The organism is Paenibacillus sp. SEL3 (genome assembly GCF_054602585.1).
Window position 1 is genome coordinate 5,152,403 of sequence record NZ_CM137725.1, and the last position, 57,671, is coordinate 5,210,073.

At 45.2% G+C, this 57,671-nt stretch carries 56 protein-coding genes, 1 tRNA gene, 1 pseudogene and 1 other annotated feature (2 of these 59 running past the window's edge); of the genes and pseudogenes, 41 read left to right on the plus strand and 17 right to left on the minus strand.

The window, feature by feature from the left end; genetic code table 11:
* On the minus strand, positions 1-404 hold the beginning of the coding sequence (locus ACYCS5_RS23815; protein ID WP_459761337.1) for a GGDEF domain-containing protein. The gene continues 778 nt to the left of window position 1, outside the view; 404 of the gene's 1,182 nt are visible here — the first part of the coding sequence; its start codon is at positions 402-404; the stop codon falls past the left edge of the window.
* A 205-nt stretch (positions 405-609) separates the two neighbouring features.
* Here ACYCS5_RS23815 and ACYCS5_RS23820 point away from each other — a divergent pair, with 205 nt between their 5' ends.
* Positions 610-1,734, plus strand: coding sequence for a glycosyltransferase family 4 protein (locus ACYCS5_RS23820; protein WP_029516727.1), 1,125 nt, complete (start codon positions 610-612; stop codon positions 1,732-1,734).
* On the opposite strand, the gene ACYCS5_RS23825 is transcribed toward ACYCS5_RS23820, so the two are convergent.
* Positions 1,731-2,837, minus strand: coding sequence for a YkvI family membrane protein (locus ACYCS5_RS23825; RefSeq protein WP_459760215.1), 1,107 nt, complete (start codon positions 2,835-2,837; stop codon positions 1,731-1,733). The two genes, ACYCS5_RS23820 and ACYCS5_RS23825, sit on opposite strands and share 4 nt — an antisense overlap.
* A gap of 141 nt (positions 2,838-2,978) precedes the next feature.
* Between ACYCS5_RS23825 and ACYCS5_RS23830 the strand changes: the two genes are divergently transcribed.
* The 5 genes from ACYCS5_RS23830 to ACYCS5_RS23850 all read left to right on the plus strand — a co-directional run bounded on the left by ACYCS5_RS23830 (position 2,979) and on the right by ACYCS5_RS23850 (position 5,497).
* A complete protein-coding gene (locus tag ACYCS5_RS23830) occupies positions 2,979-3,584 on the plus strand; it encodes a DedA family protein (RefSeq protein ID WP_039270030.1) in 606 nt (201 codons plus the stop codon).
* An 84-nt stretch (positions 3,585-3,668) separates the two neighbouring features.
* The gene (locus ACYCS5_RS23835) at positions 3,669-4,241 is read left to right on the plus strand and encodes a xanthine phosphoribosyltransferase (RefSeq protein WP_039270032.1); all 573 of its coding nucleotides are present in this window, start codon (positions 3,669-3,671) and stop codon (positions 4,239-4,241) included.
* A 101-nt stretch (positions 4,242-4,342) separates the two neighbouring features.
* Positions 4,343-4,687, plus strand: coding sequence for a hypothetical protein (locus tag ACYCS5_RS23840; RefSeq protein WP_007429850.1), 345 nt, complete (start codon positions 4,343-4,345; stop codon positions 4,685-4,687).
* 141 nt (positions 4,688-4,828) lie between these two features.
* The gene (locus ACYCS5_RS23845; RefSeq protein ID WP_029516731.1) at positions 4,829-5,050 is read left to right on the plus strand and encodes a hypothetical protein; all 222 of its coding nucleotides are present in this window, start codon (positions 4,829-4,831) and stop codon (positions 5,048-5,050) included.
* Between the two features lie 117 nt (positions 5,051-5,167).
* Positions 5,168-5,497, plus strand: a complete 330-nt coding sequence (locus ACYCS5_RS23850; RefSeq protein WP_013309744.1) for a carboxymuconolactone decarboxylase family protein — start codon at positions 5,168-5,170, stop codon at positions 5,495-5,497.
* A 139-nt stretch (positions 5,498-5,636) separates the two neighbouring features.
* Here the strand turns inward: ACYCS5_RS23850 and ACYCS5_RS23855 are convergent, their stop codons facing one another.
* Complete coding sequence (locus tag ACYCS5_RS23855) at positions 5,637-6,173, minus strand: hypothetical protein (protein WP_459760216.1); 537 nt, start codon at positions 6,171-6,173, stop codon at positions 5,637-5,639.
* Between the two features lie 210 nt (positions 6,174-6,383).
* Between ACYCS5_RS23855 and ACYCS5_RS23860 the strand changes: the two genes are divergently transcribed.
* From ACYCS5_RS23860 to ACYCS5_RS23870, 3 genes are all read left to right on the plus strand, one after another.
* Positions 6,384-6,468, plus strand: a tRNA-Leu gene (locus ACYCS5_RS23860).
* A gap of 177 nt (positions 6,469-6,645) precedes the next feature.
* A complete protein-coding gene (gene msrA / locus ACYCS5_RS23865; RefSeq protein WP_341071945.1) occupies positions 6,646-7,158 on the plus strand; it encodes a peptide-methionine (S)-S-oxide reductase MsrA in 513 nt (170 codons plus the stop codon).
* A 124-nt stretch (positions 7,159-7,282) separates the two neighbouring features.
* Complete coding sequence (locus ACYCS5_RS23870) at positions 7,283-8,218, plus strand: divergent polysaccharide deacetylase family protein (RefSeq protein ID WP_459760217.1); 936 nt, start codon at positions 7,283-7,285, stop codon at positions 8,216-8,218.
* Here ACYCS5_RS23870 and ACYCS5_RS23875 read toward each other — a convergent pair.
* Positions 8,193-8,954 (minus strand): N-acetylmuramoyl-L-alanine amidase, encoded by a 762-nt coding sequence (locus tag ACYCS5_RS23875; RefSeq protein WP_459760218.1) that lies wholly within the window; start codon positions 8,952-8,954, stop codon positions 8,193-8,195. The two genes, ACYCS5_RS23870 and ACYCS5_RS23875, sit on opposite strands and share 26 nt — an antisense overlap.
* A gap of 208 nt (positions 8,955-9,162) precedes the next feature.
* On the opposite strand from ACYCS5_RS23875, the gene ACYCS5_RS23880 reads away from it, so the two are divergent.
* Entirely contained in the window at positions 9,163-9,354 is a 192-nt protein-coding gene (locus tag ACYCS5_RS23880; RefSeq protein ID WP_029516735.1) for a YqzE family protein, read from the plus strand.
* Between the two features lie 96 nt (positions 9,355-9,450).
* On the opposite strand, the gene ACYCS5_RS23885 is transcribed toward ACYCS5_RS23880, so the two are convergent.
* The 4 genes from ACYCS5_RS23885 to ACYCS5_RS23900 form a co-directional block, all read right to left on the minus strand.
* Positions 9,451-10,713 carry a hypothetical protein gene (locus tag ACYCS5_RS23885; RefSeq protein WP_459760219.1) on the minus strand — a complete coding sequence of 421 codons (1,263 nt, stop codon included), beginning with the start codon at positions 10,711-10,713 and terminating at the stop codon, positions 9,451-9,453.
* 58 nt (positions 10,714-10,771) lie between these two features.
* Positions 10,772-11,722: a YqhG family protein gene (locus ACYCS5_RS23890; RefSeq protein ID WP_341039206.1), complete on the minus strand. Its 951-nt coding sequence runs from the start codon at positions 11,720-11,722 to the stop codon at positions 10,772-10,774.
* Position 11,723: 1 nt separating this feature from the next.
* Positions 11,724-13,538 (minus strand): DEAD/DEAH box helicase, encoded by a 1,815-nt coding sequence (locus ACYCS5_RS23895; protein WP_459760220.1) that lies wholly within the window; start codon positions 13,536-13,538, stop codon positions 11,724-11,726.
* 136 nt (positions 13,539-13,674) lie between these two features.
* Entirely contained in the window at positions 13,675-14,514 is an 840-nt protein-coding gene (locus ACYCS5_RS23900) for a helix-turn-helix transcriptional regulator (protein ID WP_459760221.1), read from the minus strand.
* 163 nt (positions 14,515-14,677) lie between these two features.
* Between ACYCS5_RS23900 and fabF the strand changes: the two genes are divergently transcribed.
* From fabF to ACYCS5_RS23915, 3 genes are all read left to right on the plus strand, one after another.
* Positions 14,678-15,916, plus strand: coding sequence for a beta-ketoacyl-ACP synthase II (fabF, locus tag ACYCS5_RS23905; RefSeq protein WP_029516739.1), 1,239 nt, complete (start codon positions 14,678-14,680; stop codon positions 15,914-15,916).
* Between the two features lie 293 nt (positions 15,917-16,209).
* Positions 16,210-17,163: a helix-turn-helix transcriptional regulator gene (locus ACYCS5_RS23910; RefSeq protein ID WP_029516740.1), complete on the plus strand. Its 954-nt coding sequence runs from the start codon at positions 16,210-16,212 to the stop codon at positions 17,161-17,163.
* Between the two features lie 107 nt (positions 17,164-17,270).
* Positions 17,271-18,011, plus strand: a complete 741-nt coding sequence (locus ACYCS5_RS23915) for a zinc ribbon domain-containing protein (protein ID WP_029516741.1) — start codon at positions 17,271-17,273, stop codon at positions 18,009-18,011.
* 86 nt (positions 18,012-18,097) lie between these two features.
* Here the strand turns inward: ACYCS5_RS23915 and ACYCS5_RS23920 are convergent, their stop codons facing one another.
* The gene (locus ACYCS5_RS23920) at positions 18,098-19,333 is read right to left on the minus strand and encodes an MFS transporter (protein ID WP_340955108.1); all 1,236 of its coding nucleotides are present in this window, start codon (positions 19,331-19,333) and stop codon (positions 18,098-18,100) included.
* 195 nt (positions 19,334-19,528) lie between these two features.
* Here ACYCS5_RS23920 and ACYCS5_RS23925 point away from each other — a divergent pair, with 195 nt between their 5' ends.
* From ACYCS5_RS23925 to ACYCS5_RS23940, 4 genes are read left to right on the plus strand one after another with little or no spacing between them, the layout of a single operon-like run.
* Positions 19,529-20,116, plus strand: coding sequence for a TetR/AcrR family transcriptional regulator (locus tag ACYCS5_RS23925; protein ID WP_459760222.1), 588 nt, complete (start codon positions 19,529-19,531; stop codon positions 20,114-20,116).
* Positions 20,117-20,138: 22 nt separating this feature from the next.
* Positions 20,139-20,531 carry a hypothetical protein gene (locus ACYCS5_RS23930; protein ID WP_029516744.1) on the plus strand — a complete coding sequence of 131 codons (393 nt, stop codon included), beginning with the start codon at positions 20,139-20,141 and terminating at the stop codon, positions 20,529-20,531.
* A 32-nt stretch (positions 20,532-20,563) separates the two neighbouring features.
* Positions 20,564-21,154 (plus strand): O-acetyl-ADP-ribose deacetylase, encoded by a 591-nt coding sequence (locus tag ACYCS5_RS23935; RefSeq protein ID WP_049816950.1) that lies wholly within the window; start codon positions 20,564-20,566, stop codon positions 21,152-21,154.
* A 20-nt stretch (positions 21,155-21,174) separates the two neighbouring features.
* Positions 21,175-21,735, plus strand: coding sequence for a GrpB family protein (locus ACYCS5_RS23940; protein WP_029516746.1), 561 nt, complete (start codon positions 21,175-21,177; stop codon positions 21,733-21,735).
* Between the two features lie 177 nt (positions 21,736-21,912).
* Here ACYCS5_RS23940 and ACYCS5_RS23945 read toward each other — a convergent pair whose 3' ends face one another.
* Positions 21,913-23,097 carry an aminotransferase class I/II-fold pyridoxal phosphate-dependent enzyme gene (locus tag ACYCS5_RS23945; RefSeq protein WP_029516747.1) on the minus strand — a complete coding sequence of 395 codons (1,185 nt, stop codon included), beginning with the start codon at positions 23,095-23,097 and terminating at the stop codon, positions 21,913-21,915.
* 43 nt (positions 23,098-23,140) lie between these two features.
* Positions 23,141-23,379, minus strand: a binding site (T-box leader).
* 189 nt (positions 23,380-23,568) lie between these two features.
* Between ACYCS5_RS23945 and ACYCS5_RS23950 the strand changes: the two genes are divergently transcribed.
* Both ACYCS5_RS23950 and ACYCS5_RS23955 read left to right on the plus strand, forming a co-directional pair.
* Complete coding sequence (locus tag ACYCS5_RS23950) at positions 23,569-24,177, plus strand: DUF1349 domain-containing protein (RefSeq protein WP_029516748.1); 609 nt, start codon at positions 23,569-23,571, stop codon at positions 24,175-24,177.
* A 95-nt stretch (positions 24,178-24,272) separates the two neighbouring features.
* Positions 24,273-24,983 (plus strand): DUF1361 domain-containing protein, encoded by a 711-nt coding sequence (locus ACYCS5_RS23955; RefSeq protein ID WP_069011353.1) that lies wholly within the window; start codon positions 24,273-24,275, stop codon positions 24,981-24,983.
* Between the two features lie 56 nt (positions 24,984-25,039).
* Here the strand turns inward: ACYCS5_RS23955 and ACYCS5_RS23960 are convergent, their stop codons facing one another.
* Entirely contained in the window at positions 25,040-25,969 is a 930-nt protein-coding gene (locus tag ACYCS5_RS23960; protein ID WP_029516749.1) for an ArsR/SmtB family transcription factor, read from the minus strand.
* 508 nt (positions 25,970-26,477) lie between these two features.
* Here ACYCS5_RS23960 and ACYCS5_RS23965 point away from each other — a divergent pair.
* From ACYCS5_RS23965 to ACYCS5_RS24015, 11 genes are all read left to right on the plus strand, one after another.
* Positions 26,478-27,821, plus strand: a complete 1,344-nt coding sequence (locus ACYCS5_RS23965; protein ID WP_250244585.1) for an ABC transporter substrate-binding protein — start codon at positions 26,478-26,480, stop codon at positions 27,819-27,821.
* A gap of 93 nt (positions 27,822-27,914) precedes the next feature.
* Complete coding sequence (locus tag ACYCS5_RS23970; protein ID WP_013309768.1) at positions 27,915-28,805, plus strand: carbohydrate ABC transporter permease; 891 nt, start codon at positions 27,915-27,917, stop codon at positions 28,803-28,805.
* Between the two features lie 27 nt (positions 28,806-28,832).
* Positions 28,833-29,675, plus strand: a complete 843-nt coding sequence (locus ACYCS5_RS23975) for a carbohydrate ABC transporter permease (protein ID WP_029516751.1) — start codon at positions 28,833-28,835, stop codon at positions 29,673-29,675.
* An 80-nt stretch (positions 29,676-29,755) separates the two neighbouring features.
* Complete coding sequence (locus tag ACYCS5_RS23980; protein WP_459761338.1) at positions 29,756-31,141, plus strand: family 43 glycosylhydrolase; 1,386 nt, start codon at positions 29,756-29,758, stop codon at positions 31,139-31,141.
* Positions 31,142-31,181: 40 nt separating this feature from the next.
* Complete coding sequence (locus tag ACYCS5_RS23985; RefSeq protein ID WP_459760223.1) at positions 31,182-32,153, plus strand: glycoside hydrolase family 43 protein; 972 nt, start codon at positions 31,182-31,184, stop codon at positions 32,151-32,153.
* A gap of 235 nt (positions 32,154-32,388) precedes the next feature.
* Positions 32,389-32,733, plus strand: a complete 345-nt coding sequence (locus ACYCS5_RS23990; RefSeq protein WP_238794840.1) for a DUF3024 domain-containing protein — start codon at positions 32,389-32,391, stop codon at positions 32,731-32,733.
* A 328-nt stretch (positions 32,734-33,061) separates the two neighbouring features.
* A complete protein-coding gene (locus ACYCS5_RS23995) occupies positions 33,062-35,170 on the plus strand; it encodes a class I SAM-dependent methyltransferase (RefSeq protein ID WP_340885033.1) in 2,109 nt (702 codons plus the stop codon).
* 208 nt (positions 35,171-35,378) lie between these two features.
* Positions 35,379-36,029 (plus strand): hypothetical protein, encoded by a 651-nt coding sequence (locus ACYCS5_RS24000; protein ID WP_341071952.1) that lies wholly within the window; start codon positions 35,379-35,381, stop codon positions 36,027-36,029.
* Between the two features lie 91 nt (positions 36,030-36,120).
* Complete coding sequence (locus ACYCS5_RS24005) at positions 36,121-36,546, plus strand: VOC family protein (protein ID WP_039270073.1); 426 nt, start codon at positions 36,121-36,123, stop codon at positions 36,544-36,546.
* Positions 36,547-36,707: 161 nt separating this feature from the next.
* Complete coding sequence (locus tag ACYCS5_RS24010; protein WP_341071953.1) at positions 36,708-37,181, plus strand: MarR family transcriptional regulator; 474 nt, start codon at positions 36,708-36,710, stop codon at positions 37,179-37,181.
* A gap of 155 nt (positions 37,182-37,336) precedes the next feature.
* Positions 37,337-38,587 carry an MFS transporter gene (locus tag ACYCS5_RS24015; RefSeq protein WP_340957561.1) on the plus strand — a complete coding sequence of 417 codons (1,251 nt, stop codon included), beginning with the start codon at positions 37,337-37,339 and terminating at the stop codon, positions 38,585-38,587.
* A gap of 96 nt (positions 38,588-38,683) precedes the next feature.
* Here ACYCS5_RS24015 and nrdF read toward each other — a convergent pair whose 3' ends face one another.
* The 3 genes from nrdF to nrdI form a co-directional block, all read right to left on the minus strand.
* A complete protein-coding gene (gene nrdF / locus ACYCS5_RS24020) occupies positions 38,684-39,649 on the minus strand; it encodes a class 1b ribonucleoside-diphosphate reductase subunit beta (protein ID WP_029516760.1) in 966 nt (321 codons plus the stop codon).
* Between the two features lie 219 nt (positions 39,650-39,868).
* A complete protein-coding gene (nrdE, locus tag ACYCS5_RS24025) occupies positions 39,869-41,953 on the minus strand; it encodes a class 1b ribonucleoside-diphosphate reductase subunit alpha (RefSeq protein WP_459760224.1) in 2,085 nt (694 codons plus the stop codon).
* A complete protein-coding gene (gene nrdI, locus ACYCS5_RS24030; protein ID WP_016819181.1) occupies positions 41,940-42,299 on the minus strand; it encodes a class Ib ribonucleoside-diphosphate reductase assembly flavoprotein NrdI in 360 nt (119 codons plus the stop codon). The genes nrdE and nrdI overlap by 14 nt, the downstream gene beginning before the upstream one ends.
* Positions 42,300-42,721: 422 nt before the next feature.
* Between nrdI and ACYCS5_RS24035 the strand changes: the two genes are divergently transcribed.
* Genes ACYCS5_RS24035 through ACYCS5_RS24045 form a run of 3 tightly spaced genes read left to right on the plus strand, consistent with a single transcriptional unit; the run spans position 42,722 to position 44,895 of the window.
* The gene (locus ACYCS5_RS24035) at positions 42,722-43,069 is read left to right on the plus strand and encodes a DUF2500 domain-containing protein (RefSeq protein ID WP_412178735.1); all 348 of its coding nucleotides are present in this window, start codon (positions 42,722-42,724) and stop codon (positions 43,067-43,069) included.
* 39 nt (positions 43,070-43,108) lie between these two features.
* Positions 43,109-43,669 carry a GNAT family N-acetyltransferase gene (locus ACYCS5_RS24040; protein ID WP_459760225.1) on the plus strand — a complete coding sequence of 187 codons (561 nt, stop codon included), beginning with the start codon at positions 43,109-43,111 and terminating at the stop codon, positions 43,667-43,669.
* A 50-nt stretch (positions 43,670-43,719) separates the two neighbouring features.
* Positions 43,720-44,895, plus strand: coding sequence for an MFS transporter (locus ACYCS5_RS24045; RefSeq protein WP_459760226.1), 1,176 nt, complete (start codon positions 43,720-43,722; stop codon positions 44,893-44,895).
* 73 nt (positions 44,896-44,968) lie between these two features.
* Here ACYCS5_RS24045 and ACYCS5_RS24050 read toward each other — a convergent pair whose 3' ends face one another.
* Positions 44,969-46,660 (minus strand): ABC transporter substrate-binding protein, encoded by a 1,692-nt coding sequence (locus ACYCS5_RS24050; protein ID WP_029516765.1) that lies wholly within the window; start codon positions 46,658-46,660, stop codon positions 44,969-44,971.
* A gap of 280 nt (positions 46,661-46,940) precedes the next feature.
* On the opposite strand from ACYCS5_RS24050, the gene ACYCS5_RS24055 reads away from it, so the two are divergent.
* From ACYCS5_RS24055 to ACYCS5_RS24080, 6 genes and pseudogenes are all read left to right on the plus strand, one after another.
* A complete protein-coding gene (locus ACYCS5_RS24055) occupies positions 46,941-48,008 on the plus strand; it encodes a LacI family DNA-binding transcriptional regulator (RefSeq protein WP_459760227.1) in 1,068 nt (355 codons plus the stop codon).
* Between the two features lie 205 nt (positions 48,009-48,213).
* Positions 48,214-50,766 carry a beta-mannosidase gene (locus ACYCS5_RS24060; RefSeq protein ID WP_459760228.1) on the plus strand — a complete coding sequence of 851 codons (2,553 nt, stop codon included), beginning with the start codon at positions 48,214-48,216 and terminating at the stop codon, positions 50,764-50,766.
* A 142-nt stretch (positions 50,767-50,908) separates the two neighbouring features.
* Positions 50,909-51,264, plus strand: a pseudogene (locus tag ACYCS5_RS24065) (sugar phosphate isomerase/epimerase); the annotation flags it as partial.
* Positions 51,265-51,578: 314 nt separating this feature from the next.
* Positions 51,579-52,319, plus strand: coding sequence for a DUF1361 domain-containing protein (locus ACYCS5_RS24070; protein WP_318626700.1), 741 nt, complete (start codon positions 51,579-51,581; stop codon positions 52,317-52,319).
* A 63-nt stretch (positions 52,320-52,382) separates the two neighbouring features.
* Complete coding sequence (locus tag ACYCS5_RS24075; protein WP_025721733.1) at positions 52,383-52,586, plus strand: YwbE family protein; 204 nt, start codon at positions 52,383-52,385, stop codon at positions 52,584-52,586.
* A gap of 25 nt (positions 52,587-52,611) precedes the next feature.
* On the plus strand, positions 52,612-53,244 hold the full coding sequence (locus ACYCS5_RS24080) for a DUF2238 domain-containing protein (protein ID WP_025721732.1): 633 nt from the start codon (positions 52,612-52,614) through the stop codon (positions 53,242-53,244).
* A 135-nt stretch (positions 53,245-53,379) separates the two neighbouring features.
* On the opposite strand, the gene ACYCS5_RS24085 is transcribed toward ACYCS5_RS24080, so the two are convergent.
* Together ACYCS5_RS24085 and ACYCS5_RS24090 are read right to left on the minus strand one after the other, a co-directional pair.
* Positions 53,380-54,549 carry a glycosyltransferase family 4 protein gene (locus ACYCS5_RS24085; protein WP_459760229.1) on the minus strand — a complete coding sequence of 390 codons (1,170 nt, stop codon included), beginning with the start codon at positions 54,547-54,549 and terminating at the stop codon, positions 53,380-53,382.
* Between the two features lie 93 nt (positions 54,550-54,642).
* Positions 54,643-55,965, minus strand: coding sequence for an MFS transporter (locus ACYCS5_RS24090; protein ID WP_459760230.1), 1,323 nt, complete (start codon positions 55,963-55,965; stop codon positions 54,643-54,645).
* Between the two features lie 186 nt (positions 55,966-56,151).
* On the opposite strand from ACYCS5_RS24090, the gene ACYCS5_RS24095 reads away from it, so the two are divergent.
* Positions 56,152-57,183 carry an FUSC family protein gene (locus ACYCS5_RS24095; protein ID WP_175405266.1) on the plus strand — a complete coding sequence of 344 codons (1,032 nt, stop codon included), beginning with the start codon at positions 56,152-56,154 and terminating at the stop codon, positions 57,181-57,183.
* A 357-nt stretch (positions 57,184-57,540) separates the two neighbouring features.
* Positions 57,541-57,671, plus strand: the 5' end (the start) of a protein-coding gene (gene helD / locus ACYCS5_RS24100) for an RNA polymerase recycling motor HelD (protein ID WP_459760231.1). It continues 2,248 nt past the right edge of the window; the window shows 131 of its 2,379 coding nt (coding positions 1-131); the start codon lies at positions 57,541-57,543; its stop codon lies beyond the right edge, outside the window.

Here is a 57,671-nt window from a genome sequence, read left to right on the forward strand (position 1 = left end):
ATCCAAGCGGGCAACAAACCTGCTGTCCAGGCAGTAACCGGCAATATCAATAACGCACCCAGCAGTAGCAAGGTCCATGTCTGCACACGTTTCAGCTTCCGGTATAGTTGAAATACGGCGGCATTGATGAGTACGAAGGCAGACGCCTCCAGTACATTTTTCCACACGATTCCTTGGAGTTGCATCTTGCCTCCGCCTGCTGAATAGAGATTCATGGCTTCATATGTCATAATAATAATAGCGGCAACTGAAAAAAGGATATAGGCTTTTTTTCGTTGTCTGCTATATATGATCACGCACATCAGTGCCATCATGAGTATAATATACAAACCGCAGGCTGCACTTACGGCCTCGGCCAGAGATGGGAAACCCAAGGTTCCCGATAAGGACAACAACGTCAACATCACCGACTCCATTTGCAAAAATAGTCAATCTATTGAACGGATGATATCGTTCCGATACAATAGACAGGATGTATCCCATTTAAAATGTTATAATTTTCTTTTGTGACTAACATTTATTCTCAATATATCATCTTTCAGAAAATCCGGAAACCTATACATACATCTGTGATCCGGGCAGTTTAATGCTTGAAAGGGGAAGCACGTCATGAAATTGCTACAGGCTCTCTTTTTCCCACCCGAGCAACCGGGAGGTGTTTCATCCATGATTCCATATCTGCAAGAGCGATTTACATCCCCCCGTTGGGAAATGGAGCTATTTTCAATCCCTAAACGGATTCGTAACAAGGGTAGGGACGAAGTAATTTTTGATACCTTTGACTGGACGAGATATGAACAATATCCAATCGTTCAAAAATATATTCAGACGTACCGTGACTATTTGTGGTGGACCCGGCTTCGTATTCAGAAGCCCTATGACCTCATTCATGCTCATCACCCCATTGCCGGGATTGCTATGAAAACTGTTTTTCCTGACATCCCGCTTGTACAGACGATTCACTCTTCCTATGAGAAGGAGTTAATCCTAAACGGGAAAATAGAGGAGAACGGGCCTGAACACCAATTCTTGGTATCACTGTACGGGGAAATGGAGCAGAAGGCGGATCGCCTGATAGCGGTATCTCATTCTTTTCAGCATTATTTAACTCCTTACGTTCAGAATCCGCAAGACATTGCAGTCATTCCGAATGGATATGATGAGAAGCGCTTCAAGCCCATTCCACACGAAAATGAAGTGACACAGCTCATAACCGTTTGCCGCCTTGTTCCGGCGAAAGGATTGGATATTTTATTGCGGGCCTGTGCTGAACTTAAAAAAAGAAATATGGAATTTGTGCTTCATATTATTGGAGATGGCCCGGTTCGCCCTGAGCTGGAAGAGATGGCGCGAGAGCTCGATATATACCATGAGACGATTTTTTATGGATATACCCTTCATCCAGAAGAGTTTATGCCTTTCTTTGATGTATTTGTTTTGCCTTCTCGAGCGGAGGCCTTTGGTTCGGTATTTGCGGAAGCAGCGTTGAGTTGTCTGGCATTGGTAGGCACAGAAGTGGGAGGAATACCGGAGCAGATTGAGGATGGGGTCAATGGTCTGCTCGTGCCACCCGACCATCCGAAGGCACTGGCAGACGCATTAGAAAAGGTCATCGCTGATCCTGCCTATCGTTATGAGTTGGCTAGATCTGCCTGCGATAAGGCTAAATCAAGCTATTCTTTGAGTCGAGCGGTTAACGAGTTGAAGAAAATGTATTTGAAATTTCCACACTAACCATGACGAGTACCACCTGGTTTGGAATCAGAATGCCGAAAGCTGGAGCGAGGACGTGAGGAACGGAAAGGCCTCCCGCGTCCTGCTATGATTAGTTTACTAACCCACATCAGACTGAGCATCCCGAAAATAGGATAAAGAACAGATAACAGTGAGCTAAAGCCGAACTGACTGATTAAAAAACAGGTGAGCATAATGAATAGTGTGATGAGCTTGGGCGAAATTTGGACATGTTGACGAATTTGCAGACTGACTCCGTAAATGTCGGCCACAAAGGTACTGAAGATTTCCATGAAAATGAGTAGAATGTATATGATTTCGACGAAGGCACCCAGACGATAAGCAATGCTTCCCATAGGGATTTCAAATTGCTGAATACCCGGCATATGTGCTGACATGGCAAAGTGTGCAGCCATCAGCATAAACCCGACACCAACTCCGCCCAAAACTCCGCCCCAGCGGATGGTTCTTCGGGAAAAGGTTTGGCTGCCAAGTGGTACAAGCACGGCTTGGGCCATAGTTAGGTTGAAGGACGTGTACAGCAGTGGAGAGAGCAAGGTTTGAAATGTACTGTGATCTGTCGTATTCGTAATAAAACTCTGCGGATTGGGCATGGAGAGCGTGCTGTGAACGAGCAGAAGAGACATGATGATCATCAGAGGGACAACCACGGTGTTCATGTGTAAGATGGCTTTAATGCCTTTACTTAGCAGCAAATAAGTACCAATCAGTGTAATAAGCAGTCCGGTTTGGTAATGCAGGTGAAGTTGCTCTACAAAAACAGAGCCGGCTCCTGCCAACATGACGCTGTTTACGCCAATCAGCACGATGAGCGTGAACCAGCTAATCCATTTCCCAGCATTGGCGCCAAAAAGATGTTTGTTCAGGTCCTCGTAAGATTTGGCTGAAATATCATGAGCGATCAGCATCATTTTTGTACCCAACCATACAAATATGATTGTGGACAGCATAATAGTGAGAGTAGCCCAACGACCGTACTGCGTAAAAAATTGCAGAATTTCTTGTCCGGTAGCAAATCCGGCACCGACGATTGTACCGATGTATGTAAAAGCAATCTGAAAAACATGAATATTACGTTTCATCCCCAGTCCCTCCTTGCCTGCTTGAATAACGCTGCAGCGAGCATATAATACAAACTATGTTCAACTGAAATAGGACATGACTGGATGAGACTGAAAATAATTAAAGTGAATTTAATGAATAGCTTGACGGGAGCGTAATTTATGGGTCAAATCCTTGCATGGATACTGGAATACGGATATTTGGCAATGTTCGGCTTACTTGCACTTGGAGTAGCGGGTATGCCGATACCCGACGAAGTGCTAATGATCGCCTTCGGCGGGCTCGTGTCTCAAGGGCACTACAACTTCATTGCTGCACTGGCAGTCACATTTTTCGGTAGTATGACGGGTATGATGCTTAGCTACACACTGGGGCGTCTACTGGGCAAACCACTATTGCATCGATACGGAAAATGGGTGAGGCTTACGCCTTCCAGGATTGCCTCTTCTGAAAATTGGTTTGGGCGCTATGGTACCTGGGGAATTCTGTTCGGATATTTTGTCCCCGGCTTGAGACATGTATCCTCATATCTGGCAGGCACAACCCGTCTAGGCGTTTTTCGCTACATCTGTTATGCATCAGCAGGAGCTTTGCTGTGGTGCGGTACATTTTTGGGGATTGGACATGCGGTGGGCATGCATTGGGAGCAGGTGGCGAAGCTAATGGAGAAGGTGACGCATCGGGTAGGGCTGGTCGTTATTCTTTTAATTGTTGTGGGAGGAATCACCGTATGGTTCTGGAATAAGCGTAAAAAAAATGTCACATGACCGCATGGAAAGCAGCTATAGCTTGAAAGCGGCGGGTGAAGTATGGTACTTTTACCGCATAGGAATGCCGTGGGAGGTCATGTAATGGAAGTATTAAAGGAACGAATTATAAATGAAGGCGTGATTGCATCAGATCAGGTACTGAAGCTGGATGGTTTGCTTAATCACCAAGTTGATCCGGAATTGACAATGGCAATGGGACGAGAGTTCGCAGCACGTTTCCGAGAAGAGAAGATTACCAGAGTAGTGACCGTGGAGTCCTCAGGCATTGCCATCGGGTTTGCGACAGCTTTGGAATTGGGTGTCCCGTTGGTATTCGCTCGTCGTAAAAAGACCCTACTAGCTGATCCAGACGCGCTGTGTGAACGCGTACCTTCGTTTACTAAAGGTATTGTTACGGATATTATGCTGTCTCGTCAATTTATTCACGAAGATGATCGTGTTCTTTTCATTGATGATATTATCGCTAATGGTGATGCGGCGCGAGGCATGGTTAAAATCATTCAACGCTCCGGAGCTGAGTTGGTTGGATTCGGTGTCGCGGTGGAAAAAAGCTTTCAGGCCGGAGCGAGAACCATCCGTGAGCAGGGTATTCGTGTAGAGTCATTGGTCAAAATTTCGTCGTTAGCGGACGGTAAGATTGAGTTTGCTGAATAGTAACAATTCAAAACTCCTGTTCCTTATTTCTAATAATAACCTTTGCATGAGCTTCAATTTAGCTTATAATATAGTTAAGGTTTTGGAGAGGAGGCAGCAACATGGGGAAAGAACAATTGACCGAACAGTTTTTTCTGGAAAAACTGGCAGCGGCTAAAGTACACTTTGAGCGTGCCTTGGATTGTAAGCATACGGAATTTGACGATTTGTATCCCTATATGATTGAACATCCTCAGTTTTTTTGGTATAAACGCTATGTGGCCTGGTCTGAGTTGTTGACGTTGGTTAACCTATGCGAAGAATTGTCCTTCTCTTGGAAAGAAGAATTTACTGCTCACCAAGTGGAGTATGTAGATCAGCGAGTGTTGTCTGCACAAGTGCTGGACTTCTGGTACGAGAAGAACGATACAAAAGAACATGATCACAGTGTAAATCAGTCGGGATAATTTGTCGCTCTGTTGGCAATCCATATAAGTAGTAAGTGAGAAGAGACCTAAATGATTCATTTAGGTCTCTTTTTAAACTTTTTCATGCATAGAATCATGGTCGCTGTGTTATTAAAAAAAGTGTATAAGGAGGGGACAAGGATGATTATGGACGAAGAATTGGATGCTTATCGACTCTCCGGTGAAAAGGTGCGTGTCGTACGCGATGGATTGGAGACCAACGATGTTGTTGGCATTGTACTGGCATGGGATGATGAACAGGTGCTTATTCGGCGCCAGAATCGACGTGTGGTTAAATTGGATCGCAGCTATACATATCAGCCGTTCAGCGAGCCACGTCACAATCCGATAGATCTGGATTAGGAATGGGTTCCAAATGGGTGTTGGATAAAAATAACTGGGTGATTCATTAGGCATACAGAAACTCTAAATCGGACACAGTAATGAAGGAAAATCCAACAGAGAGGACGTGCTGTGTCAATGACGGTTATGGACGAAAAAGTACATGCATATAAGGATCAAATCAGCCATTTGGAAGATCAGTTGCCCGAGGTAGTTCATGCATATCATCGCTTTACCGGAGAGTGCTTTCAAGCCGGCAGCTTAGATGAGAAAACCAAGCAACTGATTGCACTAGGCATTGGCTTATTTGCCAACAATGAAGTATGCACGTTTTATCACGTAGACGAGGCGCGGTCCAAAGGAGCTAGTGATCAGGAAATTATGGAGACCATTGCTGTAGCCGCAGCGGTAGGTGGAGGACATGCTCTAAGTCAAGGGGTTACGCGTGTACAGAAGGCGTTGCAATAAAGCGAATCATTAATAGATATGCTTATGCTTCATCTTAGCGGTTATAGATCGATTTGGAGATATGATGGATATGGAAAGGAGCTTCCGAGCACAGTTGGTGTCTGCGGAAGCTTTTTTTTGCGTGTTTATTGTGCGGGGATTATGCTCTTCTGCTTGCGGCAACAGCAGCGGGGCGAGACGTTTTACGCTTATAAGCCAAAGAGGATGTAACCAAACTTCGATCAACGATGCGTAGGGGGTTGGAAGTTGAATTGTTTGGTAATTCGGGGCGATGTTTCTTTAGTAAAGGAAGGGCAGCTGTATGGGGCATAGAGGTTGAGAGCCCCAGATATGCTCGCATCCGCTCATACATTTCTTTGCGGAATGCTGGCATTGCCATACTGAACTGCTCTTTATTGCCTTTACTTATATAGGTGGCGTGAACGCCGGAGTGGTTTTGTTGTATGTCCAGAACATGAATGTGATATTTATTAAATTCATGTTTTACTTCAGACAGTAGGATTCCGGTACGATCTACACCTGCGTTAACCATTTCGACATAAAGATCAGGGGTTTTCAGCATACCGCTTTCTTCAAGAATTAGGCTGTCCCGCTCAAATACTCTTTGAATAAAGGTAAGGAGCAGATAACTTTTAACAAGAGACCATTCATGCTGAGTAGTATCCAAAGAGGTCATTACCATTCACCGCCTTAGGAAAATGTGATGATAATTCATAAACGATTGAAGAAAAGGAACATTCATTCCCTAGAACCTATGTTCTTATTTTAGTTTATTATTCCTTTTTTATCAAGAGGAAATTAACGAACATAAAAGGTTTGACATCTTGATATGTGCATGGTATGATCTATCTTGTCGCTAAGAAAGAGGATAAACGATAATTTATATGCGGTCGTGGCGGAATTGGCAGACGCGCACGGTTCAGGTCCGTGTGGGCTAACCCCCCGTGGAGGTTCGAGTCCTCTCGACCGCATCCATTAGAAAAGGTCTATAGAATTGCTCTCGTAGCAGTTTTAGAGACCTTTTTCTTATATTTCTGGGGATTTGCTCATAGTTTAAGCTGAACACGTTTCTTGTCTTCACGCAAACTATGGATTTCCAGATATGATAGAAAATTTTATGATGAAGTTATTGAAAGGTTGGATGTAAGATGGAGAAAGCAACTTTTGCAGGTGGGTGCTTCTGGTGTATGGTAACTCCGTTTGAAGAGCAGCCGGGCATTCATGGCATTGTGTCAGGATACACTGGAGGAACGATTCCCGATCCGACCTATGAGCAGGTTAAAACAGGAACTACAGGTCACTACGAGGTGGTGCAGATTACGTTTGAGCCTGAGCTGTTTCCTTATGAAAAGCTGCTCGAATTATATTGGCCACAAACAGACCCTACCGACGGGGAAGGTCAATTTCAGGACCGGGGCACACAGTATAAACCCGCAATTTTTTATCATACAGAGCAGCAACGTGAGCTTGCGCAACAGTCCAAGGAGCAGTTGGCACAAAGTGGACGCTTTGATAAGCCAATTGCAACGGAGATCCTTCCGGCTTCGATTTTTTATCCAGCAGAGGATTATCATCAGGATTACCACAAGAAAAACGTGAAGCACTATAAGGAAGATCGGGCTCAATCGGGCCGTGATGAATTTATTGATAAGAACTGGTAAGCGGCTTTAACATACGTTTCTACGCACGATAAGGCAGATTAGGGAGTATTCCATGGTCTGCCTTATACATATTTAGACGAGGTTACTCACACAATGAAGGGACAGAGAAGGAGGCTGACCCGCAATGAGTACACGACGGAAGCTGCACATGAGAAATATAATAAAAAAGGCTTTAAAGGCATCTCGCGGTCGGAAAGAGCCAGCTTATGTACCTGTATTCCATTCAAGCTCCAAAATACGAAGAACCGTAGTTCTCTCTATTTCGGTATGCATGTTATTCATGGTCTGTAGTACTGGTGTTGCAGAAGCAATAGACAAACAGGGCGAGTCGCAAAGGATGGTTGCTGTCATTATTGACGATCTGGGAAACAATATGAAAGGGACTGAGCAAATTTTAAATTTACCCGTTAAGATTACCGTTGCTGTGATGCCTTTCCTGCCTACAACCAAACAGGACGCTATGGAAGCGCACAAGCGTGGTCATGACGTCATTGTTCATCTTCCAATGGAGCCAAAACAGGGAAAGCCCGAATGGCTCGGACCCGGAGCAATTAAGGCTAATATGACGGATGAAGAAGTACACGCTAAGGTGACAGCAGCCATTAAGGATGTTCCTTATGCGATAGGGATGAACAACCACATGGGTTCCAAGGTCACTTCAGATAAGCGCATTATGTCTGTAGTTCTTGATGTTTGTAAGGAGCATGGACTATTTTTTGTCGATAGCCGTACTAATTATTGGTCAGTGGTGCCTGAGCTTGCCGCTAAAAAGGGAATGCCTCCGGTACGCAATAATGTTTTTCTGGATGATGTCCATACCCACGCCCATGTGAATCGGCAACTTACAAAAGTGGTTGAATGGCTGGATGAGCACAACACCTGCGTAACGATTGGGCATGTCGGCGTGTCGGGCATGTACACGTCCTCCGCTCTTCATTCGTCGGTTCCCAAGCTAAAGGAGCAGGCCAAATTTGTGGGTATTAGCGATTTGGTGCGAGCTGTATGGGGATGGACGGGAGACCCAGCCACCAACACTACCAGGCCGTCAGATGCGCAATAATGCCTTCGGCAATAGCTCCTGCAATGCTTTTTTGACCACGATCCTCGGAAAGCATAGCTCTGTCCTGTTCGTTACTTATAAATCCGGTTTCCACAATGACAGCAGGGTGCTGGATTTTATTCAAAAGATAAAAGGGTTTTCCGTACACTGTTTTTCTATTCATGCAAAATAAGCGGTTTAATGAATGCTGAATCCGTTCAGCTAACAGATAGCTGCTGCCTTCATCCTGATACAGCACAATGGGTCCCCGTTTTTCGGCACGTTTGGTCCAATTGACATGCAGGCTTACAACCAAAGCGGTGGGCAGTTGTTCTGTTAGGCTTTTACGTTGGGCGAGGTCTTTAAGATGCCGGGATTTGGACTGTAGCCAACGGTTGTCGTCACTCAGTGCGTAATCCTTGTCCCGATTCAGAACAGCAGGATATCCCTGGGATCGTAAAATCAAGTACAGCTTTTGAGCAATGGCGAGATTGATGTCTTTTTCCAAAATTCCTTTGTGACTTGTTCCACCATCCACACCACCATGGCCTACATCAATCAGGACAACGGGCTTGGCAAAAGCGTGATAGGACGAATGTACGTTGGGCGGAACATCTGTATACTTGTTCAGTTCGTTACTTTTATCGTCGGGCTGAGCAGCTATATAGGTAAATGGGGCAAATACAGCACTGCAAAGGATGCATAGACTCAATCCCAGCCTTGTCAGCCCTATCTTGTTTAACTTTTTATTCCGCACGTTCTATTCCTCCAGTGGACGAATTGATTATTTACTGATTGAAGATAGTATGTTCCATTTAAGGGAAACCATGCATAGTTATTCCCACAAGGGTTAGACCTTTTGGAAAATGAGCAAGCTAGTTGTATCTGCACCTAACGTGTAAATCCGATATTTCCAAGCAACGTAAATGGAAAGGATGGGCGCAGATTGGAGGAGGTCATGTAGGATGGCAAAGAGTGACGAACTGGTGACGTATATTACGCAGCGGATTGTTCGCTATATGGAAACGCCGCGTGATGTTCGGCGCAGTCAAAAACAAGCCAGAGAGCCGTGGGGGAGCAAATGGTTTGGCATGTTGCCTCTCGCTCTGAAAATGTGGATGAAATCCACACGCAGAGGGCGAAGGGAGCGACATTAAACTCGCCAAAGAGACCACAAGAGGCATAGGGTATGCCATTTGAGGTCTCTTTTTATGTTGCAGGGATCATTCCGATATTTTCGTGTTTCTTAATAACTAGGAGTCCAAACGATAAAATTCGCCAGCTGACAATAACTGTTTTAGTGGTACAAATCGGGAAAGTCCATGATGGTAGGTTAACGCATATAAATTGGGTTGGGACGGATGATCTGGGGATATCCAGGACTGATACCCACTAATGGATAAGGGACCTCCAAAGGCAAAATTGATACCTGTGGCAGAAAATATAATACGCGGTGAAATACTCAGTGTATCCATAAATTGGGCTGTGTTACGGACAGAAAGTTTTTGCTTGGGTTGAAGCCAACCCAGATCGTCATAGGGATCGAAAGGAGCAGACGAGACCGTAACCGCTTGCGCCTGTGTTTTCAAAAAGGGTATAGATGAAGAGAATGCGTTGCTTTGGAGCTTATGTTTCCAACTCCCATCTGCCACTTCTACAGGTAACGGATCGCCAGTTACAGCATCAATACATATTTGGCTGCTTGTAGAGGAACGCACCAGCCAGTAGGCTAGTAGCGGTTCCTCATACATAGGTGTGATTTGCAGCTTGTCGATAGATGAAAGATCGGTTTCTGTGAGCGACACCAGAGATTGGCGAAGTACATCCATACTATAAGGTCCACCTGGACCATTCCCATATTCGTTGAGTTGATATGCGCCATTTGAGTCTGATCCGATAATCAGGTAGCCGATGTATTCTCCTGCACGGTTTACTTGAACAAGCCAACTATGGGTTCCAGGTCCGAGCGGATGATAGCTCAGCTCAGCATCTTTCCACAAGGAAAAAGGGGGTTGGGACGATAAGGATTGTACCTTGTTGTCCGCGGCTTGTTTTACGCCCGTAGGTACGCCTTGCTCCTGTGTAGGAAAACTTGCGGAAACGTCATCCTGGGAAGGGGAAGGAGTAGCAGGACTCGCGGATTCCAATGGAGGAACCCGCGAGCTATCGTTGTAAAGAGACTCCGAGTTTAAATTGTTGTCTTGAGCGACTGAGGGAGCCGCATGAATGGAAGTGAACGGACAGACTGCGGACAGGCCGATCAGAACAGCTGCGATCATACCTATGCTATAGTGCCCGGAATGATTCTTCTTCAATGAAATCCACCTTTCTGTCGGCTTGATTGCCCGACGGAGGCATTCTTTTTTATCCAGCATACAGCCTGTCCGATAAAAAGACTGCTGCACCTTGTCGGCGCAAATGTCGTATCCAGGTTCGCTTTTTGCTGTCGATACATAGGAGACATGTTTCACCAAACTCGTGGTTGCAGCAGCGGAAACTGATGTAGGCTGAAGCAAGATGTTACAAGCTGACGATATCTCTGCAATTCTCCTGCGAAGGAGCGAGAGATATCGGTTACCGCAGATGAAATATCCCGCAGTTAATGGCGGATACGAGTACCTTTGGCTCATATTGCCATACCATTTCTTTACGGCGGGCTTGATGCTGCTCGGATATGGCTTCTTTTTTTTCCTCTTCCTCTTTCTGCTCCTTGATTAGATCTTCGTAGTAGTGGTCAATGACCTCCAATTCCTCGCGCAATCGTTCCTTCGCCTGCTCAGCCCAACCATAATCTTGCTGACGGAGTTGTTCAGTGAGGTAGCTTTCAAGCGAGGTGGAAGCTTCCGGGACAGATAGCTTGGCAGGCTGTACATGCATATTGCCCGCCAGCAGCGGGCTGAGCTGCCGGGTTTCGAGCATGGCGCCAAAATCGGTTACAATGGTGCCGCTTTTGAGCGAAATACCTAGCCAATGAAGTTCCTCACGCTTCAAATCGCAAGCGAATTCAATTTTATAGCAGATGCTGAGCCAAGCTTCATAGACTACGGGAGAGCGGGCAGACAACTGACGGGCATCAGGCTGCTCAAACAAATAAACATATTTTCCTCCATCCCGTGCGGCTTCAAAAATTTGGTGCAGCCGACGGCTTCCATATCGAAGCTCCTCCTGCAAAATACGTCCAGGTCCCAATTGTGGTAATGTCGGTACATGACCGAAGAAACGCCCCATGACCTGATCTTGTGCTGCGTTGCCTGATGCTGGAGTTGGGGGTGTATGGTCCGCTAAACGTTCCTGTTCTGTGCGATAGGCTTCCCCATCAAAGATGAAGGTGAAGGACATCGTCTGCGCTGGAACGCCAGTACGCTCCACGTATCCCCAATAGTAGGGCCGGTTTGTTAAGGCTTTATCCGCTTCTGGAGAAAGCTTGACGGTTACATGGTGGGGTGACCTCTCAATGACACTGCATCCGGTAGCTTCCAGATAGGTGTGGACAAAACGCTGGACTTGCTGTGCATCCATGGTCAAACTAGCGACCTCCCTTCACACTGCGTCGAACTTTACCCGGAGGAACCGTATTGCCTGCTAAGCCTAATAAGTTCTCGGTGTTTGGCTGGTCTGTGCGCAGTTGTTCCATTTCCTGTTTGATGGAATCCAGCGAGTGGCCCAGTTTTTGCATTTTTTTGCGAATTTCATCATCGCTACTGGATTCAAGCATGATTTTATACAAACTTTTTTCAATGGATTCTTTCTTCTCAAACTTCTCCAGAATAACGTCCAATCCGCCAATGACCATCTCAAACATATTTATTTTTTCATGCAGCAGATGTAGGATATGCTCCTCAATCGTTCCGGTTGTGGACAAGTTGAAAATATTAACATCATGCGTCTGTCCAAGTCGATGCACCCGTCCGATCCGCTGCTCCACGCGCATGGGGTTCCACGGTAAATCGAAGTTAATCATATGGTGACAAAATTGCAGGTTAATGCCTTCACCACCCGCTTCGGTGGCAATCATGACCTGAATGCGCCCACGGAACAGATCCATCATCCAATCCTTGCGTCCACGGTTCATACCGCCTCGGTAAGGAACAGCAGATAGGCCACGGTCACGGAAATAGTTCAGCAAATACTCCTGTGTGGCTCTGTATTCTGTAAAAATGATCACCTTTTCGTTCATCTGACGGATAAGCTCGAGCGCCTTTTCTGCTTTGGAATTGGCCTTGATTGCTTTAATGTGTGCAACCAAATCCCAGACACGATCGCGTAGGGGAGAGTCTGGAGCCATTTTTTTAGACAAATTGACCAGCGTCACGAACACAGCGTCCCGGCTGCTGCACACTTCCCGTTGAAGGGTAACGAGAGACAGCATGCTACTTAAATTTCCGCCATTCGCCTGGTATTGCTCTTTGACAAAAGAGGTTACCCCATCGTACAGCGCTTGCTCTTCCGGCGAAAGTTCCAAGTGAATGTTGGAAACATTTCGTTTGGTGAATTGAACTGGGCCTTCTCCGCGACGATTGCGGATCATGACTTTAGACAGCTCATCCTTGAGCTGATCTTCATTTTTGGGCAGACGTTTATCTACAACAAAGTTGGCTGAAAAATCGCCATGTCTTCCCAATTGACCGGGCTTGAGCAGTGTAATCAGGTTAAACAGCTCAGACAGATCGTTTTGTACAGGTGTCGCTGTCAGGAGCAAACAATATTTTTTACGCAGCTTCATAATGAACTGGTAGTTGGATGTCTTTTTATTTTTCAGCTTATGGGCCTCGTCTATAATGAGCAAGTCATAATCGGTATCTAGCAGGATGTTACTATGGGGCTCTCGCTTGGCGGTATCCATAGAGGCCACGACAATCTCGGAAGACCAAGAATACGCTTTTTTCTGGGCGACAGCGGGAATACCGAATTTGCTGTTCAGCTCACGCACCCATTGTAGGACCAGGGATGCGGGTACAAGAATAAGCACTTTGGAAGCCAGCCCGCGAACCAGATATTCCTTTAGGATCATTCCAGCTTCGATCGTTTTGCCCAGGCCGACTTCATCGGCAAGAATGGCACGTCCGGACATTTGAAACAGTACCTTCCGAGCGGTATCCAGCTGATGGGGTAGTGGAGTGAGGTCTTGCAAATGCTGTAGACATTGAAGCTCATCGAAGTTCGGCACCAGTTTGACTTTTTCTGCCTCAATGGCCAGCTGATACAGATTCCAATCTCCCCAAGGGCCACCTTTGCGTAGGCGTTGGTCCAGCTCATCCTGCCAGCTTCGATCAAATTGCACCGGAACAGGCAGTGGCGCTTGATTGTGTATGTGCGGGGAACTTGTCGATTTGGCTTTCATGATGATTCCCTCCCTCCTGGTAGTAGCACAGTTGAAGCTCTTGGTTCTGTCACATACGTGGCATCTATTTTTGCACAGATCGTAGATGTAGTATGGACGGAAAATGATATCTTCATAACAGGAGGGATGAAATCCTTTAGCTGCCTTCCATTAACTTTTGGAGTTTGCTTTCCGTTGAGGTTTGCGCATTGGGGGTGTAGATACTGCAACGGAGATCAACACTGCCTTGTACCTGAAGAGAAGTTAGGTCAAATAGCATTTTGCCAGCCTTCGCATGACGAAATTCAATGAGCACCTCCGGTGCAGAGCTTACTTCGCTCTGATTCCAAAGCTCGTTAAACTCCGGGTAGGCCTGGCTCATATTTTGTATAAATTGTGCATACCAGGGATCTGTCACGTATTGCCCGTAATAAGCGCGGAAAATAGCAAGGAACCCCTTTACAAAGTGTTCCCAATTCACAGCTAGACTTTTAAACTCCTTTTTGGTGAATAGCAGTTCAATCATATTGCGTTGCTCATGTGGTAGCTCGGCAAAATCCATAAAAACATGAGCAGCAGCGGCGTTCCAGCCGACAATATGACAGCGCCGATCTGAAATAATAGCAGGGCAGTAGTGTAGCTCTTGTACGATCTTTTGCAGAGAGGGGGAAATGACGGCTTGCTCTGCAGGAGCAGGAAGGCTGTGAGACCCAGCCTCGATCGCCAAATCATACAAATATTTGCGCTCGTCTGTGTTCAACTGCAATGCGACAGCAATAGCATCCAACACAGAGGCGGACACCTTAATATCTCGTCCTTGCTCCAGCCAGGTATACCAGGTCGTACTGACACCAGCCAGCTGAGCGACTTCTTCTCTGCGCAAGCCTGGTGTTCTCCGACGTGATCCTTGGGGAAGACCGACCATATGTGGGTGTAGGCGGGCTCTTTTTGTTTTTAGAAAAACAGATAGTGCTTCCAGACGTGCTTCCGTTTTCATAGGTATTTTCTCTCCATTCAATGGGTATATCCGAAGTGAGCCAATAAGGCGTATACTATAGTAGTGTTCATTATACCAGGATAAACAAACACTTGTAATAGGATAAGACGAGGGTAAAATGAGGATTATAAGTAAGTCACCGAGCAGGAGGAATGAATAGCTTATGCAAAGAGTAGTGATAACAGGTATGGGTGTCGTTTCCCCACTGGGTAATGAAGTGGACACGTTGTGGAAGAATTTGCTGGAAGGCAATTCAGGTATACGTAAAATTGATACATTCGATGTGTCCGATTTGAAAGCACAAATTGCTGGACTGGTACAGGATTTTGATGCAGAAAAGCAATGGGGACGTAAAGATGCTAGACGAATGGATCGGTTTACTCAGTTTGCACTATATGCGGCAGAGCAAGCGCTCAAGGATTCCGGTCTGGAACTGGATCACACCGATTTGGAGCGTGTCGGTGTTTATGTGGGATCGGGAGTCGGCGGTTTGGATACGTTGGTGGACAATGTAGATGTACTGCTACAGCGTGGACCGGGCAGAGTTAGCCCGACGCTGGTACCCATGATGATCTCAAATATGGCTGCTGCTCAAATTAGTATCGCGTTTGGAGCGATGGGACCTACGCTTTCCCCCGTGACGGCTTGCTCTATTGGGAATACAGCAATTGGAGAGGCGTTTCGGACGATTCGTACAGGAGATGCGGATGTCATATTTGCCGGTGGAGCTGAAGCAGCGGTGTCCCGATTGGCCTTGGCAAGTTTCGCTAATGCAACAGCCTTGTCCACACGTAACGAGGAGCCTTCGATAGCAAGCCGGCCGTTTGATCAAGATCGTGACGGTTTTGTCATGAGCGAAGGAGCAGGCATCCTAGTACTGGAGTCGCTGGAGCACGCTACCCGGAGGGGAGCGGAAATCTATGGTGAGGTCATCGGTTATGGAGCGAGTTCGGATGCTTATCACATGGTTGCACCGCATCCCGAAGGAACCGGAGCTTACTTGGCGATGAAAGCGGCCCTTCGTTCGGCTCACATCTCCCCGGAAGAAGTGGACGTGATCAGTGCCCACGCAACGAGTACAGCTGTAGGGGATACCGCTGAAACTTTGGCAATCCACAAACTGTTTGGCGACTATGCCTATCAGATTCCGGTTACTGCGAATAAGTCCATGCTGGGTCATATGCTGGGAGCTGCGGGCGGGGTCGAAGCGATTGCGCTTGTGCAAAGCCTACGGGAGGGCATCATTCCACCAACGATGCACCTGGACAATCCGGACCCGGCTTGCGATCTGGATTATGTGCCTCACGAAGCGCGCAAGGCTCTACTAAATATTGGGCTATCTAATTCTTTCGGCTTCGGTGGTCATAATGCGGTCATTGTGCTGAAGCGCTACGAATCATAATTTGTAAGGAGTTATTGAAACCTCAGGCATTCTATTCGGCTGGATAGAGTACCTGAGGTTATTTTAATTGAAGAATAACAGATTCATTTTAGATCCGGATTTTGCAAAATTCGATACTAGTGGCTCTGAAGTGCAAGATATAGACGAACTAAACCATTTCGATCTATATCTTGTTTATTGAAAGTCGCTCAATGGATTTTTGCTAAATCCCAAGATAAGAGATAGAGTAAGATGAAGGAATACGATGAGGAGTTCATGGCTTATTTTTATTAATGGTGAAAGGTTTTGAAAAAATGAAAATTGACCGATTGCTTTCTATCGTCATTTTGCTACTAAAGAAAAATAGAATACAAGCGAAGGAACTGGCTGATTTATATGAGGTTTCGATCCGGACGATCTATAGAGATATTGAAGCGATTAGTATGGCAGGTATTCCGGTGGTGACTTATCAGGGAGCCAATGGGGGGATCGGCTTGATGGAAGGATACCGCCTGGATCGCAGTATGTTGACGGATCATGATGTCAAGGACATTGTAATGGGGCTGCAGAGTTTGTCCTCGTCGTTGGGCGGCCCGAATGTGTCGCGGTTACTTCATAAATTTGAAAGTATTATACCAGAGTCTGGGAAAGAGCAATTTAGTGTCCATACCACACAGTTTATCGTCGATCATTCGGGATGGGGAAATCGGGCTGCGCAGGAAGGCAAATTGATAAAGGTAAAAGAAGCAATGAGCCAAGCGCGCACTGTCGCCTTTACCTATCGAAATGCGGGGGGAGCCATTACAGAACGGAATGTTGAACCGCATACGCTCGTTCTGAAAGGACAACAATGGTTTGTATATGCATATTGTCCCGATAGGGAGCAGTTTCGTCTATTCAAGCTTTCCCGCATGAGTGACCTTGTGGTTACAGAGACCGTTTTTGCTCGCAGGGATCTTTCTTATGAAGTGTTGCCGTGGAATGAGGGGCGGATGGAGGTATCCAGGGCCGTACAACCATTTACGCTACAATTTAACCGTAACTCAAGGCATCTGGCGGAGGACTGGTTTGGCGTAGAAGCATTGACCGAGCAGGAGGAAGGGATCTATACGGTCTCGGTCCCGTTTCCTGAGGATGCATGGGCGTACGGATTTATTTTAAGCCTGGGACCGGATGTGGTTGTCAAAGAACCAGCCCATTTGCGGGATAAGATTCATAAGATGGCGCTGCGTATTGCGTCTAATTACGAAGAAGTTCGGGAATCATAAAGGAATTCTTAGATTAAAGTAAAACAAACCTGACCCATAGTTGTCAGGTTTGTTTCGTTATACTGGTGGCATACCTGATATCAGATAGCGAAAGGGGATTTACGAGGATGGATAAAGCTTGTCAAAGTTGTGGGATGCCGCTGGAGCATGAGGACCAATATGGAACGGATGCACAACATCATAAAACGGATGAGTATTGCAAGTATTGTTACAAGGAAGGCGAATTTGTACAGCCTGAATTGACTATGGAGGGGATGATTCAGCAGTGTGTGCCTATCCTGGTAGAAGAGGGGATGCAGGCAGAAGAAGCGACTTCGATGCTGCGTAATTACCTACCGCATTTGAAAAGGTGGAGGTCTTTAGAGGATACAGAGCTTCAACTTGATGGACCCATTCGGGAGGAATACCGAGGTGAAATCCATTTAATTGGACTAAAAGCACGTACAAATAATCAGAAGGAACAAACATCTCACGGGATCATTCCAAATATGTGGGAACGTTTTTGGAGCGAGGGTGTGCCAGGTCGGATCAGGGGGCATGAAGGATCTGCTTCCGTCTATGGTTGCTATACTGACTATGAAAATGGAGCTTTGGGCGAGTATACATTCTTTATCGGGAAGGAAGCGGCTGTTGATTTCCAAACTCCTGACGATCTTGAAGAACTTGTTATTCCGGCTGCACGCTACGCCATTTTTCAGACAACTCAGGAACCCTCTTCTATCTTCCGAGTATGGCAGACGATCTGGGAGTGGGCTGCCACGGGACAAGGGGAGCGGACATACACAGGTGATTTTGAAGTGTATGGCAGTCCTGATGAACCTGTTTTGATTTATATCGCAATCAAGTGATGATTTTGTCGTGACAGAAGAGAACCACCCGGTCATTGTCGTGGACCCGGCGGTTTTTTCTGATTCAATCCATAGCATTCTCCCCATCAAGTTGAACGTCGGGTCACAGCCCAAAAGATGAGAGCCAGAGCACTGACACCAGCTCCTAATAGACACACCCCGTTCCATCCGGCATAGATGTACATATGAGTGGAAGCAATAGCCCCGGTGGCGCTACCGATGGAATAAAATATCATGTAGCCTGCGGTAAGTCGGCTCCGTGCCTCAGGGCGAACATTGAAAATCAAGCTTTGGTTGGTGACATGTACAGCCTGTACGGCCAAATCCAAAAGTATTACGCCAAGAACTAAAGCGAACAAAGAATGCTCGGTGTAGCGGATAGGTAACCAGGACAGCAGCAATACAACGAGTGCGATACCTGTCGTCCGTTGTCCCAAGCCTTGATCAGCAAGACGCCCTGCTCGTGCTGCTGCTAATGCTCCGGCGACTCCAGCCAGGCCAAAGGCTCCGATGGCTGTATGTGAAAGAGATAGAGGCGGGGCACTGAGAGGTAACACAAGCGAAGTCCACAATATGCTGAATGCCATAAAAATGAGCAACGCAAGGACAGCGCGAATGCGTAGAATTCGTTCTTGCACGAACAACAAGATAACCGATCGGAGCAGCTGCGGATAGGAAAGTGCCGCACTCGTGGGTTCGTTCTTTGGCAACACCCGCAACAGAGCTACAGCCATAAACAGCGTAAGTATAGCAGAAACAAGGTAAACTGAACGCCAGCCTGCCAGATCAGTTAATACACCGGCCACGGTTCGTGCAAGCAGAATGCCGATAACGACTCCACTGGTCACCAGACCTACGACCTTACCCCGTTCAGTCGGATTAGCCAAGGTAGAGGCGAAAGCCACGAGTGTTTGAGTAACTACAGCCAGCAGTCCAACCATTGCCATTCCCATAAGCAGTATTGTACGAGTAGGAGCAAAGCTAACCACGCTTAATGCCAGCACGGACAGTAGCATTTGCCCAGCAATCAGCCGCCGTCGATTCAAAAGATCGCCAAGCGGGACGAGCAGCAATAAACCCAATGCATAACAAATTTGCGTGATGGTAATGACCATGCCTACCGATGAGTGCGTAATGCCAAATTCATTTGCCAGCGCATCCAGCAGTGGCTGTGCATAGTAAATGTTAGCGACAGCGAGCCCGCAGGCTATGGCAAATAGGAGTGCCACAGATCGGGACAGGGAGGGAATGGGGGCTGTTTCGGTAGCATTTGCTACCGTTTGATGAGGGAAGAGTACCGCTTTTTCTTCTGACGTCTTCATTTTCACATACCACATCGCTTTCTGTAAGTTACATACCGTTAAGTATAATATACCGATTGGTATGTAATTAATTTAGGTCAATATAACTCGTGCATATATGTTATGTCAAGAGTTTATCCTGTACATATTTGACAGTTCCTTTTCGTAATCATACAATCTTAATATACTGAACGATACGAAAAGAAGGAGCTGCTTATGGTTCGACCACGGGAATTTGATGAAGATCAAGCGTTGGATGCAGCGATACAAATTTTTTGGGAAAAAGGATTCGAGGCTACCTCTTTAAGCGATTTAACCTTAAAAATGGGAATTCAGCGTCCTAGCATTTACGCTGCTTTTGGAGACAAGAAGCAATTATTCGAAGCCGCGCTGCGCAAATATACGCAATCTCATGCAGCTTGTGTAAGGGCTAAACTGCAAAATAGTTCATCTGTAAAAGAAGCATTTTACAATTTTTTTGGAGGAGTGGTGGCAGAAGAGTACGAGGAGGGACCCAATAAGGGATGCTTTTGCATCAACACGATGGTAGAATTAGCCCCTCATGATGAAAAATTCGAAATTTTAACTAGAGAACATCAAATGTATCTTTCTGCTGTCTTTCAGGAGACCCTCGAACGTGGTATTCAATCTGGGGAGCTTGAGGCGACTATGGATGCACGGGCTTTAGCGCATATGTTGGTCTCTTTGTTAATCGGGATTACCGTGATGATGAAATCACGCCCAGAGCGTTCTTTTGTGGATCATGCGGTTGCGACCGCACTTATGTTGCTGGATGGGAAATAGAGATGAAGGGAGGGGAGCGTGGATGCCACAGATAAAGGCCGTTCAAACCCCGATTGGAGTATTGTATGGACGAGATGCGATCTATTTGGACCATGTGCATATGAATTATTCGAAGAAGGAGCTGATTTTAAAGGGAGAGATTAATGGGGGGCTGGCAACGGAAGCAGCAGATGATTTTGTGCCTTATGAACTGATATTTACAGAAGTCTACTACTTCAACATGATTGAATTGGACGTCGCTTTGCACATGTCTGAACGGGAATATACGCAGGGCAGCAGCTTTGATGAGCTTATAGATACGCCGTTATTAGCTACAGTAGCAAGCGCACGGGGGAAAAATCTAAAGCACTATATGTTGAAAACCTATGACGATATAGTAGAAATTGCCTGTAGAGACTATAAGATGACTATATAAACGAGTTGATTTTTAGAAGAGGGAGAGGATCAATGGATACCCAAATTGAACTATTGAACGTGACAATACGTGTGTTGCAAGGGGATATTACCCGTTGTAAGGCGGATATTATTGTCAATGCAGCCAATACAAGCTTGCTGGGTGGCGGTGGCGTAGACGGCGCGATTCATAGGGCTGGCGGTCCGGCTATCTTAGAAGATTGTGTAAGTATCAGAAACAAGCAGGGTGGATGTCCCGTAGGAGAGGCAGTTTATACCACAGCTGGCAAGCTGGATGCCCAATATGTTATTCATACCGTCGGCCCTGTGTGGAATGGTGGCGACCATCGGGAAGAGGAGCTATTGGCGAAATGCTACCATAATGCACTCCAATTAGCTTTAGAACTGAATGCACGAAGCATTGCTTTTCCGAATATCAGCACAGGCATCTACTGTTTCCCCAAAGAAAAGGCGGCGGATATTGCTATACAGGAAGTGACACGTTTTGTACGTGAACATGCCGGTTTGAATGAGATTATTTTTGTTTGTTTTGATGCGGAAAATGCTCAGTTATACAGCCGTAAGTTACAAGATGGTGTTAAGGATATTCAAAAAGATACAGTTGAAGAGAGAATACATGAATAGAAATTAGGGGGGGATCATGAATGCATGAGGAGCAAAACCAGGAACATTGGCCGGTGTGGGCTACGGAGCCTGTAAAAATAGTGAATCCTGATCCTGCCTGGTCAGAGCAGGGCCTAAAGATCATTCACCAGTTGCGGGAGTTATTACTGCCGTTTAAGGTGACGGAAATCGAACATATAGGAAGCACGGCAATTCCCAATCTTTCCGCTAAGCCCATTATTGACATAATGGCAAAATTAGAATCTTGGGATCAACTGGAACAGATCGTGTCTACTTTACAACCAGCAGGCTGGAACTATGTTCCGCCTGAATTGGACGGTCGGGAATGGAGAAGATTTTTGGTTAAAGTGGAACAGGATCAAAGAAAGGGACATCTGCATCTCATACTGAAATCTGATGAGCATTGGGATCGGCAGCTATTGTTTCGGAACCGACTTCGTGAACAGCCTGAGCTGATTCAGCAATATGATGTATTAAAAAGGCGGCTGGCGATGGAAAATCAGCATGATCGTGAAGCGTACACGGATGCCAAGACTGATTTTGTGCAAAACGTTCTGAATATCGGACATCCTAAAGACTAGGACGACCGGACATTCCGGGTACTTTCCGACCAAGCGCTGAAGTCTCCGACATTTGTTATTGCCGTGTAGGGGAATGGCCGGAAGGCTTGCCAGCACACCAGAAAAAGCTTATTCAGAAGCTGTTACAGTAGGGTTCATCCAGTACTCATGTTCATTTCAAGATAGGAAAAATCGCATTTACAGGCGCTTCAAAAATGCGCTAATGCGCTCTAAAGCCATTTCCAACTGATCTCGCGATGATGCATACGAGCAGCGGATAAAGCCCTCGCCGCCTGAGCCAAATGCGGAACCGGGTACAGTAATGACTCCTTCTTCTTCCAGCAACCGCTTGGCAAACTGCTCTGAGTTTAACCCTGTGTGCATAATGGAGGGAAAAGCATAGAAGGCACCGTTTGGTTCGTGACATGGCAGTCCTGTCTGACATAGGCCTTCAACGAACCATTTTCTACGCAGATTGTAGGACTCCATCATACGATCTTTTTCCTCCAGCCCGTTACGCAGGGATTCAATAGCGGCAATTTGCCCGATAATAGGAGCGCACATGGCGGTATATTGATGAATCTTCAGCATAGCTGAAATCAACTCTCTGGGGCCACACACATAGCCGACCCTCCAGCCTGTCATCGCAAATGCTTTGGAAAAGCCGCTGATGAGCAGGGTGCGCTCTTTCATTCCTGGCAGAGCAGCGAAGCTTACATGCTTCTGTCCATAGGTCAGTTCAGCATAAATTTCGTCTGATATGACGACAAGATTATGCTCCTCAACCAGGCGGGCAATCGGTAGCCAATCCTCATAGGTCATCACCCCACCCGTTGGATTATTCGGGTAACAGAGAATAAGCACTTTGGATCGTGGAGTCAGCTTGGCTTGAAGTGCCTCAGCTGTCAGCTTGAACTGCTGATTCGCAGAGGTTTCAACCGTTACGGTATGTCCTCCGTTCAGAAACGTGATGGGCGAATACGAAATATAACATGGAGCCGGAATGAGTATTTCATCGTGTGTTGAGATGAGGGCGCGTAGTGCCAAATCTAGGGCTTCACTGCTGCCAATGGTAACCATGATTTCATCTGTCGGGTTGTAGGATGTGTTGAAGTTGCTCTCCAGATACCCGGCAATCTCCTCACGAAGCTCAGGAAGACCGGCATTTGGTGTGTATGATGTTTTGCCATTTTCCAGTGCTGTGATACAGGCCTTTCTGACATGTTGAGGGGTTACAAAGTCGGGTTCACCGACACCAAGCGATACAATATCTTTTCTGCCTGTACTATATTCGAAAAACTTACGGATGCCTGAAGGCGGCATTTCCCGTACAGCTGGAGTCAAAAAATCGGTTATAGATACTACTGTCGATACATTTGTCATGATGATTTCCTCCTTTTTGAAAAACAAAAAAACCCGCCCCTGTAAAAGGGACGAGTTTATACCCGTGTTACCACCCTAGTTTCATTCCATAGGAAATGACACTCTGTTCACGTATCCATCAATACGTGTTCCGGTTAACGCTGGAAAGGCGGCAGAGCTTACTTCAGGTTCAGCCCGCTTCTCAGAGATGGCGTTCGGCTACCCTCGGAATGTTGGCTTTCACCTGCCCCAACTCTCTGCAAATCCGCTGTATAGCTTACTCGTTCTCGTCATTGAAATTTGTTACCGTATCAAGTTAGGTGTAATTATAAGCACAACATTTCAGGATGGCAAGTCTTTTTTTCATAAACTCTAAAGACATATCATCATTATTGACGACTGGAAAATAACGTATATAGTGGTATCAAGGGGATTGTGCCCCAGATTTCAATGTGTTATATGACTATATTGCCAGAGAGGAATGGTATCCATATGAACGTATTTGAACGCTTTAGCGGTGAAGTTTTGCCGGCGGATTGGAGCTGGATCAATGAGCCGACAGAATGGAGATTTGATGATACCAAGTCTTTGCAAATTTTTGCACCTTCACAGGCAGATTTCTTTAGGGATCCGTCCGGCGCAGCGACTAAATCGTCCGCACCTTTTTTGCATACAACGCTTCAAGGTGATTTTACAATATGGACGAGGGTTCGTGTTGATATGAAGCAGCCTTATGATTCAGGATGTTTGATGATAATGGCGGATGATACCCGCTGGGCTAAGCTGTGTTTTGAATATTTCGAAAGCATTCCATCTATTCTTAGTGTGGTCACTCGGGATACATCTGATGATTGTATCTCTGGGGCGATGGACGTGTCCAATCCGTATTTACGAGTGGCACGAGCTGGAAATTGCTTTGCATTTCATTATTCATCAGATGGTCAGCATTGGAAGCTGGCGAGATATTTTGGGATGAATGTTCCTAACCAGCTAAAAGTCGGAGTTGTTGCTCAATCTCCCGTGGGGGAGGGCTGTGCTGTTACCTTTGATGCCTTGACGATAACAAACCATGTATCTGAGGACATACGAAACGTGGAGTAAACAGACAAAGACCCTCTTTCTTAATATGAAAGCGTTATAAAATTAGGATTAGAAAAGACGTATATACGCAACTCAGGCAGGAGGTAGATGGAAACTTGCTGTTAAGAAGGAAGGGTTACAAGCTGCCCAGTTTGTTGGGAGTGCTGCTTGTAGCTACGTTGGGCTGTTTCGGGCTCATTATGTATTTACAGTCCACAAGCGGAACGAGGATGTATCAATTTCTGTACTGGGATATATTCCTGGCCTGGGTTCCGGTCTTTATCACTCTCGGCATGATGGCTTTATCCAGACTGCGAAGTACAAAAGTGAGGAGTATTCTTTTATTTTTCTCTTTAATTGTATGGTTGTTTTTTCTGCCGAATGCTCTCTATTTGGTGACTGAGTTACTTCATGCGTTTCGTTTTTACGATGTGAATCCTGATACACGTTTTTGGTTGAACACCCAATTTTGGTTAATCTTATTTACGTCTTTTTCAGCAGCAGGGCTTGGCCTTTTTCTTACATCCCTTTGTGTGTTGGTGATCCATCATATGCTGAGGAGGATTTGTTCAAAGGGGCTCGCATGGGCTGTAGTTTTGGTGTTGTTGTGGCTGGACAGCATAGGCGTATATATAGGCAGATTTGCTCGCTGGAATAGCTGGGATGTGTTGTTGCAGCCACTGGTGCTCCTTACGGATATTTGGAGCTGGGGAGTATATGCTGGACCTAGGCTTCATTTGCTGTCCTTTTGCTGGCTGGTGTTTGGGATAGCAGTCATTTTTTATTTATTGATCTATATCTCTTTAAGTGAGGATCAGGATGTTTAGGCCGAGGACATGTATTCCATGAATACAGGCTTCGGCCTATTTTTACATGTGGTGAGTCAGGAGTTGGCGTTGTCCTCCCCATGCACATCGTAAAGCACGCGCACAAGCAGATCCTGACTGAAATTCCCGAATCTTTTGCCAAAAATAGTGAGTCCTCCTTTGTTTTCTGATTCATCGGTTACAGATAAACGGAGTGTAATGTCGCTTTTATAATTAAGGTTAATATCATCTATTGTGACCTCGGAAATGCGGCACCCATCAATGAAGCTGCCTTGTTGATTGATGCGAATTAATTTGAGCATACCATATTGATTCAGATGCGGTGGCCACCAATCTGGATTGAGAACCCCCGGCACTTCTCCAAAATCTCCGGCGCTGGTCCAGTGCCCAATAGGGATACCGTTAATGTGAAAACAAATATCGGAGGGATATTCCTCACAATAGCAGGGTGCTTCTGAGCCCAGTTCTGCGGAGAATTGAATTTCTTTAAAGGATTGATTCGCTTTCAGATAGTTGGGGATACGGTATTCCAAAAAGCCCTCAGCCATCCAGATCATTTCCGACTCCAGCCGCCCGGGATCTGCAAAATAGCGTGGATCATCAAAATCGCCAATAATGCTGTCTCGGGTCACCAATCCACAAGTGGGGGACGCTTGATAGTTACTATAATGACCTACGCGAATCTCAACCTCATACACATTTTTTTGTTCTCTACTGCGCAAATCTACCATCAGTTTATCCTTGTTCAAATAGCACATTTTTCGGGTGCCGTGCTTGCCGCTCACGGTATTGATCTCCACAAGGCCGCATTCTTCCAATTTTCGAATATGCATTGTAATGGTACCGTTGCTCAAATTAAGTTTGTTAGCAATGTCATTCATACTTTGTCCCTGGTAGGCAAGTAACTCGAGAATTTGAATGCGGATTTCTGAACCCAGTGCTTTAAAAATATCTAATCCTGACATTAAGTCCTTAATATAAATCATAGCTATAGACCATCCTTATCTATAAAAATTGTGATGTAAGCGCTTATATATTTACTTTGATTTATGTTAAAATAAAATCAAAAAGAAGTAAACTGCTTTTTTGTAAATTTTTTTTACTAAATAAAGAGGGGAGAAAATTAAACTTCGAATTAAGAATTACTTCAAAAATAAATCGTATTTAAGCTTTATCACTGATTATTTCGATAAAAGTTAACTTAAATACGATTTAATTTTGCTTTCCATGTTACTCTAATCTATGTTTTATAATTATTTAAAAAGATTGAAAAATACATTGACGAACCGAGGAAAGGCATGCTATATTTTGTTTGTAAACGAATTCATTATTGATAAAGTAAAATGTTAATTATATGGTACATGAGAGGGATGATAATCACAGCGGCAATCAACAACGGGTTGTGTACCGCACAGTTAAAGATTAGGCCGAGTGGTATAAAGTTATTTTAACACTAAATGTATGCGGTTTCATTTAAATTTAGGAGGGGTCGCGTTGATAAAGAAAAAAGGTTTTGCAATAACAATGGTTGTTCTGTTGTTAATGGTGGCTGCACTGGCTGGTTGTAGTGGGGGAAGTTCCAGTAGTGATGGAAGTAAGGAACTGACATTCATGTTCCGTGGTGGCACAGATGAACAAAAGGCTTATAAGGAAGTAATCAAGAAATTTGAAGCGGAACATCCTGGCGTAAAGGTTAAAATGGTCGTGACTGCAGCAGATCAATATGCCACAAAGCTTAGAGCTGCAATTACAGGAAACAATCTTCCAGATATCTTTTACTTTGCCCCTGGAGATGTGAAAGCTTATGTAAACAGTGGGGTGTTGAAGAATCTCACGCCTTACATTGAGAAGAACAAGGATATTAAACTGGATAACATTTGGAAATACGGTGTGGATTTGTATCGCTATGACGGTAAAATGGCCGGCCAAGGAGATATTTACGGTATGCCGAAGGATTTAGGTCCATTCGCACTCGGCTACAACAAAACGATGTTCGAAAAAGCGGGCGTTCCCTTGCCTGACAAAGACAAACCGTATACATGGGATGAATTTATCAAGGTTAGCCAAGAGTTGACCAAAGATACCAATGGTGACGGCAAGCCAGATCAATACGGTACAGGCTTTAACGTTCAGTGGGCATTGCAAGCCTTTGTATGGAGTAATGGGGCTGACTGGCTGGATGAGAGCAAAACTAAAGTAACGATTGATGATCCGAAATTTGCGGAAGCGCTTCAGTACTTTGCTGACATGCAAAACAAATATAAAATCACACCTGGTATTGAACAATCGCAAACATTGGACACATACCAACGTTGGATGAAGGGTGAAATGGCATTCTTCCCGGTAGGTCCTTGGGATATGAGTACATTTGAAAAACTGCCATTCGAATATGATTTGCTGCCGTTCCCAGCCGGATCGACTGGCAAATCAGCAACATGGATTGGTTCTCTGGGTATCGGCGTTTCCTCTAAAACAAAATACCCGGATGAAGCTGTTGAACTGGTTAACTATTTGACGACTTCTAAAGAAGGAATGAAGCAGCTTGTAGATGCCAAGGTACAAATTCCGAATCTGCTGGACATGGCTGATGAATGGTCCAAAGATACGAAAACCAAGCCTAACAATAAACAAGAATTTATTGATATCGTGAATGACTATGGACGCTCATTACCAGGCAACTATACGTATAATGCAGAATGGTACGATATTTTCTTCACAGATATTCAACCTGTGCTGGATGGTAAAATTACGGCGGCAGATTATGTGAAACAAGAACAACCGAAGATGCAGAAACTGCTGGATAAAGCGGTGGAGCAAGAGAAAAAATCACAGAAATAATGCGTAAATAGAGGAAAAAAGGATGATGTTAGTGGCTGAATATCATGCTGCTAACATCATCTTCATTCCAAATTAGAAACAGAGGTGAGCCCTGTGATAACCAAATCTAATCTCTACCGCAAAGAGAAGGTATATGGATACTTATTTATTCTTCCACCTATTCTCGGTCTGCTAATCTTTACGTTATTCCCGTTTGTCTATTCATTATACGGCTCTTTTACAGACTGGGACGGATTGGGACAAATGAACTTTATTGGTCTCGACAATTTTAAAGATTTATTTAGCGATGAGCTCTTTTATAAATCGATGTACAATACTCTTTTCTTAATGCTAGGTATTCCAATCGGTCTTGTACTAGCTTTACTGCTGGCACTAGGTCTGAATCGCAAGATTCCAGGTACGACAACATTTCGTGTGATTTACTATATCCCGGTTATTTCTTCGTTGGCTGCCGTTTCTATTATGTGGAACTGGGCATACAACGGGGACTATGGTTTGGTGAACCAATTCCTCGAAATATTCGGTATTAAGGGTCCTAACTGGCTAATGGATAAGGATACGGTCAAGCCGGCCTTGATTCTCATGACCGTCTGGAAGGGGCTTGGATATACGATGCTGCTATATTTGGCAGCCCTGCAGAGCGTGTCTCGCTCTTATTATGAAGCAGCAGAGCTAGATGGAGCTAGCGGATTCCAAATGTTCCGCAATATCACATGGCCAATGGTGAAACCAGTAACCTTCTTCCTGGTCGTAACTAATATCATTGGTGGTTCACAAATCTTTACTGAAATGAACATTATGACACCTACAGGGGGTCCGGAATACTCATCCGCCTCAATCGTCTTTTATATTTGGGATAAGGCATTTAAAAACCTGCAAATGGGATATGCCTCCGCGATGGCTATGATTCTCGGCATCTTCATTTTTATCGTAACTTTGATTCAATTCAAAATGAATGAAAAATCGTCCTTTGATGGGGATTGATTTTCGCGGAAAGGAGTGAGTCTGATTATGTCCCATAGTCAAAAAACGAAAGTTACCAATATCATTATCTTTATTGCACTAGCGATTGGAGCGATTGTGATGATCGCGCCACTGCTTTGGATGCTGTCCACTTCGGTGAAAGAAAAGCAGGATGTTTTTGCTCTTCCACCAGTATGGATACCAGAGGTGTTCCAGTTTGGCAAGTATAAGGAAATTTGGGAAGCAGGACCTTTGTTAAGCGGGATCAAGAACAGCGTGATTGTGGCTGTAAGTGTTACCGTTGTGGGTACCTTTACATCCAGTGTGGCCGCTTTTGCATTTGCAAAGCTGAGATTCCCTCATAAAAACAAACTGTTTTTGGCACTCATCGCATCTATGATGATTCCATACCCAACGGTTATGATTCCACAGTTTATGATGTTTTCCAAACTTGGCTGGGTCGATACACTTTTACCTCTGATCGTTCCAGGCTTATTCGGAAATGTAGTTATGATCTTTTTCCTGCGGCAGTACTTGCTTAGCGTACCGGATGCCATCATCGAAGCTGCGAAAATTGACGGAAGTTCTTATTTCCGACTCTATTCGTCGATAACGTTCCCGCTCATTAAGCCAGCAGTTGCGGCACAGCTTATTTTATGGTTCATGGGGATTTGGAACGATTATTTGGCACCGATTATTTACTTGAACTCACCAGAAACGCAGACATTGCAACTGGTTATCGCGAATTTTAATGCGACTTACGCCATTCAGACGGACTATCCGCTTATAATGGCAGCATCAATAATAGCCTTGTTACCTGTACTGATTATATTCTTGATCTTCCAGAAACAAATTATTGAATCGGTTGCTATTTCGGGTGTCAAAGGTTAATTGACACTTGGAGGGTACGCATGAATGATGTAAGGCAGTTACAATATGTAATGGGTAAAGGAAGGAGGAGAATAACAGTTATGGTTATGCTGCTCATGCTGGGTCTATCTGGCTGTGGGGATAACACTCCGGACCCTGTGTATCCGCAGGCTCCGCCTCCCGATCACTTGTATGATCAAAGTACGATTAACGATGAACAGCGCTGGACCATTAACAATGCACATGACCCGGCGATTATCAAAACAGATCAAGGCTATTATGTCTACTCAACGGATGTAAAGACAGGTGGAGAATTGAGACCCGGTGTCATGGTACGCAAATCGACTGATCTGATTCATTGGAATTGGGTGCAGTATGCACTCCCCGGCATTCCAAAGGAAGCAGAATCGTGGTCATCGGCAACCAATCTGTGGGCACCGGACGTCATCAAGATGGGTGATACCTATCGGATGTATTACTCTGCTTCTACCTTTGGCAGCACACGGTCTGCGATCGGATTGCAGACATCCAGCTCCCCGGAAGGCCCTTGGAAGGATGAGGGGGTGGTCGTTAAAACGAAAGAGCATGACAAGCTGAATGCGATTGATGCCAATCCGGTGCTGGATGCAGAGGGTAATCCATGGATGGTATACGGCTCTTTTTTCGGCGGTATTTATATTACACCGCTTGATCCCCAGACTGGAAAGCTCAAAGAATCTGGCTATGGTAAAAATATCGCTGCCAGAGATCGGGCAACTGAGGACGGTGCTGTAGAAGGACCATACATTGTGTACAATCCAATGTTCCGTAAATACTACTTGTTCGTCTCGTATGATTCTTTGTTTGAGGACTACAATGTTCGCGTTGCCCGTTCAGATTCTATCACAGGCCCTTATGTGGACATGAATGGACATGATATGGCAGATACCAACTATTTGCCTCAATACGAGATTGGAAACAAGGTATTGGGCGGTTATCGGTTCAGCGAAGGAGAAGGCTGGGTTGCGCCAGGTCACAATTCTGTCCTGAAGGACGGTGCGGATTATTATATTGTACATCATGCGCGAGGAGAAACGGACAAGAGCTGGCCGTACCTGCATGTACGCAGAATATTGTGGACGGCAGAGGGCTGGCCGGTCGTCTCTCCAGAGCGCTATGCCGGCGAAAAGGAGCAGGATATACCCAAAAGGCTATTATCCGGCAACTGGGAGCGCATCGTGATAAAGCAGGAAGTAGACGGCCAAGTGGAAGCTGAACCGCTCCGTCTGAAAGATGGAGGGCGGGCAACCAGCGGTTCTCTTGAAGGTCACTGGAGCTTTGATGGCAAGCGTACTCTAACAATAGATTGGAGCAATACATCCGAAGGAACTAAGGAAGAATTGTTATTGCTTCCTTCATGGGACTGGGAGCTTGGTCGCCATACTTTAATTTTCACGGGTATGAATGAAAGGGGAATTTCCATTTGGGGAAAGCGTATCAGCGATTAATTGTATGAACTACATACTACACATAGAGGAGAGAATAACCATGAATCAAACTGTACCCTTTAATAATCCGGTCATTGAGCAACGGGCAGACCCTTGGATTTACAAGCATAGTGACGGATACTATTATTTCACCGGATCTGTACCAGAGTATGACCGGATTGAGGTTCGACGAGCAAGTACTATTCAAGGCTTGAGTACAGCAGAGCCTGTCGCAGTGTGGCACAAATATGAAACGGGCCCGTTAAGTGCGAACATTTGGGCACCGGAAATTCATTATATTAACGACAAATGGTACATTTATTTTGCAGCAGCTCGTACAACGGAAACGAAGGAAGGCCTGTTCGACCACCGGATGTTCGTGCTTGAAAATGATTCAGCTAATCCTCTGGAAGGGGAATGGGTGGAAAAAGGACAGATCAAAACCCGTTGGGAGACGTTCGCTCTCGATGCGACAACCTTCCAGCATAATGGAGTTTTGTATTATGTGTGGGCTCAGAAGGACCCTGACATCGTCGGTAATTCCAATCTGTATATTTCCGAAATGAGCAATCCATGGACGTTGCGGGGTGAGCAGGTGATGATCTCCACTCCTGAATATGATTGGGAAATCATCGGTTTTAAGGTGAATGAAGGAGCAGCGGTTCTGAAACGGAACGGGCGGATCTTTATCAGTTATTCAGCTAGCGCCACAGACCACAATTATTGCATGGGTCTGTTGACGGCAGATGAGAATGCGGATTTACTTGATCCGAAATCATGGACGAAATCACCTCAGCCGGTATTCTGCACCCATGAGGAAACAGGACAATTCGGGCCAGGTCATAACAGTTTTACGGTTGCTGCTGATGGTAGCGATGTAATCGTATATCACGCCCGGAATTACAAGGAAATTACAGGCGACCCGCTGTATGATCCGAATCGTCATACACGTGTGCAGCCGTTCTACTGGAAAGAAGATGGAACACCTGATTTTGGTATTCCAGTACCAGATGGCGTTTCTGTTAATAAATAAGCGAAATCTATTATAGATGGTTAACGTGTTGCACAGCGGCACTGTAACTTTCTAGAAATCATAGGGGATTATGATTCGGCTGCATATAACAAGAGTAATAAGATATCTTCTGAGCCTTCAGGCTGGAGGATATCTTTTTGATTTTGGGACGGCATGAAGGGCTCTTTTCAAAAACTTCGATTTCTGCTATATTTAAATCGTAATATTTACGAATTGGTCAAGGGGTGGAAATCTCGTGAACGAACGGATCGATCCGTTTACCGTTAAAAAGGTTGAATACCTGCTGAATGGCTATATTGCGCTAAAGGTGCCAGGCTACGTACGTTCTGACGTGCGGCTCATTTATCAAATAGAGGATAACTGTTTGATCTTGATGGAGGAAAGGCCTTCTAATGAAACTGAGTTGTGGGATCGCACGGACATTGTCCAATTTCGCTGGGAAGAAAATCATTGGCATGTATATGCCCGGCAAGAAGCTGAAAGCTGGCAGTGTGTAAAAGAGATTGCACCTAATCCGTGCTTTGAAGAACAGCTCGAACAGGTAGAAATAGATCATGCAGGTATTTTTTGGACAGGTTAACGAAGTCCAGAATGATAAGTTCGGAAGATGGAGGTAGTGGGAGTCGTGTCGTTAAACTGTATATGGAAATAAACAGGCTGACCGTAATTCCTTATATGGAAGTTACGGTCATTTGTTTTGTCTGAGGTGGCACTGTCTAGTGCACCTGAGGGTTATGTATACGTTTGGAAAGTATGTCAAGCGGTTGATTGATACAAATGTTTAATATTTTCCACGAGGTGGAAGTTACAAATGTATGGTAAAGTGTAGTATATACAAGGTTTTAATCCAAATGTCTTATTCAAAGTCTCCTGTGCATACCGAATCCGAATCACACGAGGTGAGAAAAATGTTGCAATCGTTAAAAGCCATTGCTAATTACAGGAAAGAAAATGATCTGGCCTGGGATACACCGACTTGGTTAAAGCTGCTTGTTTCGGCTGAAGAGCGTATTGTAAATTTGGAACGCATTCGATCTATAGGTGAGTTAAAGGATGCCAATCCTGTACTGGATTACGTGGAGCGTACGTTGCTTATTTTGGACGGACTTCCATTGTCATTCTGGGTTAAAGAGCTACTGGAGGATGTATTGGTATGGTCTGAGACAGCCAAAGGAGGCACAGTCCGCGAACGGCTACGCTGGCAGCATGAGGGTATTAATTTATTTGTACATAATATCGGATCCTCCCAACTGTATGTCAGACAGGCCCAAGCGGAGTCCCCTGCTTACCCGCGCAATAGCATGACCCGAATTCTGATTGAGACGCATGGATTGATCGGGCAATATATACGGGGGGAAATTCCTTTTGCTGAAAATCGACTGCTGCTTGAAATTACTCGTAAAGGCTGGCTAAGCCCTGAGGAACTGGAGCTTGTTTTACGGGCCCTGAACGAGTGTATTATCGCCGGGGTGGAACCTGCATTATGGGATCAAGTACGCAGTGAAGTGGAGCAGCTAATCGGCTGGATTGCATGGGATAACGCACCTGTAGTCTGGAGTGTAAAGGAGCGACTGGAAAGGTTACGGTCGGTTTCCATTCATGAAGGGGAGCCGTTCGAGCAGGCTTACACAGAACTAGAGCGGGAGTTGAATGTAGAGAAGGCGCTGGCTCCGTTGGAGAATCGGACACTTTGGTATGTAGAATCAGCTTTGCAGGATTTTTCACTTCAAGAACTGGTAAAGGTATTTTTACTCACATTAAGGGATGGCACAGGGCAGGAACAGCCTGCGACCGTTCGCCATATCAGTTTCGAATCGCTCATGAATACGATGTACTATGACTATCGTGGTGTCAAGAAAATTAACGTATATAAAAAACGAATGATAGAAAAATATTTAAGTGCACTGTCTTGGCAGGACATTTCAAAAGGAAAACGGAAGCATAATCCTCATTTGAGTGTGATCGTGGAGCATAAAGAAGAGCTGCCGAGTACTGTATTTTTTAATTTTGTATTTTCATCTGCGGCTGAGAAACTGATTGACTTTTGTATTGAGGCAGAAAAAACGCCTCTGTATGACAAAGCAGTCCTGCTGCTGTTCGATCTGTTCGGATTACGGCGCGATGCGTATGATCGCTTTCACAATGAGGAAACGTACCTTACAGATATGAACCAGACCGTAGATTACAAAAGGGTCATTTTAGATTATGTGACTGGAACCCGCATACTGGATATTGGACCCGGCGGGGGTGTACTGCTGGATCTGATCGAACAGGAAAGACCAGATGCGAAGCCATTAGGTCTTGATATTTCTGTAAATGTCATTGAGGCACTTAAACGTAAAAAGCAATTGGAGCGCCATCGTTGGGATGTCATCAAAGGGGATGCGCTTCAGTTAGAGGAATATGTGGAAACGGAGAGTATGGACACGGTCATCTTCTCTTCAATTCTTCACGAGCTCTATTCCTACATTGAACGAGATGGGATTCGGTTCAATCCACAAACAGTGGAGGCAGCTCTGCAGAGCGCCTATCGTGTGCTTGCACCCGGCGGGCGTATCATCATTCGTGACGGGATTATGACCGAACCAGTAGAGCAGCGCAGACGAATTCGATTCTTGGAGCCGGATGGAATGGAATGGCTGATACGGTATGCGCAAGATTTTGCAGGTCGCCACATTGAAATAGAGCGTGTGGGGGAGCATGAGGCTGTTTTACCAGTGAACGATGCGATGGAATTTCTCTATACCTATACATGGGGAGCGGAAGCCTATGTGCATGAAGTGCAGGAGCAGTTTGGTTATTTTACCCCGTCACAGTATGAAGAGTGTATTCGTAGCACACTTGGATCACAAGCGATTATCCGCGTGAGCCGTCATTATTTACAGGAGGGCTATGCCGAGGCGCTGTCCAGACGTGTTGAGTTCATGGATGAGCAGGGCCAGCAGGTTTCTTTGCCAGACAGCACCTGTCTGATCGTGATTGAGAAGCCGAATAATAGGGTTGGAGTTGCTGAATGATTTTTAAATTGAACAAGAGAATGCCTTCTGATTTGTGCCAAGCACGATTAGAAGGCATTTTTTAGAAAGCTATGCATTCAAATATGACCGTGCAGCGTATACAGAAGCCAAAGGACCATTCATTCGGCAGGTGGTTGAGCGGGCGAAGCTTGAAAGATATAGGTAGGGACAGATGAATTCTTAGTCGCATGAACAAAGTGGGGGAATGATGAAGAATATGATGCTTGATGCACAGCTAACGCCGAATGGTTTAAAAGACAGAATGCTACTACTGTCAGCGCTGGACATTATATTGTCTCCAGAAGATTGGTTACGCACGTATCGTATGCGGTCTGAGTGGTCTGGTGATGTGTGCCTGGGTGAGGTAAACAATGGCGCTGGAGATACGATTCATATGCTATGGACGGGTGAAGGTGTGCTGCTGAAGGGGTTTGACCATGAATCCCCTGTAAGTTCTCATGCGAGAGACGATTATGAAGTCTGGCCGGGCATATATGACGGTGTGCCTGATGATATGATGGAGCTTTTGGAAGATGAAGCACTGGAGAAAGAGGACGTTACCTTTTGTATGTGGAGGGAAGCGGGAGATAAAGAGTGGCGTATGGGCAACGCGAACTTTCCTGAGGGATATGACGATGGCTCATCCTTTTTGTTGGGGAAAATTATAGTTACACCGGAGGAATATCAGGATTGGGCTGAGAGTTACTATGAGTTGCCGATTTCTCTAGGGGTGGTAAGCCAGATTTTCAACGGCGTTCCGATCACTGCACAGATGATCTCTGCGCTTCATCCACAGCGTAACGTTACGGAAGCGATAAAGGAGCTAAAGCAGCTTAGCGTTCAAGTGCATGAAAGCTAAGAATACAGATTTGTTTTTCTTGACAAGTTTTGTATATAATACAGGAGAAATGCTGGGTTAACCACCTCGAATTAAAGGAGCTGTGTTGAAGATGTCCAAACGTTTGATTCCTTACATCACGATGGATGGAAATGCAAAAGAAGCAATCGAATTTTATAAAGAGGCATTGGATGCTCAACTGCTTTTTATTCAAACCTTTGGGGAAATGCCGGAAAACCCCGATTTTCCCATTCCCGCAGAGGTCAAGGAACGTGTGGGACATGCTACCCTTAAAGTGGGTGAGACAGAGCTCATGTTTTCTGATACCTTTCCCGGGTCACCGTTTAGCCGCGGGAATCAGGTGAGCATCTGTATTACAACCGATAGTGTGGAGCAAGCTCAAAAAATGTTTAATGCTCTACAGCAGGGAGGACAGGTGGGAATGCCTTTGCAGGAAACCCATTTTAGTCCAGCTTATGGGAATGTAACAGACAAGTTTGGTGTCACTTTTCAAATGTTCACTGAGGCTCGGTCTTAAGAAATGTAAAACGGCTCGATTCCGCTACTTTAGCGATCTGGCCGTTTTTTTTTCGTGTATGCCCTCGTGCTCAATTCAATAATTATTTTAATATTGTTGAAATAGAAACAAAAATATACTATATTGTATTGTTAATGCACCAACTGGTGGGAGGACAGGCCATGAACAAAGAAGAACAGGTCATAGTGGGTTTCAGGGACTTATTTAACAAGATGGTTTGGCTTAATAAAGATAAGATGGAAAACAGCCTTAAGGGTTATAAGCCTTCTGAAGTACATTGCATCGAATACATTGAAAGAAATGCAGATTCCAACGTGACAAAACTTGCGGAGTCCCTTTATATGACTACCGGTGCCATAAGTAAAATAACTAAGAAGCTTATAAAAAAAGGCATTATCGAAAGCTACCAGAAGCTGGATAACAAGAAAGAAGTCTATTTTAGGCTTACTGAGGAAGGGAAAGTAATCTATAACATCCATGAGGAACTGCACAAAGAGTTTCAAGAGCGGGATAAAGCCGTATTTGAGCAGGTAACCGAAGAACAATTTAACAGTATGATTAGCTTCTTGGAAAAGTATAGTAGGCATTTGGATGCAGAAATAAAAAAACAGGGTATAGATATTAAGACGGAATAAATTTGAATAATGAAAATCAAACCATAGGCAGCCGGGCTCTATTGAGAACGGGCTGTATTTTTTTGTTATTATTTTGTTGCCGAGGAAGCAAAATTGTGATACGATGTTTTTGCTTCCAAGGAAGTGAAATCGAAACCTTTAAGGGGAGAAATGAAGTGTTCAAATGTAGATCACACAATGAACAGAACACAGAACAAACCGTAGATAAACACGCTTTAATATTCGGCCTTATCTCTGTATTTCTTTGCGGAATAGGCTTCAGTATCATAACACCTGTCGTCCCATTCTTAGTGCAGCCTTATACAAGCAGTCCGGGAGAACAAGCTATAGTTGTTACGTTGCTGACCTCTGTTTATGCATTCTGCGTGTTTTTTGCGGCTCCCGTACTTGGCGCTTTGAGCGACAAATATGGCCGTCGTCCATTGCTCTTAGTATGCCTTTTGGGTTCCGCAATTGGGTACTTGGTTTTTGGCATAGGAGGAGCTCTATGGGTGCTATTTGCTGGGCGCATCATAGAAGGGTTAACAGGCGGGAGCATAAGCACGATCTTCGCCTATTTTGCAGACATCATTCCTCCAGAACAGAGAACCAAATACTTTGGATGGGTGAGTGCGGTTGTAGGTATAGGCACTGTCATTGGGCCAACTCTAGGCGGATTACTTGCCAAGTTTGGTTATTCTGTACCCATGTATTTTGGAGCAATCATCACTTTATTGAACGTTGTTTATGGATTCTTTTTTATGCCTGAGAGTCTTGACAAGAAACATAGACTGAAAGAGATTACCTTTGTAAGACTGAATCCATTTACACAGCTTGCAAACCTGCTTTCCATGAAAAACTTAAACAGGCTACTTGTCTCTGCGTTCTTACTTTGGATACCCAACGGATCTTTACAGGCCGTTTTTTCACAATTTACAATGGATACTTTCAGTTGGAAGCCTGCACTAATCGGACTTATGTTTTCAATTATGGGTTTCCAAGACATCATTTCACAAGGTTTCATCATGCCCAAGCTTTTGATAAAACTTAATGATAAACAGATAGCCATTCTTGGAATGGTTTCGGAGATTATAGGTTACAGTCTTATTGCGCTATCTACTTTGTTCTCATTCTATCCTCTTTTTATCGCTGGAATGTTTATATTTGGTTTTGGTGATTCGATCTTTGGGCCTTCATTCAACGGGATGCTCTCCAAGTCTGTCGATTCTAGTGAACAAGGAAGGATTCAAGGAGGTAGTCAATCTATTCAGGCTTTAGCAAGAATGATTGGGCCTATTATTGGAGGTCAAATCTATGTATCACTGGGTCATGCCGCACCCGCTTTTATGGGTATGATCCTTATAGCAGCGGCAATACCAGTTTTATATAAGCGAACGCATGTAAATGAGGATTTTGCAAAATCCTGAAATATGTAAACTATCTACTTTATTTAGGCAATAGGGTTTCAGAACTCAGGGACAAGTTCTGAAACCCTATTTGTTTACAGTTTTACGTAATTGTACTTATACGCCAAAATTAAAATCATCATCTGTCAGCGGCTCTACATTCATCGCCCGCACATAGCCGTTTCCTTTTTTAGAAAAGAAATCATGCTGCTTAGTGTGGGTGCTGATGCCGTTGAATACAATGGGATTAACTTCTTCTTCTTCAAACAGTGGATCAAAGCCCAAGTTCATCATGGCCTTATTGGCGTTGTAGCGCAAAAAGACTTTCACATCGTCTACGAGTCCAATAGGGGTGTAAATTTGCTCGGTGTATTGTTCCTCGTTGTTATGCAAGTAGCGCAGCAAGCCTACCAGCGTCTGGTAAAGATCACGTTGTTCTTCCTCGTCCAATTCTGCATAAATCTCCTGTGCCAATACACCTACGTACACACCGTGAATACTTTCGTCCCGTAAGATCAAATCGATAATTTCGCCACTGCATGTCAGCTTGCCCTGGCCCGCCAGATAAAGAGGGTAGAAGAAGCCGCTATAAAATAAATAGCTTTCTAACAGCACCGACGCTGCCATCGCGAGATACAGGTCTTTCGGTGTGTGGATATTCATATAATACTGACGAATGGTTTCTGCCTTGGTTTGGAGATGTGGATTTTCTTCTACCCAGCGGAATACACCGTCAATTTCTTCCGTGGAAGCTAGCGTTGTAAAGATGCTACTATACGACTTGGCATGAATTTGTTCCATCATCGCCATAAAGCTTAGTACGGCTTTGCGTTGTAGTCCGTCCACATGCTCCATAATTTGCGGCATACCCACGCCGCCTTGAATGGTATCCAGTAGCGTTAGTCCGCCTAGCACCTTCATGTAGGCTTCTTTTTCGATATCACTGAGGGTTACCCAGGACATTTTATCGTCAGACAACGGGATTTCGTCATCCGTCCAAAATTGCATAATGTTCTGGTTCCAGAACATCAGTGTGAAATCATCGTCCGAGCGATTCCAGTTTACAGCTTGTATACCTGTCATTGTTAGCATTCTCCCTTCAGCTTGCGAGATTCCCTGGAAACACACATTGAAATAGTGCAGGCGAATCATCGTATGCTTGACATACGGAAGCTGTATCCGCGAGGGTCTTGTCCAGTCCCGTAAAGGTCTAAACCACACGCTGGATACAGCTTCTAATGCAAAGCATCCATATCTATTTAAAATCTAATTTTTATACTACAGCTTGTTACCATTTATGCTTTAGATGGAGCAGGTGAGACACTCTTCCACAGACAGCTTTTTGGTGCGTGTGTAGTATAACGATTTAAGTCCTTTGTGTGCGGCGTACAGATAGCAACGTGCTAACTGACGCGTAGTCACGTCACTGTTCACATGAAGCACGGTCGAAATTCCTTGGTCCACATGCGGCTGGATTTCTGCAATCAGATCCAGCACTTTGAATTGGTCCATTTGATAAGCAGATTTATAGAAGAACACGTTATCCTTTTGCAAATAAGGCATTGGATAGTAGGTCGTCGAATTGGCATAGGTACGGGTTTCAATCTGCTCAACAATCGGCATAACACTGGATGTTGCATTTTGAATGTACGAAATGCTGGCAGTCGGCGCAATTGCCATACGATAGGCGTGGTACAGGCCATTTTTCATCACATCTGCTTTTAATTTGTCCCAGTCCGCTGTAGTCGGAACATAGATGCCCTTGAATAACTCTTGCACACGTGCAGTTGTTGGACGATAATCTGTGTTCAGGTATCGGTCAAAATATACGCCTGTCGCATAATCCGATTCCTCAAATCCATAAAAGTTTTGTCCAGCCGCTTTCGCGATTTCCATACTCTTTTCGATGGAATGATAGTTCATCGTCATGAAGAAGGTACGGACAAAGTCTTTTGCTTCATTGCTTTCATACGCAATTTTGTTCTTGGCAAAGTAGCCGTGCAGATTCATGACACCCAAACCGACGGAATGCATTTCACGGTTCGCTTTCGCGACACCTGGTGCATTAGCTACTTGGGTCATATCGCTGACCGAAGTAAGAGCAATCATACCCTCGTGAACGGATTCGCGGATTTTGCCATGCTCCATCACATTTACAATGTTCAGAGAAGCCAGATTACAGCTCACGTCCCGGCGGATAGTATCCTGTTGTCCGTAATCTGTAATTTCGGAAGTTTCCTGCAACTGGAAGATTTCCGTGCATAAGTTCGACATCTTGACTTGACCCACGTTTTTAAGAGCATGTGCCTGGTTCGCGTTACTTTTGTTCATGATATATGGATAACCAGACTCCAACTGAATCATGGCAATTTTCGTCAGCATGTCACGTGCGCTCATCGCTATTTTTTTCTTCACCCGATCGTCGGCGAGCAGCGTGTCGTACATTTCATCCAAATCCATGTCGTCCAGATGTGTTCCATAGGCTTTGAACACACTGTAAGGAGCAAATACATGCAGCGGTTCGTTATCTTGAGCCAGCTTGTAAAAGCGATTTGGCACCAGTAATCCAATCGAAAGTGTCTTGAGACGTACTCTTTCGTCAGCATTGATTTTTTTGCTATCCAGGAACTCCAGCACGTCCCATCCGAAAATGTTGTAATAGGCTGCCCCAGAGCCTTTGCGTTGCCCCATTTGATCTGCGTAGGAGAAGCCGTCTTCCATCAGCTTCAGCACAGGCATAATGCCTTTTGCTGCGCCTTCTACGCCTTTAATCGCTTCGCCGCGTGCCCGCAGCTTCGACAGGTTAACGGCAACACCGCCCCCGATTTTGGACAACTGCATGCAGGTGTTCAGCACATAGTTGATCGAGTTCAGGGAGTCGTCCATTTCGAGCAGGAAGCAGGATACCAATTCCCCACGGCGGCTTTTGCCTGCATTCAGGAACGTTGGTGTCGCTGGCTGGAGACGTTGCTCCATCATCGAGCGAGACAACAGGCGTGCCGTATCGGCGTTACCGCGTCCTAAATGCAGCGCGACAGCAGCAACCCGGTCAGGGTAATGTTCCAGATAGACTTTACGGTCGTTACTCTTCATTGCATAGTCGGTATAAAACTTGGATGCTGCCATATAGGAAGGAAATTTAAAATTATAGCTATGAGTGATATGGAAAATATCATTAATTTCGTCAGCCGTGTAGCTGTTATAGAAATTTTCGTAATAATCATTCTCAATCATATACAGCACTTGAGCGGCTGTGTCAGCAAACTTCAAACTCCGTTCCTGAACTTCCTTCATAAACTCTGCTACAGCCTCTTGGTCTTTTTCCAATTGGAAAAAGCCGTCTGTATCGCGTTTCATCAACATGTTGTTCAATTCAATATGCCGCAACTCGGCTCACCTCCTGTTTAAAACGCTCTACATCTCCGAACGTTCCAGATAATTCAAATTTACTAATCACGGGGACATTATAATGATCGGCAATCAAATCCGCACTTTTGGCAAATTTCTCACCCCAGTTACGGTTGCCGCTTGCAGCTACACCAACAAGGTTTTGAGCATTCTTTTTCAAAAAGGAAGATACCCTCTCAGGTATCTGCCCAAACCCAGTTGTATATGTAATAAGTACGTAAGGTTCTTCTATAGTCATTTGCTCCTCGATCTGAACCGCTGGAAGCTTGAGCTTGTTTATAAATCTTTTTACATTGCCGGTCTTGGAATCATATGCAATCAGCATGGTATGCAACCTCCTTAAACATTTAACGAAAAAAGAAAACGGCATTGCCTGGGATCTATTATAGATGGAATCCCTTGCTGGCTGCGCCATTTAAGATTTTTGACTCTATATTTACATGTATTTTCATACCTGTATCTTCAAGATATCGGGCATAAATACGTTTTTTACACTATATTTAGAGTACATTCTCTATTTTATATCTATATATAGTTTTGTCAATCGGTCTAGAGGGGATCAGAGGACCCAGATCGGGTAGAAGTCCAAGCGGGGTGCGGAAAAGAGCGAAAGAACTTTTTTTTCGTAAGTATGTTAAAAAAGTATTGGAGTTTTTGAGGGTGAAGATGTACGATTTGTCAATGGGCAATTGAATGGAAAATTTACATTTTACTGTAGAAAGGATGAAGTGAATGGGAAGTGATTCTATGGAAGTTCAATCGTTTAATACGATCTTTTTTATCGTATTTGGACTCATTGCTTTTGTAATGATTATGGGAATTGTCAAAACGATCGGAGCGGGCCTGTCCAATCAAGCAGCCGAACGGGTACAACGTTCATGTAAGGTTGTGGATAAACGGACGAGAGTGCGTGGGGGATCAGGCGATTTTTCAGCTTCGACCTATTATTATATCACCTTTGAGTTTGACGGGGGTGAGCGTAAGGAGCTGGAGGTGAAGGATAGGGACTTTGGTATGATTGTGATCGGGGATCGTGGGGAGCTTCATTATAAAGGTACACGTTTTCTGGAGTTTGTGAGAGTAATGGAAGCATAAAGGTGCTTAAACAAATACATAATCGGAGGGAAGATTACGATGCCGCATATCATTGGAAAACGAGTTGTATTGAGAGAATACCGTCAAGAGGATATACCAGATATCCGAAAATGGGTCAATGACCCGGAAATCACACGTGGTTTAAGCGACGTGTTTATCTATCCGCATTCACAGGTGAATAGTGAATCTTTTGTACAGATGATGATTGACGGCAACCCCGAGATCAAAGGTTTTGTCATTGCGCATAAAGACACCCTGGATTATATCGGACAACTGGACTTATTTAAAATCAACTGGGTGAATCGGCACGCCACCCTTGGAATTGTGATCGGGCGTGACGGTGATCTAGGCAAAGGTTATGGACGGGAAGCGATCCGGTTGTTACAAAAATTTGCATTTCATACGCTGAACCTGCATCGGCTGGAGCTGGAGGTCTATGCGTTCAATGAACGTGCACACCGTTGCTATTTGGCCAGCGGCTTCAAGGAGGAAGGGCGGCTGCGGGAAAAGCTATTCAGGGAAGGGCGATACTATGACATTATTCAGATGGGGATTTTGCGAAGTGAATATGAGGCTGCACAGCAAGCGACGGAATCCTGAGAGTGCAACCTCATAAGCTATATTACTCCGTCAGCTTTCTTCAATTTTTTATGAGTGAAATCACGGGGACTACGCTCATCCTTTTTTTATTAGCTAAAGGACTTTCTTTGCAGAGTGCGAACTTCTTACTGGTTGTATTCTTTGTAAGTATTTTTCTGTTTGAGATACCCACGGGGGCTATTGCAGACAAGTATGGAAGAAAAATCTCTGTTATTTTGGGACTTTGTTGTTTTCTAGCCTATAGTGTATTGTTCGTTTCGACAGATCATATCGGGGTGCTTGTGTTTGCGCAAGTCTTTGGAGGTCTGGCTATATGTTTACAATCAGGTTCGTTGGAATCATGGGTTGTGGAAAATAGTGATAAGCCCATGGAAGTTCTTTTTACAACCTCTAACAGTATACAGTACATTTCAGGATTTATTTGTGGTCTGTTGGGGGCCTTTCTCGCAACTTTTAACTATTCACTTCCATGGGCGGTTAGCATTTTATCTATTATTGTATGCATTTTTCTATGTTTCTTTTATATGGATGAGGAGAATGTTGCACATCGAAAGACGTCTAATACTCGCATTAAAACGATTATCGGAGAAAGTGTCCGTATCGGTTTTGAAAATAAGTCTATCTGGATTGTGTTTATGATAGGCTTATTTATCAGCTTTTCGAACTCGGCGGGGAATACATTCCAACAGCCACGTCTGGTTGGCCTTTCTGAACAAGGGATTTGGATTATGGGGTTTATCAAGGCAGGGTATTCACTATGTATGACTTTGGGAAGTTACCTGGTTCGAAAGCTAGGCGCACGATTCAGTGATGTACATATACTCATGTATGCCTGCGGCATGATTGGGATATGGCTCATTTTAGCCGGTGCATTCAACACATTTTATCCTGTACTGCTTACCTTTTTGATCTATGAAATTGGGCGCGGCATGTACCCGGTTGCCAAACAAATTTTTCTGAACAAAAGAATCTCTAATGAGTATCGTTCTACACTACTATCTTTGGATTCTGCGATTTCACAATTAGGCATGTGCATAGGTTTAATCGTGACAGGGACCATCAGTCGTAATTTTACGGATTTGTCTTCCGATCAAACACCTATTCAAATATCTTGGGTGATGTGTGGCGGGATTGCGTTGATTCCTATCATTTTATTGTTTTACGTCAATCGTGTATCAGGGAAAAGTAATTCTTGGAAAGAAAAAGAAACCAAACAGAATATGTAATGTAAAAGTTAATGTAGAAGGGCTGAACAGCATGGTCTGTCAGCCCTGTAATATTTCATTAAAAAGGCAAACCCTATTTTTCGCCGTACCACAGTTTCAGCCGATTTTGAATTAGGCCAGTGTAGATTTCTTCAGCCTTTGGCACACCCGCCTGATCCAGCTCTTGGAGCATGCGGTCATACACAGCGTCGAACTGATCTGGCTTGGCGAGTACGGCCTCAGGAATGCGTTTGCGTACAATGTCCTGCGACTTTTGATAAATAACATTGTAATTCGTATTGGTCGGAACAGGCATGTTGTAGGCAGCCCCCCACTCTTTTACCGGAAAATCTTTTTCGTTCGGGAACAGGTCTTTCCACGTATGGGCTTTGTATGCCTGAAGGGACTCTTTCTCGGCTTGACTATAATTTTCGGTAATCATCTCCGGATAATTGGTTGTGTAATAATTGCCCGAAGGGTCCTTCACGCTATCGCCGTAATGTGGACCCCATATCCAGTACAAACCGATACCTGACTCTCTGCTAAAAGAAGCGTTATCGGTGTTCTTACGTTGTTGCACATCCGCCGGAATGACTCGTTTGCCATTCTCTACGTTGTAATGCTGGCCTTCAATTCCCCAATTACGTAAAATTTGTCCTTCGTCGGAGGCCAGAAAATCCAGAAACTTGATAGCTCGCACCGGATTTTTACATGAGGTTGTAATTCCGATCCCGGATGCGGTATCGAAGCCGATGGGCTGGAGGGAATGGTCCTCGTATTTCTCATTTAAAGTGACTGGAAAATGGGCGTAAGTGAATTCATCCTTACCTGCTGCTTTGAGCGCATTTTCGGCATCTTGATAGTTCCATTCCTGATCAATGAGTCCGATGACACGGCCTGCGGCAATTTTGGACTTGTACTGATCACTTTTTTGCACAAAAGTATCCTTATCCAACAGTCCTTCATTGTACATATGGTTCAACCAACGGAAATATTCACGTTCTTCTGGGCGCTTGTAGTGAAGAATGGCTTTGTGTGTTTTAGGATCAATATAATATTCGCCATCGTCGGGTCCACCTGTAGCAGTAACAGCCGGGTTTGTCACTGTAATTTGAATTTTCCAGTCCTCGGCATCGAGTGATAGGGGGATGGTTCGCTGTCCATTGGTGGTTGGATATTTGGCGACATAATCTTTAAGTGCTTTTTCAAAATCTTGAACGGTGCGGATTTTAGGGTATCCGAGCTTCTTAAGTGCCTGGTGCTGGATTTCGAAGCCGGCTTGTGCATCAAACGCAATGTGATCCACACCCAGATTGGTCGGGATCGTGTAGATGGCTGGATCTTCACTACTATATTTAATACGATTAAAATAGTCTCCATACACTTTCTTAATGTTAGGGCCGTATTTGTCAATGAGGTCGGTTAAGTCAATGAGTGCCCCGGCATCGACTAACTTGCCAATGTCTGATTTAGGGTACACGAGATCTGGATACTCTCCGCTCGCTGCCATTAAAGCAAACTTTTCCTCGCCTCGACCATTGACAGCATGTTCGGCATTTAGCGTAACGCCCGTTTTCTTGATAATTTCCTGTCCGACAGCATCCTTCATGTTGTTCCAGTTAGAGCTGGAATCACCGCCAAAGAAAGTAAATGTAATGGGACTGGTGTCATTAGGATCTTCCTTTTCTGCCTTACCGTCTGTTCCATTCGCACAGCCCGTTGTAACGAGCAGCAGCAAAGACAGGAGTAGAATAGAGCTCTGTCGTACCGACCTGTTCATGAACATTTGCAAATCCCCCTTAATAAGTATGATTTACACAATGTAAGTGCTTTCAATAGTAAATTGTAGGAAATAAAGAACCTCACGTCAAGCCATTTATAATTGTTTGTTATGCAGTTTGTTTTTTTATTAAGCAAACATATTTTAATGAAAAGTGTGGATTTGTGTAAATCCATCGTTTGATGATCTAAAACAAAGTATGCTACGATGGTACCAGTTTATAGGCATACCTGTATATTTAGAAGACTAAGGTAGAAAAAGATTTCGAATAGGGTTGGGTGAGGAGATGCGTGGAAAAGTAACATTGCAGGAAATTGCGGATGCGGCGGGTGTTTCAAAGTTTGCTGTTTCGCGTGCACTGTCAGGCAAACCCGGTGTAAGTGAAGAGACGAGGGCGCTGCTGGTTAAGCTTGCTGCCCAGATGGGCTATTTTCGCAGTCATCCCAAAATGACTGGGATAGAGCCTCGGGACACAGATGCCAGAGAATGGTCGGGTACGGTGCTGGTGTTATTTCCAAATATTCGGCACCAGAACAGGGAATCCAGGTACTGGGGACCTGTATTTGAAGGGATTTCCGAGCGTCTGAACCGTAAGGGGATGGATATGATCACGTTAACGGAGCCCTCGACTGAGGATATGTTTTCTCTACTGAACCCGGAGGCGATTAAAGGGATTATCACAGTAGGGACAATTTCAACTTCGTTGTTGCTGAACATTTATCGGATGGGTATTCCGGTCGTCATGGTAGATCATTGGGATTCTGCATTTTTAAGTGATACGGTGTTTACAGATAATCGCACATGCATGAGTAAATTAATGAAGGATTTGCTGTGTAGGGGCTATACCCGCTTTCAGTTTGTGGGTCATATTGATGACGCTCACAGTTTCTACGAACGCTGGGAAGCTTGTCGTTCTACACTGGAAATGAGCGGAGTAGAATTGCGACAAAATAAAGCCCTTCTTCACGGAGGAGCGCAGGCGCTTGCTGAGGAAATGGACAAGTTGTCTGAGGACAAACTGCCTGAGGTTTTTGTATGTGCTAATGATGTGACTGCTGCGCAGGTCGTGGATGTGCTGAAAGAAAAGGGGATTGACGTTCCGAGGCGTTGCGGAGTGACCGGGTTTGACGATACGAATGAACAAATGCCAATTTATGCCACGGTGAGAGTGGATAAGGAATTGCTGGGAATGCGTGCAGTGGACCAATTGTTGTGGCGCATAACGAACCCGAACTCGCCTGTCGAGAAAAAGTTGCTACATGCTGAGCTATTCATACGGGAAGTTCATGCACCCCGGATCAGTCGGGAAAATGATGACCGTGAGCGTCCCATCAGCACAATCACATATAGTTAATGTCCAGATACGTGTGTGACACCATACATCGTGAAGACAAAGGAGGTCGCTTTTAGCCTGTTTGGGGCAGAGGGCGACTTTTATTTTGTATTTTGTCACTTGTTCCAAAAAAACAATTGACTACTTTGTTAGCTTAATGTTATTTTTGTTATGTTACTGACGAATCCAGATGTTCCCAATCATGCTTATAGGGAGGCTTGTGACGATGGTTAATGTGATAGGGTTGGATGGCTGGAGGTTTAGAGAAGCACAAAGTGATGAGTGGCTCAGCGCGAAAGTGCCGGGTTGTGTGCATACCGATCTTTTACGACATGGCAAAATTCCTGATCCGTTTATGGGTATGAACGAGATGGAGGTACAGTGGATTGATAAGCAGGATTGGATATATGAAGCCCATTTTGAGATAAATGCAGATCAGCTTCAATGTCAATGTGTAGAGTTGGTGTTGGAAGGTCTGGACACATACGCGGATGTAAAAGTGAATGATCAATCTGTCTTGTCAGCCAATAATATGTTTCGAGTATGGAGACGGGATGTGAAGGCATTGGTTCAGCAAGGGGAAAATCGGCTAGAAATCAGTTTTCGTTCTCCGATTGCTGAAGATGTACCCAAGCTGGAAAGCTTAGGTTATGGACTCCCTGCACCCAATGATCAGTCCGAAATAGGTGGTTTGTCCGATAAAAAGGTAAGCGTTTTCGCACGTAAAGCTCCTTACCACTATGGTTGGGATTGGGGACCGAGGCTGGTGACGAGCGGTATCTGGAGAGAGGTTCGGATCGAGGCTTGGTCCGGTCTGATCGTGAGAGACTTGTTTATTCGACAGGACGAAGTGAGTTCGGCAGGGGCTAAACTCATGGCAGTGGTAGAGATCGAAAATGCAGATGAGATTAGAGATGCCGAGTTGCGTATTTCTGCTGACGGCAAAGTGTGGTCCAAGCCAGTTCGGCTGCTGAAGGGGAAGCAGACAGTGGAGCTGGAGCTGGAGATGAAGAAGCCGAAGCTGTGGTGGTGCCGTGGACTGGGGGAGCCGCATCTATATACGTTTGTGGCCGAATTAGTGGAACAAGAACAAGGAGCTGTAATCGCGGAAAAATCAGTAAAAACGGGACTGCGTTCCATCCGTCTTGTACGGGAACGGGATGCAGCAGGAGAGAGCTTTTATTTTGAGCTGAACGGAATTCCGGTGTTTGCAAAAGGGGCTAACCATATTCCGAATGACAGCTTTGTCACTGAAGTTACGATGGAACGATATCGGTATGAAATTGCCAGCGCAGCCGCCTCGAATATGAATATGTTGCGAGTGTGGGGTGGCGGTATATATGAACAAGACGTATTTTATGAGCTTTGTGATGAATACGGTTTGCTCGTGTGGCAAGATTTTATGTTCGCTTGCAGTATGTACCCAGGCGATGAAGATTTTATAGACAATGTGGCACAGGAAGCCGAGGACAATATCAAGCGGCTGCGTAATCATCCCTGTATTTCCTTATGGTGCGGCAACAATGAGATCGATTCTGCGTGGGCGCATTATGAAGAGAATGGAGGCTGGGGCTGGAAAAAGAACTACACACCTGAGCAACGGGAACGCCTGTGGGATGATTATGAAATGCTCTTTCATCGGATTCTACCGGAGGTGGTACGCACCTGGTCAGCGCAGACAGCATATTGGCCCTCCTCCCCGCTAATTGACCTGACGAGGGATCGGAACCAGCATGCCCATCGGTCTTCAACTGCAGGCGATGTTCATTATTGGGGTGTATGGCACGCGTCTGAGCCGTTTGAGAATTATCATGTACATGTGGGCCGTTTTATGAGTGAATATGGTTTTCAGTCTTTTCCTGAATACAAGTCCGTTCGTACTTATGCGGAAGAGAAGGATTTGGAACTGGAATCTGCGGTGATGCTGGCACATCAGAAGAACGGTGCGGGCAATCGTCTGATTAAAGAATATATGGAGCGGTACATGCGAGAACCAAAGGATTTTACGAGTTTTCTTCCCATGAGCCAAATTTTACAGGCAGAAGCAATGAAAGCAGCTATAGAGGCGCATCGTCGTCACAAGCCTTATTGCATGGGAACATTATACTGGCAAATGAATGATTGCTGGCCCGTTGCCTCCTGGTCGAGTATGGACTATTTTGGTCGTTGGAAAGCGCTCCAATATACGGCTAAGCGTAGCTTTGCCGATGTGTTGTTGAGTGCAACAGATACAGAACAGGGGAATAAGGCACTACATCTGGTCAACGATACACTAGAGCCGATATCAGGTACGTTGCGGCTGACGCTTTTGCATATCCGAAGCAGCCAGGCTGTTCGTGAAGAGAATGTTAAGGTAAAGCAACCAGCAGGTGGTGCAGGAATTGTACATATACTGCCTATCGACAAATGGCTGAGTGGCCTGAACCGTGCGGAGCATATGCTGGTCGCGCGTCTGACGCAGAATGGTGAACAGGTGACCTCCAGTGAAATTTATTTTGCAGACACGAAAGAGATGGATTTACCGCAGGCAAAAATTGAAGTGACAGAGATTCAGGGAAGCGATGCTAGCAGATTCATGCTGTGTTCGGATGTACTTGCCAGACACGTGTGGCTATCGGCAGAGCAGGAAGGTATTTTCAGCGACAACCATCTGGATCTAGCTCCCGGTATTCCAAAAACAGTGGAATTTTTGGCTTTGCACAACGGTTCATCGGCATTTGTGGCAGCTGCGCCGGGTACATTGGCAGTACATTCATTAGTCAATTGGATACAAGGTTAGACAACAGTAAAAGCTTATCCGTCTTTAAGTAGATGATGGATAGGCTTTTTTTATAATATAAATTTATTTTTGTGATATGTGGAGCGATTTCATAATGTTCATATACATAACAAAAGAAGGCTTGGGAGCTGAGTGATAACAGATCATTTGTAAGAAATTTATCTATTCAGCATCTAACTGTTGGAATATAAAAAACATATGGGCGGCCGAGAACTTGTAGAGGAAATCCGTCAGTTGGGCTTTAGCAGGGTGGAGCTGAATTATAACATTACCCGGGAAATGCTAACGACGATTGAGCCTATGATTGAGCGGGGGAAAATCGGCATATCGAGTGTGTACAATACATTTCCTCATACACCAGATCCGGATTACGGCACGAATTCCGTTCTGCTCGGGTTTGACGATGAAACCAAGCGACAACGTGCGATAGAGCTGCTGGTGCAATCTGTGGAATATGCGCATCAGTACGGAGCAAAAGCGGTAATTGTGCATCCCGGACGACGGATGGCGAATGGACAGAGCGCAGCAACGGAATTTATAATGCCGTTAGCGATATTATGCTAATTCATGCTGCCCGAATTTTAAAACTACCGGAGCTACGCCTTTACCTGTGAGTGAAGTCTAAAACACAGTATGCATCTATTTTTCGGGGATGAGGTCAATTCCCAAAGAATAGATGTTTTTTAATGTTCATTTATGCAGAGGTGGAGCGCTTCCATTGAGCTTGAAGCCATTGTGGTGTACACTGTCCAGAACAGGTGTAAATTGGAACGTCAGGAAGGCAGGACGGTTACAAGGAGGGAAAGACACGTATGTATGCCCGTTTAAGATCGTTAAATTATCCAGTAAAACTTTATGTTTTTTTAACACTGGCCTTATGCTCCGTAATCAGTACATTGTGGATCATTAACGTGCGACTGCCCTCAGGGGGCCGCCCTTATCTTTTTATTTGGTGGAATATGATGCTGGCCTGGATTCCTATGCTGTTGACGCTGCTGCTTGATGTAATGTATAGCTCGTGGAGGCGAGGAACGAGGACTTTTTTACTCTGGGTCACGGGGGCGGCATGGCTTTTCTTTTATCCCAATACACCCTATTTGATCACAGATTTGCTGCATGTATTCGCCAGATATCCGTTTCTCGGGGAGCAACGTTTCTGGGGAAATCCGTATTTTTGGAATCATGTATTGGGGATGCTGCTGGTAGCCATACTTGGCCTGACAATGGGATTTGTATCACTCGAATCCGTACGACAGTTGGTACAACGTGCACGTGGTGGGCTTGTTAGTTGGCTGTTTATGATGGCGGTACTCTTGTTGAGCAGCCTGGGTATTTATATTGGCCGTTTCTTTCGAGGGAACACATGGGATATTGTTTCTGCGCCTTCTCAACTGTATGCACAGGTATCTTCCATATGGGCAGACTCCTTGCAACGTACTCATTTTGTGGAGTTTAGCGGGATGGTATTCGTTATTTTGCTCGTCAGCTATGTATCCACGATGTGCGTAGTCTGGATGGGGAACAGCCGCCAGGACGAATGGCGTCGTTGGTGATTTTGTTGTAACTGAGTGGCTGAATATCATCATAAATATAAAAACAAAGGAGGAATAGCTACAATGAACGGACAGAATCGATCCGACATCCGCGCTGGTCTTCAGGTAGATATTGTACTTAAAAAGGATCAGCCTACCGGTAAGTTGACGCGAGGAACGGTGAAAGATATTTTGACCAATTCCCCACGTCATCCGCATGGAATCAAAGTGCGTCTGACAGACGGACAGGTTGGGCGTGTCAAACATATCGTAACGAACGAAGGCTAGAGCTTTGGGCTGAGGAGGAATGACGATGAACCAGGCAACGGCATGGTCTAAAAATGATCGCTACCCGCTTGTTTTACTTGTATTGCTGGCGCTTGCCCTCATTTGGTCTTTGATTCGCCCGGCGGATTATTTTACATGGGTACTGGAAGTTCTCCCAGCAGTTTTAGGAGCTGTACTGCTGGCGGCTCTGTACCGAAGATTTCGGTTTACCAATCTGGTATATACCCTAATCTGGCTGCACGCATTGATCCTGATTGTGGGCGGACATTATACCTATGCCGAAATGCCACTGTTCAACTGGATTCGGGACACGTTCGGACTGGAGCGCAATTATTATGATCGACTTGGGCACTTTGTACAAGGTTTTGTACCTGCACTCATTGTCAGGGAAGTGTTGTTGCGTAAAACGGCCTTGGGAAGCGGGAGCTGGCTCACTTTCCTCACGGTTAGTGTGTGTCTTGCGATCAGCGCTGTATACGAGTTGATTGAGTTTGCTGTAGCCAAGGCAACGGGAACAGCAGCAGAAGCTTTTCTGGGCACACAGGGGGATGTATGGGACACCCAATGGGATATGCTTCTTGCGTTCATCGGCGCTTTGACCGCAGTGATTTTGTTGAGTGGGGTACATAACAAGCTGCTGAAACAATTAAGGTATTAGCAAAGGCTTTTCTTCTTTTATCTGCAATTGTAGTTAGACGGGGAAATAGTTAAGCTGATGAAGGGTGGTTACAGAATGCGTGAAGGAGCATTCTCTAACCACCCTTTAGCATCTGTAGCTATGAAGTCCTCAGAGTTACATTCGCCTCATGGGATGGCTGTCAAGATGGAGGGTCGCTGCGTCCATGTAGCTGTCCAGTAGCCGTTCAAAAATACGGTCCCATGTCTGCTCCAGACTGTAGGCTCTACCAGTTCTGGATATAGCATCGCGAAGTGAGGCGTCCTCATACAACAGGTGTACAGCTTTGGCAAAGGCAGAGGCGTCCCCAGCAGGACACAATAGCCCCGTTTTTCCATGGATTAGATTATCTTTTACCCCGCCTTCATTGGCACCGACCACAGGTGTACCGCTCGCCATAGCCTCCAGTACTACGTTGCCGAAGGTTTCCGTGGTGGAAGGGAAGAGAAATACGTCGGCTGCGGCGTAGAGTTCAGCTAATTCCGGCCCTTTCACAAAACCAAGCCAGTGGAGTGCATGCTCCGGCACCCCTATATCCGCTGCAGTTTTGACCTTATATAATGGACCATCTCCTGCAATGACCAGCACAGAGGCTGCGCGGACGTCGTCAGGTAACTGGAGGTAGGAATCCAGTAACGTGTCTATCCCCTTTTCTGGTGCAAGCCTGCCCACATACAAAATAACAAATGCATCTGCATGAACGTCCCATTTCTTCCATACTGCATGACGGTCCACCTTTGGTTGAAATCGGTCGGTATCAATGCCTCTGCTCCAGATTTCGAGCTGCCCCATTCCTTTATTGCGCAACAATTCCATGGTTGATTGAGAGGGGACATATACCCTTTCGCAATGTCTATGAAACCAGAGCATGTATTTCCATAACGCAGGTTCAAGCCAGCGAAGCTTGTAATATTCAAGGTATTTATCAAAGTGGGTGTGATATGAGGCAACGAGTGGAATATGGTGTTTGGCTGCGTAGCTTGTTCCATACAGGCCAAGGTTAAACGGAGTAGCGACATGAATCAAATGCGGGGAAAAGGCTGACAGACGCTCGTTGATCTGTTTGGCGTTGGGGATCGCAAGTCTGCATTCCCGGTACAACAAAAAGGGAATACTTCGAAATCGCTCTACACCCGGCCCAGAGGGCAGATGATGGTCTGCCTCCGGTGCGAAGACGAGCGTAGATACTCCATGTGTCTCCAGATAGCCAATCCATCGTTCCAGGGTCAGAGCAGCGCCATTCACGTCAGGCGTATACGTGTCCGTAAATAATGCAACTCGAAGCATGCCTTCATTCCTCCTCCGCCATTCTCATTTATCCTATGACGTTCCAAGGGAGTCCGCTTGGAGGCTCCGGCTTTTATTGTGTCATGATTTTGTTTACGGGCCTGCCGGGTTTTGTAAAAGCTGGCTCGCGGACGGACGCTTTTCTCGAAACATCCTGTAATAGACGAGGGAGGACAAAATATAGAAAACACCTGTCATGCTAAATGTGATGGCATAGCCCCAGTAGTTGCCATAAGTTGTAACCAGATAGGCTTGTACAGATCCCATACCTGCGGTGCCTAGCATCCAGGTCGTCTGGAGAATGGAGTTGGCAATGCCACGATTTTTATCTGACACACGTTCGACGAGAATGGCGGTTTGCAGCGGATTAGCTGCATTCATGAGCGCTTGCCTGAATAGAAAGCTGATCGAAGCGATCCATAGTACGTTTGTAAAGCCTGTAATGAGAAGGAACGGTAGCGAAAGCAGTTGGAAGCCAACTACAGCTCTGACTAGACCAATTCGGCTGCCGAGGGTAGGTCCGATCAACATGGAGAGGATGGTCATGAGCTGGCCGAGTGCAATCAGTAAACTCATTGCGCTGAGCGATACGGAGAAGCGGTTCGTAAAATACAAATTAAGATACGGGATGACCAGACCTGAACCCAGTCCAAGAAAAAACTGGGCCAGAACAAATTGTCCAATAATCCGGCGATCAGAAGAAGCAGTAGGTGTCTCCGAGGCAGGGATATCGGATGTAATGTACGGCGTCTGTACTTGTTCTGTTTGAGATGAAGATTCGGCAGGAGCTGGTGCTTCTACGGTTGCCGTAGTTTTTGTGATAAACAATAGAGGAATAAAAGCAGTCAATGTTGCCATTCCTCCAAGGAACAGAGCAACCCGCAGACTGGATAGCGGTGTGATTCCCCACGTCTGCAGCCCATCTGCAAGTACGCCACCCCCGAAGCTGCCCAGGACCTGAGCTGCCAATACAAGAGCCGAGTAATAGCTGAATATTTTTAAGCGTTGGGCTTTGCTTATGCTTTCTGCTAAAAAGGGCACAGCTAGTACCTGAATAAAGGCGGCGAATATACCTGAGATTACGGCAAATACCAACATGCTTCCGCTGGTATCTGTAAAGGTACGGGCGAGAAAGGCCAGGCCGCTGAATAATGCACCGATGACCAGCATATTTTTGCGGCTCGTCCGATCCCCCAAAAATCCGACCGGAATGAACAGCAACGCCGTCGCCAGCGCCTGCATGCTGACCACCCGGCCGTTCATATCATCATCAAAGCCAAGCCCTTGGATATACAGGTTATACAGTACAGAAAACATTCCCGTGCCCATCTGGTACAACAGATTGGCCATAAAAAACAATCGGATATTACGCGGCCACTTTCGGGGCTCTTCTAACATTTTGCTAGTCCATGACACGATGAGTTCCTCCTGTGACGTGTTGCAAATAAGTTAATACTGTTGATATGTATTCTATCAGGAACTGTACATTTCATAAATATTCCTGATCTTCGCTTGTTTTGGGTAATAATAAAGCATGGACTTTACATTGAATTTTCATTATAGTAATTCGGTATGAATAAATTTGAAAGGTAAGCAGGAGGGATGGCTTTGGCTTTTGGAGCACGGGTGTTGAAAACGGGAATTGCAGTGACGCTCGCCCTTTTTCTGAGCACGCTTTTGAACACCCATTCGCCTGTGGGGGCAGCGATAGCCGCTATTTTTGCCATGCAACCGTCGATATATAGGTCGTGGCGTTATTTCTTGGATCAACTCCAAACAAGCACACTAGGTGCAATCATGGCATTGCTGGGCGGAATGGTATTTTCGAATGAGCCGATTGCAGTCGGACTCGTATGTGTATTGGTACTTATGATATGTCTGAAAATAAATATGGCTGATACGGTTGGATTGACACTCGTGACCGTTGTTTCTGTAATGGAAGCCTCAGGGGACTGGAAATTTGCGGTGACTCGATTTGCGCTCACTTTGATTGGAATTGTGTCTGCTTTTGTCATCAATGTTAGCGTTTTTCCCCCGAAACCGAAAAGGCAGTTTATCAATCAGATTCAAAATGTATTTAACAGTATGTCCTTGTTGCTGCGCACTGCCATTTCCGATGAGATTAAGGAGTCTGTCTTTAAAGAGGAAAAAGGAAATCTGGAGGGAGCTATTAAATCCCTTTCGGACAAATATCATTTGTTCGAGGAAGAGCAGAAGAAGCTCAAGCGCTCCAAGTTTAGTCAAACGAGACAAATGGTAGTATACAAACAAATGCTCGGAAGTTTACACAAAGGATATGAGGTACTAGATGCGGTGGAAAGGCACTACTTCCAGTCTTTACGGCCAAAGGGAACGGATGCTTTTTTTGACAGTCATCTGGAGTTGCTGATTCGTTTTCACGAGCACGCTCTACTGAAATTCGAAAATAAGCTAAAACCGAACGAGGACGAAAGTGAATTGTTCCAGCAGGCGAACGGCGAATTTATGAAGCATGCGATTACACGTTTTGACCATTGTCAGGAAGGAATGCTGCGGCTTTCTATTGTGGCTGCGGCGATGTACGACTATGGTCACCAGCTGGAGAGGTTGAGCAGATTGGCCGATCATATTCATCCTGTGGAAGAGAGCAGATAGGCGAATTTCCAAAAAGAAAAGCGACCGCATTCATCAATCAGATGAAACGGTCGCTTTTTTATGTAATGAATTCAAGTATGTCAGAACAGGTTAATAGAAGGTTGCCAGAACGCACAAAAAAAGCCCGCTGGTTGCGAACAGGGACTGAACTTGCTACAATAGAGAATGCTCTGTTTTATGGTAAAACCATATGCATAAATTGTGAGTTACACTTCTTTTTACATTATAGCATGCTTCAAAGGATTAGTCAATTTTCCCGGATCAGGGGGATGCCGCGGGTATGTCCGGGTCCATAATAGAGCATAGTTTGTACGCAAGGGAGCCCTGCGTGGAGCAGGAGGAAACGGAACAGGAGCGATGCCAGTGACTACTGAACAGCAATGGAATGAAGAACAACGAAGAGTAGAAGATGTGACCGCAGTAATTAGCGGGCGTATTCGGAAGCTAGAGACAGAGGTTGGTTCTGTGCGCGGAGATGTCGTCGATAT

Excerpts from the sequence above, each read along its gene's own strand:
- ACYCS5_RS23985 (WP_459760223.1), top strand. The coding sequence starts at position 31,182 with ATGAATCAAACTGTACCCTTTAATAATCCGGTCATTGAGCAACGGGCA.
- nrdF (WP_029516760.1), bottom strand. The coding sequence starts at position 39,649 with ATGACAGGTATACAAGCTGTAAACTGGAATCGCTCGGACGATGATTTC.
- ACYCS5_RS24045 (WP_459760226.1), top strand. The coding sequence starts at position 43,720 with ATGAGTGAAATCACGGGGACTACGCTCATCCTTTTTTTATTAGCTAAA.
- ACYCS5_RS24000 (WP_341071952.1), top strand. The coding sequence starts at position 35,379 with ATGAAGAATATGATGCTTGATGCACAGCTAACGCCGAATGGTTTAAAA.
- ACYCS5_RS24085 (WP_459760229.1), bottom strand. The coding sequence starts at position 54,549 with ATGCTTCGAGTTGCATTATTTACGGACACGTATACGCCTGACGTGAAT.
- ACYCS5_RS23950 (WP_029516748.1), top strand. The coding sequence starts at position 23,569 with ATGAACGTATTTGAACGCTTTAGCGGTGAAGTTTTGCCGGCGGATTGG.
- ACYCS5_RS24010 (WP_341071953.1), top strand. The coding sequence starts at position 36,708 with ATGAACAAAGAAGAACAGGTCATAGTGGGTTTCAGGGACTTATTTAAC.
- ACYCS5_RS23935 (WP_049816950.1), top strand. The coding sequence starts at position 20,564 with ATGGATACCCAAATTGAACTATTGAACGTGACAATACGTGTGTTGCAA.
- ACYCS5_RS23915 (WP_029516741.1), top strand. The coding sequence starts at position 17,271 with ATGGATAAAGCTTGTCAAAGTTGTGGGATGCCGCTGGAGCATGAGGAC.
- ACYCS5_RS23930 (WP_029516744.1), top strand. The coding sequence starts at position 20,139 with ATGCCACAGATAAAGGCCGTTCAAACCCCGATTGGAGTATTGTATGGA.
- ACYCS5_RS23895 (WP_459760220.1), bottom strand. The coding sequence starts at position 13,538 with ATGAAAGCCAAATCGACAAGTTCCCCGCACATACACAATCAAGCGCCA.
- ACYCS5_RS23840 (WP_007429850.1), top strand. The coding sequence starts at position 4,343 with ATGGGGAAAGAACAATTGACCGAACAGTTTTTTCTGGAAAAACTGGCA.
- ACYCS5_RS24075 (WP_025721733.1), top strand. The coding sequence starts at position 52,383 with ATGAACGGACAGAATCGATCCGACATCCGCGCTGGTCTTCAGGTAGAT.
- ACYCS5_RS23870 (WP_459760217.1), top strand. The coding sequence starts at position 7,283 with ATGAGTACACGACGGAAGCTGCACATGAGAAATATAATAAAAAAGGCT.
- nrdI (WP_016819181.1), bottom strand. The coding sequence starts at position 42,299 with ATGCTGATTGCATATGATTCCAAGACCGGCAATGTAAAAAGATTTATA.
- ACYCS5_RS24035 (WP_412178735.1), top strand. The coding sequence starts at position 42,722 with ATGGAAGTTCAATCGTTTAATACGATCTTTTTTATCGTATTTGGACTC.
- ACYCS5_RS24060 (WP_459760228.1), top strand. The coding sequence starts at position 48,214 with ATGGTTAATGTGATAGGGTTGGATGGCTGGAGGTTTAGAGAAGCACAA.
- ACYCS5_RS24095 (WP_175405266.1), top strand. The coding sequence starts at position 56,152 with ATGGCTTTGGCTTTTGGAGCACGGGTGTTGAAAACGGGAATTGCAGTG.
- ACYCS5_RS23995 (WP_340885033.1), top strand. The coding sequence starts at position 33,062 with ATGTTGCAATCGTTAAAAGCCATTGCTAATTACAGGAAAGAAAATGAT.
- ACYCS5_RS23855 (WP_459760216.1), bottom strand. The coding sequence starts at position 6,173 with ATGACCTCTTTGGATACTACTCAGCATGAATGGTCTCTTGTTAAAAGT.
- ACYCS5_RS23880 (WP_029516735.1), top strand. The coding sequence starts at position 9,163 with ATGGCAAAGAGTGACGAACTGGTGACGTATATTACGCAGCGGATTGTT.
- ACYCS5_RS23910 (WP_029516740.1), top strand. The coding sequence starts at position 16,210 with ATGAAAATTGACCGATTGCTTTCTATCGTCATTTTGCTACTAAAGAAA.
- ACYCS5_RS23900 (WP_459760221.1), bottom strand. The coding sequence starts at position 14,514 with ATGAAAACGGAAGCACGTCTGGAAGCACTATCTGTTTTTCTAAAAACA.
- ACYCS5_RS23830 (WP_039270030.1), top strand. The coding sequence starts at position 2,979 with ATGGGTCAAATCCTTGCATGGATACTGGAATACGGATATTTGGCAATG.
- ACYCS5_RS23945 (WP_029516747.1), bottom strand. The coding sequence starts at position 23,097 with ATGACAAATGTATCGACAGTAGTATCTATAACCGATTTTTTGACTCCA.
- msrA (WP_341071945.1), top strand. The coding sequence starts at position 6,646 with ATGGAGAAAGCAACTTTTGCAGGTGGGTGCTTCTGGTGTATGGTAACT.
- ACYCS5_RS23850 (WP_013309744.1), top strand. The coding sequence starts at position 5,168 with ATGACGGTTATGGACGAAAAAGTACATGCATATAAGGATCAAATCAGC.
- fabF (WP_029516739.1), top strand. The coding sequence starts at position 14,678 with ATGCAAAGAGTAGTGATAACAGGTATGGGTGTCGTTTCCCCACTGGGT.
- ACYCS5_RS23835 (WP_039270032.1), top strand. The coding sequence starts at position 3,669 with ATGGAAGTATTAAAGGAACGAATTATAAATGAAGGCGTGATTGCATCA.
- ACYCS5_RS23820 (WP_029516727.1), top strand. The coding sequence starts at position 610 with ATGAAATTGCTACAGGCTCTCTTTTTCCCACCCGAGCAACCGGGAGGT.
- ACYCS5_RS24050 (WP_029516765.1), bottom strand. The coding sequence starts at position 46,660 with ATGTTCATGAACAGGTCGGTACGACAGAGCTCTATTCTACTCCTGTCT.
- ACYCS5_RS23980 (WP_459761338.1), top strand. The coding sequence starts at position 29,756 with ATGGTTATGCTGCTCATGCTGGGTCTATCTGGCTGTGGGGATAACACT.
- ACYCS5_RS24080 (WP_025721732.1), top strand. The coding sequence starts at position 52,612 with ATGAACCAGGCAACGGCATGGTCTAAAAATGATCGCTACCCGCTTGTT.
- ACYCS5_RS23825 (WP_459760215.1), bottom strand. The coding sequence starts at position 2,837 with ATGAAACGTAATATTCATGTTTTTCAGATTGCTTTTACATACATCGGT.
- ACYCS5_RS24070 (WP_318626700.1), top strand. The coding sequence starts at position 51,579 with ATGTATGCCCGTTTAAGATCGTTAAATTATCCAGTAAAACTTTATGTT.
- ACYCS5_RS24040 (WP_459760225.1), top strand. The coding sequence starts at position 43,109 with ATGCCGCATATCATTGGAAAACGAGTTGTATTGAGAGAATACCGTCAA.
- ACYCS5_RS23920 (WP_340955108.1), bottom strand. The coding sequence starts at position 19,333 with ATGAAGACGTCAGAAGAAAAAGCGGTACTCTTCCCTCATCAAACGGTA.
- ACYCS5_RS24055 (WP_459760227.1), top strand. The coding sequence starts at position 46,941 with ATGCGTGGAAAAGTAACATTGCAGGAAATTGCGGATGCGGCGGGTGTT.
- ACYCS5_RS24005 (WP_039270073.1), top strand. The coding sequence starts at position 36,121 with ATGTCCAAACGTTTGATTCCTTACATCACGATGGATGGAAATGCAAAA.
- ACYCS5_RS23940 (WP_029516746.1), top strand. The coding sequence starts at position 21,175 with ATGCATGAGGAGCAAAACCAGGAACATTGGCCGGTGTGGGCTACGGAG.
- ACYCS5_RS23845 (WP_029516731.1), top strand. The coding sequence starts at position 4,829 with ATGATTATGGACGAAGAATTGGATGCTTATCGACTCTCCGGTGAAAAG.
- ACYCS5_RS23960 (WP_029516749.1), bottom strand. The coding sequence starts at position 25,969 with ATGATTTATATTAAGGACTTAATGTCAGGATTAGATATTTTTAAAGCA.
- ACYCS5_RS23925 (WP_459760222.1), top strand. The coding sequence starts at position 19,529 with ATGGTTCGACCACGGGAATTTGATGAAGATCAAGCGTTGGATGCAGCG.
- ACYCS5_RS23975 (WP_029516751.1), top strand. The coding sequence starts at position 28,833 with ATGTCCCATAGTCAAAAAACGAAAGTTACCAATATCATTATCTTTATT.